Below are 55,991 nucleotides of genomic sequence, written 5' to 3' on the forward strand. Positions count from 1 at the left end.
GACTGACCTGCAGCGCCGCTTCATGCACCGCGCGAAACGCCGTGGAATGCACCGGCACGCCCGCCGGGGTCAGGTCGTAATAACCCACCGGTTGCATGCCCATCACCGCGAACAAACGGGCGAGGGTCGCCAGCTCTGTAGCCGTGCCGACGCGGATGGCGCCGTGGCGCTCCATGTCCAGTCGTTCGATTTCACCGGTGCTGTCGAGCTGCCGAGCGATGTCCGGCTGAGCTGCCAGCACTTCGCGATTGGTCTGTTCCACCAGTTCCATCAGCGCGCCGTACAGCGGCACTTCTTCGCGGTACATGTCGGACATCGCTTTGGAGAAGCGTTGGCGGATCAGGTCGGGGCTGACGAAAGGCTGCACGGTCATGAAAAAAATTCCTGCCACGGTCACGGTTTGGATGGAGGAAAAGATCGCAGCCTTCGCCGACGGCGGCAAACGAAGAATCCTACGAACTTCATTCTGCCAACGACTGATCCACCAGTTCGATCCAGTGCACAACCTGCGTGCGTCCGGCGCCGGCCAGATGATTCTGGCAGCCGATGTTGGAGGTGACGATCAAGTCCGGGCGATCGCTTTCCAAGGCGTTGAGGCGGTTGTCGCGCAGTTGCCGGGCGAGGGTCGGTTGGGTCAGCGAATAGGTGCCGGCCGAACCACAGCACAAATGCCCGTCCGGCACCGCCGTGAGGTTGAAACCCAGCCGGACCAACAGCGCTTCCACCGCGCCGCCGAGTTTCAGCGCATGTTGCAAGGTGCAGGGGCAATGTACGGCGATCCGCCGTTGACTGGCGGCGCATACTTTCTCCAAGGGTTCCTGCGCGAGTATCTGCACCAGATCCAGCGCTCGTTCGCTGATCTGCCGCGCCTTGTCGGCGTAGCGCGGATCCTGCGCCAGCAAATGCCCGTAATCCTTGATGAACGCGCCGCAACCGCTGGCTGTCTGCACGATGGCTTCCGCGCCGTTTTCCAGGTGCGGCCACCACGCGTCGATGTTCTGCCGGGCGCGATCGAGGCCCTTGGCCTGGGCGTCGAGGTGATAGTCCAGCGCGCCGCAGCAACCGGCCTCGGCCACCGGCGTGACGCTGATCCCCAACCGATCGAGCACCCGCGCCGTTGCATCATTGGTGTTCGGCGACAGGCCCGGTTGCACGCACCCCTCGAGCAGCAGCACCCGCCGTGCATGGCGCGGCGCTGGGCGTGTGCCGGACGCTGGCGAGCGCTGCGGCAATTTGCTTTCGAACATTCGCGGCAGCAAGGGCCGAAACGTTGTACCAACGCGCAGCAAACCCTTGAACATCCCGGGATTCGGCGCCAGTGCACGCAAGCCCTCGCGCAACAAGCGCTGGGCAGCGGGGCGTGGCACCGCCTGATCGACCACCGCACGGCCGATGTCGAGCAGATTGTGATAGTCGACCCCAGACGGGCAGGTGGTTTCGCAGTTGCGGCAGGACAGGCAGCGATCCAGATGCAGTTGTGTCTGCTCGGTAGCGGGAGCGCCTTCAAGCACTTGCTTGATCAGATAGATGCGCCCGCGCGGCCCGTCGAGTTCATCACCGAGCAACTGATACGTTGGGCAGGTGGCGTTGCAGAACCCGCAATGCACGCAGGTGCGGAGGATTTTTTCCGCCTCGGCGGCACGCGGCAGTTGTCGGGCTTGTTCGCTGAGGGTGGTTTGCATGGCTAGAACTCCGCGTACATCCGGCCGGGGTTGAACAGCCCTTGCGGGTCGAGTTGCGCCTTGAGTTGCCGGTGATAGCGCATCAGCGTGCGCGGCAGCGGCTGGAACGGCGTGTCGCTGGCGCCATGGGTAAAGCAGGTGGCGTGGCCGCCGAGTTCCTGAGCAAGAATCTGGATGTGCTCGTGATCGGACTTCAGCCAGCGTTGCGCACCGGCCCAGTCGATCAGTTGCTGGCCGGGCAAGTCCTGCGGTCCGAGATTGTTCGGCAGCGACAGGCGCCACAGCGGCAGGCCTTCGTCGAAAAAGCTCAGGCGTTGCTCGTTCAGGTCGCGCCAGAACGTCGAATCCAGTGGTTCGCCGCCAAGCCGTTGATGCGCGGCGGTGACCGAGCCTTCGCCGCCCTCAAGGCGCAGATACAGGCTTTGCCCGTCATGACAGGCGCCGCTGATCGGCAACGGTTGCTGGCCCCATTCGGCCAGTCTGGTCAGCGCCCGCGCGCAATCGATATCGAGGCGGATGCTCAGGCATTGACGCGGTTTCGGCAGGACTTTCAGCGAAACTTCGGTCAGCACGCCGAGGCAACCGAAACTGCCGGTCAACAGGCGCGACAGGTCGTAGCCGGCGACGTTTTTCATCACTTCGCCACCGAAGCGCAAGTGCTCGCCGAGGCCGGTGATGACCCGGGTGCCGAGGACAAAATCGCGCACCGAACCGGACCATGGCCGCCGTGGCCCGGACAGTCCGCTGGCGATCATCCCGCCCACCGTGGCGCTGTCGCCGAAGGCTGGCGGCTCGCAGGGCAGCATCTGCCCGGCCGCGTCGAGCGCCGCGAGCAGCTCGCGCAACGGCGTGCCGGCGCGCACGCTGACCACCAGCTCGGTCGGTTCATAGCGCACGATGCCGCGATGCGCGCGGACGTCGAGCACTTCACCGGCCACTTCGCGGCCGAGAAACGCCTTGCTGTTGCCGCCCTGGATTTTCAGCGGTGTGGCGTTGGCCCGGGCCTGGTTGACCTGCTCGAGCAGCGTGCCGCTGGCGTCGAAATCAGCCATCAGAAACGCTCCAGTTCGGGGAATGGCAGTTGCCCGGCATGAATGTGCATCGCGCCGAATTCGGCGCAGCGATGCAGGGTCGGGATGTTCTTGCCGGGGTTGAGCAGGCCTTGCGGGTCGAATGCGGCTTTTACCGCGTGGAACAGGGTCAGCTCAGCGCTGGTGAACTGCGCGCACATCTGATTGATTTTCTCGCGGCCAACGCCGTGTTCGCCGGTGATGCTGCCGCCAACCTGCACGCACAATTCCAGAATCTTCCCGCCCAACGCTTCGGCGCGCTGCAGTTCGCCGGGCTGGTTGGCGTCGAACAGAATCAGCGGGTGCATGTTGCCGTCGCCGGCATGAAACACGTTGGCCACGCGCAAGCCGTATTCGGCGCCGAGGCGGGCGATGCCTTGCAACACGCCGGGCAATTCGCGGCGCGGGATGGTGCCGTCCATGCAGTAGTAGTCCGGCGACAGGCGGCCAATGGCCGGAAAGGCGTTTTTGCGCCCGGCCCAGAAGCGCACCCGCTCGGCTTCATCGCGGGCCTGACGCACGTCGCTGGCGCCGGCCTGAAGCATGACCTCGCGCACCCGCAGGCAATCGTCGTGGACATCGGCTTCGACGCCATCGAGTTCGCACAGCAGAATCGCCTCGGCATCGACCGGGTAACCGGCGTGAATGAAGTCTTCGGCGGCGCGGATCGCCAGGTTGTCCATCATCTCCAGGCCGCCGGGAATGATCCCCGCGGCGATGATGTCGGCCACGGCGCGGCCAGCCTTTTCCACCGAGTCGAAACTGGCCAGCAAGACCTTGGCGACTTGCGGTTTTGGCAACAGTTTGACCGTGACTTCGGTGATGATCCCCAGCAGACCTTCGGAGCCGGTGACCAACGCAAGCAGATCGAAACCCGGCGCATCGAGGGCATCGCTGCCGAGCGTCAGGCGTTCGCCTTCGATGGTCAGAACTTCGATTTTCAGCAGGTTGTGCACGGTCAGACCGTACTTGAGGCAATGCACGCCACCGGCGTTTTCCGCGACGTTGCCGCCGATCGAGCAGGCGATCTGCGAGGACGGATCCGGCGCGTAATACAGGCCGTACGGCGCGGCGGCCTGGGAGATCGCCAGATTGCGCACCCCCGGTTGAACCCGTGCGGTACGGGCCGCCGGGTCGATGTGCAGGATGTTGTTGAACCGCGCCATCACCAGCAACAGACCTTTTTCCAGCGGCAGCGCACCCCCCGACAACCCGGTGCCGGCACCCCGGGCAACCACCGGCACATTGTGTTGATGGCAGAGCTTGAGCAGGGTTTGTACCTGATCGAGTCGCCGGGGCAGGGCCACCAGCATCGGCGTGGTGCGATAGGCCGACAGACCGTCGCATTCGTACGGCTTGAGTTCGTCTTCGCGCCAGAGCAGGTCGAGATCCGGGAGGGCGCGCTGCAGGGTTTTCAGCAACTCGGCCTTGTTCACTTCCGGTAGCGGACCGTCGAGGCGTTCGTCGTAGAGAATGTTCATTTCGACCTTCCGAACCTATACCGCCAAGAGAGCTTTTTGTGGCGAGGGAGCTTGCTCCCGCTGGGCTGCGCAGCAGACCTGAGATCGATGCCGTGTCGAGACAGGCTAGTCGCATTCGCAGGATCAGGGCCGCTTCGCGCCCCAGCGGGAGCAAGCTCCCTCGCCACAATGACTGCTGTGGGTTTCATCGCTGATTACCCAGAAACTCCCGATACAACCGCGCGGTATTCCCCGGTTGTTCGACCATTGGCATGTGCCCGACGCCATCCCACACTTCGACCCGCAAATTGGCGATGCCCTTGCTCCACACCGGCACGCTGCTGACGTCGATCAAGCGGTCCTTGCGCCCCCACAGCAGCAGCGCGGGGCATTTGATATCGGCCAGTTTCGGCTCCATCGGCGGGCTGGCGCGGAAGTCACGGAAGATCTCTTCCAGTTCATCGCGCTGGCGTTCGTATCGCTGAGCGATGGCGTCCAGTACCAGTCCGGGCACCCACGGTGGCGAGGCCATGGTCATCGCATAGAACTGACGGAATTCTTCCCGGGAATTGATCAGGAACGGGTTATGCCCACGGGCGAGGTGACGCTCCATGTCGCTGGCCTGCGGTGCAGTGACGCCGGCCGGGTCGATCAGCGCCACCGAGGCGATCCGCTCCGGGTAAGTTGCTGCCAGCCATGCCGCGATGTAGCCACCCATGGAGTTGCCGATCACGTGGACTTTCTCCACGCCGCACACGTCCAGCAGCTGGATCATGCGCTTGGCCTGCAGCGCAATGTCGTAGCCGCCTCCGGCCTTGAACCCGGTTTCCCCATGGCCGGCGATGTCCGGAATGATCACCCGGTACTGGCGGACAAAGTGCCTGGCGAAGCGCAGCCACAGGTTTTTTTCGGCGCTGAAACCGTGCAGCATCAGAATCGCGCTGGCCGCCTCATAAGGGCCTCCTTGCCAGGTCGACACCGTCATTTCGGCAATCGGCACCTCGATTTTGTGCAACTTGTACAACTTGGCCTCGAACGCCGTGCTCAGGTCATACAACCAATGCCCGACCGCCGGGTAACTCAACCAGCTCCAGGCTACGAAAACCGCGAGAGCGACAAACAGCACAAGCATCGACGTCTTCCTTTTACGTGTTCAGGACAGAATGTGGTCAGCCGGTTTCAGCGCCCGGGTCAACCGGTAGTAGCTGAAACTGAAGCCCGGAAATATCGCGATCACATGACCGCTCTTGCTCTGATACCAACTGTGACAGCCGCCGGACATCCACACCGTGCGTTCCATCTCACGGTGGATCATTGCAGTGTAGGTACGTTCCGCTTCGGGGCGCACTTCGATGCTGCGCAGGCCTTTTGACTGCAGGGTGTGGATGCAGTCGAGGATGTAGTTCATCTGCGCTTCGATGATGAACAGCGCCGAGGTATGGCCGATGCCGGTGTTCGGGCCGGTGACGATAAACAGGTTGGGAAAGTCCGGCAGGCTGGTGCCCAGATAAGCGCGCGGGTACTGCGCCCAGACGTCCTTGAGTTGCACGCCGTGCTTGCCGGTCACCGGGTAGGAGACCACGCCGTCGGTGGCGTCATAGCCGGTCGACCAGACAATCAAATCGACGTCGATGTGCTGGCCGTCCGTGGTGGTGATCCCGGTTTCGTCGAGCGCGGCGATGCCTTGTTCGCGGCTGTGCAGCGTGACATTGGGCCGGGTCAGCGCCGGGTAATAGGTGCTGGAGAGCAGGATGCGCTTGCAGCCGATGGTGAAGTCCGGGGTGAGTTTTGCGCGCAGTACCGGGTCCGGCACTTGTTGCTTGAGAAAACGCAGGGCCTGACGCTGAACCAGGTGAATTGCCGGTTTCGAATATTTGAAGGCGATCACCCGGGTTTCGAATTGCCAGTAGAGCAGCCAGCGCAGCAGCTTGTACGCCGGTTTGACACCCAGCAGCCAGCGCTGGAAAGGCCCGAACGTGCGATCGGCGCGCGGCAATACCCAATGCGGCGTGCGCTGGAACACGTGCAATTGCTCGACTTCGACGGCAATCGCCGGAATCACCTGCGCGGCACTGGCGCCGCTGCCGACGATGGCCACGCGTTTACCGCGATAGTCGTAGCTGTGATCCCAATTGTTGGTATGAAAAGTCTTGCCTTCAAAGCGATCCATGCCGGGGAAGGAGGGGATCACCGGTTGGCTCAACGGCCCGGAGGCGTTGATCACGAACTGCGCGTAGAAAATCCCTTTGCTGGTGTGCACCGCCCAGCGCTTTTCGGTGTCGTCCCATTCGATGCGTTCGACGTTGGTTTGCAGCGCCACCCGCTCGCGCAGGCTGAAGCGCTCGATGACGTATTCGGTGTAGCGATGCAGTTCGGCCTGGGCGGCGAACATCTGTGTCCAGGGAAATGGCGCAAACGACAACGAGTAGAGCGGCGACGGCACATCCACCGCCGCACCGGGGTAGGTGTTCTGGCACCAGGTGCCGCCGAAAAAGTCCCTTCTTTCCAGCAAGCGAAAATCGTCGATCCCGGCCTTGAGCAAGTTGACCGCCGCACATTGGCCGCCAAATCCGCTGCCGATGATCAACACTCGGTAGGTGTGCATGGGCCTCCTTCTTATAGTTGTTTTTCCGTTTTCATCCTTTCAGGTATAGCTAAATATTTGCCGGGTGGGAGCGGGTTTGCTCCGGGTGGTGTTTTGATGGATGCGGAGTGTCAGATAGGGGATGTCTACTGAACTGCCGCCTTCGCGAGCAAGCTCGCTCCCACAGTTAAGTGAGTGAAGGCGCGGGGCTGGCCGGTGATGGTTATTTAACGGCTGCCTGTTAGACTTCCAGCACATCCGTCTGAGGGTGTGCGCAGGTTCCGTCGAGTGGTCGAGGCCCTTATGCGAAAAAAGGGGGGAAAGGGACTTTCACTGGCCAGGAGGCTTTATACATCGCGAACCCTCGGGCTGGTGCTGGGGCTGTTGTGCGTGAGCGCGGCGATGTACCCGCTCGATCCGCCGCTGTGGGTCTGGGCGCTGATGCTGTTCAACGGCCTGCTTTGGCCGCACCTGGCGTTTCAATGGGCTCGTCGTGCCAGCGTTCCTTACCATGCGGAACACCGCAATCTGTTGGTTGACGCCTTTATGGGCGGCTTCTGGGTCGCCGCCATGCACTTCAATCCATTGCCCAGTGCCACCACCGTTTCGATGATGGCGATGAATAACGTCGCGATCGGTGGTTTGCGTTTTCTCGCCGCAGGCCTGGCGGCGCAGATCCTCGGTATCGGCGTCGGCCTGGTGGTTTTCGCCCCGGCGTTCATCCCGCAAACTTCGCCTCTGCAGCTGTATGCGTGTCTGCCGTTGCTGATGCTGTACCCGCTGGCGCTGGGCTGGATCTGCTTTCGCCAGGCCTACACGCTGGGTCTGCACAAGCGTGAGCTACTGGCCCTGAGCCGCACCGATAGCCTTACCGGGTTGCTCAACCACGGCGCGTGGAAGGATCAACTGGAAATCGCCTTTCAACGTTGCCGCCGGCAGCAGCAGGGCGCAGCGATCGCGTTGATCGACATCGATCACTTCAAGGCGATCAACGACACCTACGGGCATGTGGCGGGTGACATCGTGCTGCGCCAGTTGAGCAAAATGCTCAAGCAGAACCTGCGCGCTGCGGACGTCGCCGGGCGCTATGGCGGCGACGAGTTTTGCGTGATCCTGCCCGACCTGCCGCTGTTCAGTGCCGCGCAGGCGATGGAGGCCTTGCGCGAACGTTTCGCCATCCTGGGTTACGAGCAGAACCCGGCACTCAAGGTCAGCCTGAGCATTGGTCTGGCGGCCTATGATCCGGCGCACAGCGACGCGACCCGTTGGCTCAATGATGCCGACCAGGCGCTGTACGAGGCCAAGGCGACCGGCCGCAATCGGGTGATCTGCAACAGTGATGATCTGCCGAAGCAGGAACTGCTCGATTCGGTCTGACTGCCCAGCACAATTTCCTCCTACAGGTGTTCGTTGTCGGCCGCAGAGATGTCGCATCCGGTATAGAGCCTTGCGTCGATGTCAGGTACGGTTCAATCCCCCCCCCGACGCGAAACAAGGATCGATTCATGACGTTCTCATTTTCCCGCTCGCTGCTGGCCGCCAGTCTCGGCCTGTCCCTCGCCCTAAGTTCCGCCGGCGCCTTCGCCGAACCGCACAAGCAAGTGCTGGCCGACGCCGAACAGTATCAACCCGAAGCCCTGAAACTGCTGGAACGGCTGGTCAACATCGACTCCGGTTCCGGTTATGAACCGGGCCTGAAACAAGTCAGCGAGATCGCCATCGAGGAGCTGAAAAAGCTCGGCGCGACCATCGAACTGGTGCCCAACACCCCGGAAAAATCCAACCACGTGTTGGCGACCTTCAAAGGCACCGGCAAGGCGAAAATCCTCTTGATGGCGCACATGGACACGGTGTTCAAAGAGGGCTCCGCCGCCGAGCGCCCGTTCCGCATCAAGGACGGTCGCGCCTACGGGCCGGGGGTGATGGACGACAAGGGCGGCATCGTCGCCGGGATCTACGCGCTGAAGATTCTCAAGAACCTCGACTTCAAGGACTACGCACAAATCACCTTCCTGCTCGACGCCAGCGAAGAAACCGGCTCGGACGTCGCCACCGACCTGATCAAGAAAACCGCCAAGGCCCACGACGTGACCCTCAACCTCGAACCGGGGCGTCCGGCCGATGGCTTGGTGGTGTGGCGCAAAGGCAGCGCGACGGCGCTGGTCGAAGTCAAAGGCAAGGCTGCACACGCCGGGGTCGCGCCGGAACTGGGGCGTAACGCGGCGATGGAAGCGGCGCACCAGATTCTGCAACTGGGCAAACTCGGCGACGAAGCGAAGAAAACCACCATCAACTTCACCGTGCTCCAGGCCGGTGATCGCACCAACGTGATTCCGGATCACGCCACCGCCAAGGCTGACGTGCGTGCAGCGGTGCCGGAAGAGTTCGACCGGATCGAGAAAGACCTGGCGCGAGTGTCGCAGGACAAGCTGATCGCCGAAACAGAAGTCACCACCAGCCTCAAACGCGGGTTGCCGCCGATGCCGCAGACGGCGGAGTCGGATCGCTTGATGGCCATGGCGCAAGGGATTTACGGCGAGATCGGCCGCAAGCTGACCGAAGAGGGCAGCGGTGGTGCGGCGGATGCCAGCCTGTCAGCCGGCGTGGGCACGCCGACGCTGGACGGTTTCGGGATTGTCGGCGGCAATATTCATACGCCGGAAGAATACGCCGAAGTGGCGAGCGTAACGCCGCGGATTTATCTGTTGTCGCGGATGATCATGGAGTTGGCCAAGCGCTGACTTCCGCGGTGGGGCGGTGCTGCAACTGACGCCTTCGCGAGCAAGCTCGCTCCCACAATGGATCTGTGCCGAACACCAATGCTGTGTTCACTGAAGATCCACTGTGGGAGCGAGCTTGCTCGCGAAGAGGCCAGTCCTGACCGCAGCTTATTCCTTGACGCTCATGTATTCCTTGGCCCAGAGGATGTAATCCTCAGGCTGGGTGTAGGTGTGCGTGAGTTCCGTGGCGCTCAGGTCGGAGGCCTGGGTGAAGATCTGGCGTTGTTCGCGCAGGCTGTCGTAGGTGGCCTTGATCGCGGCGAAGTACGCGCCGTGGCCGTCGATGGTCACGCGCACACCGAGTTCGGCCAGGCGCTTGTCGTCGCGCAGGGCCGGGTTGCCGTAGGTGACCAGCATCAGCGGCACCGTCAGGTGTTCGGCGATTTGCTCGAGCTGATCGAAGTCCTGCACCCCGACCATGCAGATGCCATCGGCACCAGCGGCCTGGTATTGCTTGGTGCGGCTGATGATTTCCTGATTCGGCAGGATCCCGGCGTTGGTGCGGGCGATGATTGCCATTTCCGAATCGACCCGGGCTTCCAGCGCCGCGCGGATCTTGCCGACGCCTTCAGCGACCGAAATCAGGTCTGTGGATTTGCGCCCGAATTGCGCCGGCAGCAGGGTGTCTTCGATGGTCAGGGCGGCGACGCCGGCGCGTTCCAGTTCAACGATGGTGCGCATCACGTTGAGGGCGTTGCCGTAGCCGTGGTCGGCGTCGGCGATCACTGGCAGTTGGGCGACGCGGCCGATGCGGGTGGCCTGTTCGGCGAACTCGCTGAGGGTGATCAGGGCAAAGTCGGGGGCGCCGAGCACCTGCAATGAGGCCACGGAGCCGCCGAGGATCCCCACTTCAAACCCCAGGTCGGCGGCAATGCGCGCGGACATCGGGTCGAACACCGAGGCGGTGTGGTAGCAGGTGTCGGAAGCCAGCAATTGACGGAAGTTACGGCGCAAATCTTGATGGGAAAGCCTGGTCATACGAGTTCCACCAATACAAAGGAATGGAACGGCTTGAGCAAAGGTGTCAACGCCGAAGAATGAAAAGGCTATCACGCGAATGGGTCAAGGTTCATGACGAATTTGCGAGTGAGGCGTTGATGAAGGATCCAGCGGCTGAAAGGTTTCATCGGCAGTCAGCGGATTTTCACTGGCAAAACTGCAGATCAGGCGGCTACCGCCTGTTGCTGTTGCCTGGGCAGCAGCACCGCGCGTACCGAATTGCCCGGTTGCAACTGCAAGCGCTTGGCGGTGAGGCGATCGACCACCAGGCTATTGCCGACCAGACGACCGGGGGCCACGGTGATGCGGCAGTTCTCCAGGCGCCGGTTATGGATCAGCCACAACGGTGCCTGATCGTCCGGGGTGCCGAGGCTCAGGGTCAGCGCCAGGCTGTCGCGCACGGTACGAATGCTGCCGATCGGCGCCTCGATCACCGGGCCACCGTCGAAGATGTCGATGTAGCCCTTATGCGTGAAGCCTTCTGCACGCAGGATCTTCAGCGCCGGTTCGGTGTTGGGGTGCGGCTGGCCGATGACGGCTTGTGCCTGCTCGGTGAGCATGCAGGTGTACAACGGCTGGCGCGGCATCAGCTCAGCGATGAACGACTTGTTGCCCAGCCCCGACAAGTGGTCGGCATGGCTGAAGTCCATCTTGAAAAAGTGTCGGCCCAGGCTGTCCCAGAACGGCGAGCAGCCGAGTTCATCGGCACTGCCACGCAGTTCGGCAATCATCTTTTCGCCAAACAACTGCGGGAATTCGGCCACGAACAGCAGGCGCCCCAACGACAGGAGCCGACCATTGCTGCCTTGGCGGTGTTGCGGATGCAGGAACAGCGAACACAGTTCCGACTGACCGGTCAGCTCATTGTTGAGAAACAGTGTGGGGATCTGCCGCGAAATGCCGAGATCCGGTGCCGAACTCACAGTCAGACCGACCCGATAGTTGTACCACGGCTCGCGCAACCCCACCGCGCCGGTCAAGGCGCTGACACCGACCACCCGCAGGTCGTCGTCTTCGAGCACGAACAGATAATCGGCGTCGGCCCGTTCAACCTGTTCGGCGAACGCGCGCTGAGCCCAGCGCACCCGGTGGGCGAGGCGATCCTCATTGGCCGGCAGGGTCGTAAACCCCGGACCGGCCTGTTGCACCAGGGTCATCAGCGCTGGCAGGTCGCTGACTTTGACCGGACGGACGATCATGCGGGAACTCCTTGTACGCGCCTGTTCGGGCACTGTCGTTGGGTATGCAACCGGGCGCGGTTCACAGGGCTGTCAGCCTGACCGTGCTGCCATCGGTAACTTTCAGCGCCGCGCACAGTGCCGGCGTCAGCGACAGCGGTTGATCGGGCTGGTAGTTCAGTTCGGCGACGATGGCCCGGAATCCATGCAGGGCGTCGTTGCTCAGCAGGTAATGGCCACGGGCGTCGATCTGCGCTTGCTGGCGGACGGTGACGGTCTGGCTGCGGGCGATCGAACGGATGTTCGCGGTGCGCGCATACAGGGTCGGACCGGCGTCGAACAGGTCGATGTAGCTGTTGGTTTCAAAGCCTTCGCGTTCGAGGATGTCGAAGGCTTCCTGGCCGTCCGGGTGAATCCGGCCAATGCATTCCTGCGCTGCCAGAGGCAGCATCGGTACGTAAATCGGGTATTGCGGCATCAGTTCGGCGAGAAACGTGCGGCTTTGCAGACCGCACAGGCGCTCGGCCTCGACGTAGGGCAGATCGAAGAAGTGCTTGCCCAGTGCGTCCCAGAACGGCGAATGACCGTTCTCATCGCTGTAGCCGACGATCTCGGTGATCACCGCCTCGGCGAAACGTTGTGCATGAGCGGCGATGAACAGCAGCCGCGCCCGTGACAGCAATTCGGAAAAGGCGCTGCGCACCAACGCGTTGTCGATGTGAAAACCGCGCAGCAGGGTGTGGTCGTTGAGGTCGTGACACAACGACAGCGCCGGCACCCCGTGTTCAATGTTCAACTCCCGCGAGGCACTGGTGAAGTGGCGGTTGCGCAGGCTGTAGAACGGTTCGTTGAAACCGGCAGTAGCGAGGATCTCCGAGCAGCCGACCAGCCGCTGAGTGTCGAGGTCTTCCAGCACGAAAAAGTAGTTCTCCGGGCCTTGCGCCTGAATGTCGCTGGCGAACGAGGCGCAGGAACTGGCGATTTTTTCGCGCAGGCGTTCGCTGTCGTCCGGCAGCGACGTGACGCCGACCAGGCTGTCGCGGGCCAGTTGCTGCAACTGCGGCAGGTCGGTTGTCTCGACTGGGCGTAAGACCAGCATGGATGCACTCCTGTATCAAAGGGTCCGGTGATCCCCACCGAACCTGACTATCACTGTCGGTTGCCACGCTTTAAAGCGGCGGTCGCCTGATTTGTTGTCAGACGCCGCTCTTTTTCTTGTCAGCCATTGCTCGGGTCAGGCAGCGCGGTGCTGGCGCCGAGCTTGTTCAGGAAGAACAGATACACCAGGCCCAAAGCGATCCAGATCAGGCCGAGTTTCTGCGCATCGACGCCCATGTTGTACATGATGGCGGCGACGATGATGAAGCCGATCACCGGGCAGATCAGATGGCGCACGACCTGACCGGACTTCTGCCGACGCCAGTAGTAGTTAATCACTGTCAGGTGCAGCAGCATGAAGCCGCTGAGGGCACCGAAGTTGACCAGCGAGGTCAGGGTGTCGACCGAATTGATGAACAGGTAGCAGATCACCAGCGACAGCACCGCCACCAGATAAATGCTCAGGTACGGGGTGTTGTGCTTCGGGTGCACCTTGGCCAGCACTTTCGGCAACTTGCCATCGCGGGCCATGCCGAACAGCAGACGCGACACCGCGGCTTGCGAGGTGATCGCCACCGCAACGCCCCAAGCCAGCGCCGTGGCCACACCGGTCAGGGTTGCCAGCCAGCTGCCGGCCGCGATTTCGGCGATTTCATAGAACGCGGTGTCGGCGGACTTGAAGCCCATGCCGGCGGCCAGATCGGTGGCGATCCAGGTCTGCACGACGAAAATCACGCCCATCACCACCAGAGTGATCAGCGCTGCGCGGCCGACGCTTTTGCCCGGATCGCCCTTGATTTCTTCGGCGAGGGTCGAGATCGCGTCGAAGCCAAGGAACGACAGCACGGCAATCGACACGGCTTGCATCAGCAGGGCGAAGTCGAACGTTTTCGGGTGATACAGCGGCGCCAGGGTCAGCTCGCCGTTGCCGCCGCCGTTGTGCAGGGCGTTCCAGGCGTAGAACAGGAAGATTCCCAGTACCACCAGCTGTGCCAGCAGGAAGATGATGTTCATCCGCGCGGTAAAGGTGATGCCGCGCAGGTTGACGAACGTCGCGCTGACCAGGAACGCCAGAATGAAACCGACCTTCGGAATGTCCGGGTACAGATGGTTCAGGGCCATGGCCGCGTAGACGTACAGCAGCGGTGGAATCAGCAGGTAGTCGAGCAGCATCAGCCAGCCGGCGATGAAACCGACGTGTTGATTGAGGCCGCGTTGCGCGTAGGAATATACCGAACCGGCGATCGGAAACGCCTTGGCCATGCTGCCGTAGCTCAGCGCGGTGAACAGCATCGCGACCATGCCGATGATATAAGCCAGCGGCACCATCCCGGGTGCCTCGGCATTCACGTAGCCATACACGCCAAACGGGGCGATGGGGATCATGAAGATCATCCCGTACACCACCAGGTCGGTCAGTGTCAGGCTACGTTTCAACTCCTGTTTGTAGCCGAACTCTTCTATTTCCATGAAGCGCAACTCCTTGTCAGCCTATCCAGCGTTTTAGTTGTTATGTCGATCCATCGTTACAGCGTCAGCAGTCTTGCAGCATTCTTTACAGCAGCGGCGCCAGGCGCCCGGCCCACAGCGATACCGCCTCCGGGGTGCGCAGCAGATCGTTGCGCACCTCGATCAACACCGATTCCAGCCCCCGGGCATCGCCGTGCACCGGCACGGTCATGTCGCCCAGCGGATCAACCCGGTACGGCTGGTTGCCCGCGACTTTCAGCGGGTGCTGGCCGAGGCCGTCTATCACCCGTTGCGCATAGGCGCCGGCCTGACCGAACAGCACGCCGACTTCCAGCGGGCGCGGCTGGCCGTAATACACCGGGGTAAAACTGTGAATCCCGACTACCCGTACTGCCTGGCCTTGCGCAACGCGCTGGTCGATCAGGGTCTGCAGCCGGGCGTGAAACGGTTTGAACAGGGTCTGGCGCCGGTATTCGCGAGTGGCTTCGTCCAGCTCGCGGTTACCCGGCACCTGATAAATCTCGCTCTGCGCCGGAATGCTGTCGGGGGCATGCCGGGGCCGATTGAGGTCGATCAGCAGCCGTGAATAGTTGGCGCTCAACAGTGTCGCGCCGAGTGTCTCCGAGAGCTTTTCAGCCAGTTGCAGTGCGCCGATGTCCCAGGCGATGTGTTCGCGCGCGGCTGCATCGTCCAGGCCCAGATTGTTCAGGGCCTCGGGGATGTAGCGGCTGGCGTGCTCGCACACCAGGATCACCGGATGCGATGAATCTTCGCGGCTCAGGTTGTAGACCGGGCGGGTGTACAACCCCAGCTCGGCGGATTCAGTACAGGCGTGCATAGTGCTCACACAGGTCAGCGGGCGAGAGCTGTTCCGTCAGCGCCAGTTCCTCGGTTTTAAGGGCGTGGTAAGTGTCGAGCAACGGCTTGGGCAGCCATTGATTGAAGGCTGCACTGTCACGCAGGCAATCCAGCGCCTGGGCCAGCGAGGCGGGCAGGGCAACGATGCCCCGAGCCTTGCGTTGCTCGTCGTTGAGTGAATCGGGAATTTCATCGGTGATCGCGTTCAGCGCCAGACGCTGTTCGATGCCCAGCCGTCCGGCGATCAGCAGCGCGGCCATCGCCAGGTGCGGCGAGGCGGTGGCGTCCATGGCGCGGAATTCCAGGTTGTACTGCGTCGCCACCGATTTGCCGCCCAGGCTCACGGTCGGGCAGATGCGCAGCGCCGCTTCCCGGTTCTGCTGCCCCAGACACGCGTACGACGCGCTCCAGTGGTGCGGCTGCAGGCGTTCGTACGACACCGGCGTCGGCGCGGTGAACGCACACAGCGCCGGCAGGTAATGCAGGATCCCTGCGGCCCAATGCTGGCCGAGGGTCGACAGACCGTTGCTGGCGCCGGCGTCGTAAAGCAGCGGCAGACCTTGCAGGTCGAGCAGGCTGACGTGCAGGTGCACACCGTTGCACACCGCGTCGGCCTTGGTTTTTGGCGCGAAGCTGACGTCGACGCCCATTTGCCGGGCGATTTCGCGGGTGATCTCGCGCACGTTGACCGCACGATCCGCCGCCGCCACGCCGAGGGTCGGCCGGCAGGTGATTTCGTATTGGTGCTTGCCGTATTCGGGCAGGAACATTTCCGGCTCGACACCGCCGGCGCGCAGGGCGCTGAGCAGCCAGCCGCCGAACTCTGCACCCTGACGCTGGGCTTCAAGGGAAAACGCCAGGTGTTCGGCGAAGCCGGCATGCAGGTTGAATTCGTGTTCGAACGCCGCGTTGACCTGCAAGCCGAGGTCGTCGCGGTAGCGCTCGATTTCGTCGCGCAACAGCGTGCGCGGGCAAGCGCTCCACGGCCGGCCATCGGTCTCGCGGATGTCGCCATGGATGAAGTCCAGCGCCGGTGCTGCGGCGTCCGGGCCATTACCGACCGTCACGCGGCTGCTCAAATCCGGAATCAACCGCAAATCGCCGTACGCGCCCCATGGGTTGGTCGAGGCGATGATGTCCTGCGGGGTCAACGCGCTATTGGCCGGCACCCAGCCGCAGCCGGCGGCTTGATAATGCTCCAGCTGATCGGTGGGAAACGAGCGGCCACGGGTGATGCCGATCAGGTCGGTGGTGACGATGGTGGTCATCGGCAACGGCGTCAGGCGCTCGCTCATGGACGCACCTCCTGCAAGCGGCCGAGCACGGTTTGCGTGTCGGTGATCCAGCAGTAGCCCTTGATCGCGTTCAGGCAGGCGTCATGCCGCGCCGGGGTGTAGGTGGCGCAGGCGTCTTCGACCAGTGTTACCAGATAGCCACGGTCGGCGGCATCCCGCACGGCCATGTCGACGCACTGATCGGTGACGATGCCGGCGATGATCAGGTGGCGGGTTTCGAGGTTGCGCAGCACGTAATCGATGTTGGTCGAGTTGAACACCCCAGACGAGGTTTTCGGCAGGACGATCTCGTTTTCCACCGGGGTCAGGTCATCAATGATCCGCGCCTGGGTGCTGCCCTTGGGCAGGTGCATGTCCGACAGTTTGTGATCCAGCGAGCGGTCGCGACCGTCGGCGGTCAGGCTTTCGATAATCGTGTGCAACACGTTCTGCCGCGCTTCGCGAAAGGCACTGAGCAAACGGCGCTGGTTGGGCACAACCTGCATGTGCGCGCGGGTCAGGAAATACTCGGCATCCGGGCCGTTCAGGTGCGGGTCGAACTGCGGTTCGAGCCAGGCACGCTGCATGTCCACCAGCAGCAACGCGGTGTGGTCGATGACGAACGGCAAATCCCGCGGCGAGCGGTGGGGAAGACTGAACATCCTTATTTATCCTCCAGCAGATGGGTGTTGAAGTCGTTGCGCAGGGCGTCGATGCCTTCCAGGCGATCGGCCAGATCGGGGCTGCGCAGGGTCAGGCAGGCAATCAGCGCCTCGACCTGGGCCAGCGCCGGCACCATGGTGTCGAACGGCGAGGCCGATTCCACCGGAGCACTGATGATCAGGTCAGCCAATTCGCGCAGCGGCGAGGCATAGATGTCGGTGAACAGCACCACCCGCGCGTTGTTGTTCTTCGCCGCCGAGGCAACCCGCAGGGCCTGGGACTGGTAGCGCCGATAGTCAAACAGCAGCACTACGTCCTGGCGTTGCAGATCGAACAGGCGGTCGGGCAGTTGCGCGTTGTCTTCCAGGGCAAAGCAGCCGGGTCGCAGCAGGCGCAAGTGATTGAGCAGGTAGTTGGCCATCAGGCTGCTGAAGCGCCCGCCGAAGCAGTAGATCTGGTGCCGGGTGTCGAGCAGCCAGTCAAGCAGAATGCGCACGTCTTCAGGTTGCGTCAGGGCCTGGGTTTCCACCATCAGGCGTTGGCTGTCGGCCAGATAATGGCCCCAGGCATCATCCTTGTTCAGGTGCGAACGGGGCTGCAACAGGGTGCGCGGCGAACGCAGGCGGTGATCCATGTCGCTGAGCAGGGCGTCCTGAAACTCGGCATAACCGCCGAATCCGAGCTTCTTCACCAGCCGTACGATGGTCGGATCACTGACGCCGGCGTGCTCGGCCAGACGCGCCATCGGACCCAGGCCATTGCGTGGATACTGGTCGAGCAGGGCGCGAATCACTTTGCGCTCAGACGGCGTCAGCTCCAGGCCGGGATCGGTGATCAAGTCTCTGAGAGGCGGCATCCGGGCTCCTGCTGGATGGAGGGAGGGGTGTTGAATTCATTTCATAATCCGTTAAAACAGTATTTATGTAACTCAGGTTACATGTCTAGTGAATTTTTAGCGGTAGCGATTCAGCGTTTAAATAACCTGAGAGCCATGTGCAACAAGGCCTACACAGTCGTCGCCGATCCTTGTAGTCCATTGCCCATCGGCGTGTCAGACATTGCCGTTTTTTCGCCTTCAACATGTCAGGCCAGAAATTCCCGGGATCCCCTGCAACGCCCGGTTTACGGCACAATTGCCGCAAGACCGGCCGTTTGCCGCAGATTTACCGGATGTCCATCGAGTGCAATACCGTGCAATCCACCCGTTTGACTTTGATTTGCCACGCTCGAACCGTCGCACAGAAATTGTCGCGTTTTCCTACGAACGAGCCTGTTGAACATCTGCCATTGGCGCCCGGTGCGTTGGCCACACAATTCGCCAGCGCCAACCGTGTGTTGTGCGGGCCGGAATTGCGCACCCGCCAGACTGCCGAATGGTTCGGTGCGGCGCCGCAAGTGGACGAAGCGCTGCGCGATTGCGATTGGGGGCGCTGGCACGGGCAAGCGATCAAGGATTTGCAACGGCGCGAGGCCGAGGCTTTGCAGGCGTGGATCAGTGATCCGCAGGCTGCACCCCATGGTGGCGAGTCGGTAAGGCAATTGGGCGAGCGTGTGGCGGCGTGGCTGGCCAGCCTGCAAGGTGCGCCGGGGCATATCGTCGCCATCACCCATCCGTTTGTGGTGCGCGCAGCATTACTGCAGGTGCTGCAGGGCGCAGCGTTCAACGCGATTGATGTTGAACCGTTGTCAGTTGTTGAACTGCGGTTCAACGGTATCTGGCGGCTACGCTTGTCGGGTATCGATCTTGCGGGAGCACTGTGATGAAACAACTGCTGGTCATCGGCATCGGCGCCGGAAATCCCGACTACATCACGATGCAGGCGGTAAAAGCGCTGAATCAGGTCGACGTGTTCTTTCTGCTGGATAAAGGCCAGAGCAAGGACAAATTGATTGATCTGCGACGGGAAATCTGCGCGCGCTACATCACCGATCCTGTGTATCGCTTCGTCGAAGCCCACAGCCCGGAGCGCGAGCGCGGCGACGTGGACTACACCCGCGCGGTCGATGACCTGAACCGCGCCAAGCAAGAAACCTTCGAGCGGCTGATCAATGAAGAATTGGCTGACAACGAATGCGGCGGTTTCCTCGTGTGGGGCGACCCGGCGCTGTACGACAGCACGATTCGTATCCTGCAGGCGATTCTGGCGTCAGGCCGCTGTGCTTTCGAGTTTGAAGTGATCCCCGGAATTACCAGCGTTCAGGCGTTGGCGGCGCAGCATAAGGTGCCGCTGAACAGCATTGGCCGGTCAATCGAAATTACCACGGGCCGGCGTCTGGCGGCGGGGCAGGTGAGTGACACGGACAGCCTGGTGGTGATGCTCGATGCTGAAGATTCCTACCACCATGTGGCGGATCAGCAGACCGAGATTTACTGGGGCGCTTACCTCGGCACGCCGGATGAGATTCTGATCAGTGGCAAGCTCAAGGATGTGGCAGCCGAGATCGAGCGGGTGCGCAAGGCTGCCCGGGCTGAGCATGGGTGGATCATGGATACCTATCTGTTGCGCAAGCCTTGATTTGTAGGTTGTCGGTGCAGGCCTCATCGCGGGCAAGCCCGGCTCCCACAGGTTTCTGAGTTGAAACAAGGTGGTGTGTACGACGCAAAGCCTGTGGGAGCTGGCTTGCCAGCGATGGCGTCCGGAAATTCATCTCAGGAAATCGCTTTGAGCCCACGCCCAAACCGCTCTCGATACACCGACGGCGGCACCCCGACCACGCTGCGAAACGCCACGCGAAAACTTTCCACCGAGCGATAACCGCAGCGCAGTGCAATCTGCTCGGTGTTGTGCATGCTGCTCTCCAGTAACTCCCGCGCCCGGGCCAGTCGCTCGTGTTGCAGCCACGCCTTGGGCGATTGCCCGCTGGCCTCGGTGAAACGGCGCAGAAAGGTCCGCTCGCTCATCGCCGCTTCGCTGGCCAGATCGCGCACTTCCAGTGGTTGGTGCAGGCGTTCGCGGGCCCACTGCATCACCCGCGACAAGTCGTTGCGGGGTGTCGCGCTGACTGGCATGGGGATGAATTGCGCCTGGCCGCCAGTGCGTTGCGGCGACATCACCAGGCGCCGGGCCACTGAATTGGCGACCTGGGTGCCAAAGTCCCGCGCCAGCAGATGCAGGCAGGCATCGATCCCGGCGGCGCTGCCCGCCGAGGTGATCAACTGGCCGGAGTCGACGTAAAGCACATCCGGATCCACCGCAATCGTCGGGAAGCGCCGCGCCAGTTCCTCGGTGTAGCGCCAGTGCGTGGTCGCGCCGTGACCGTCGAGCAAGCCACTGGCGGCCAGCACAAACACCCCGGAGCAGATCGACAGCAACCGCGCACCCTGGGCATGGGCCTGTCGCAAGGCGTCGATCAATGCCGGCGGCACCGGGGCCGCGCGGTCACGCCAACCGGGAATGATGATGGTGCGCGCCTGCGCCAACAGCTCCAGACCGCCGTCGGCCAGTACGTGAATCCCGCCCATGGCGCGCATCGGCCCTTGATCGACGGCGACGATGCGGTGCTCGTACCACGGGAAATCGAACTCCGGCCGGGGCAGGCCGAAAATCTCCACGGCGATGCCGAACTCGAAGGTACAGAGGCCGTCGTAGGCCAGAATCGCAACCAATCCAAGTGAGTCAGGCATTTGGCGGAAAATTCCCGGTGAGTGTCTTGCGCGCCACTGTAGCGCCAAGTGTCGGCCCGATAAAGTCTGCTCACACCCCAACAGATGAAGGAGCCACACAACATGACCAGCCTGGTTCGCGATATTCCTGCCGCACCGTCGGCGATTGCCCTGATGCATTTCAGCAACCGTCTGACGTTTGAAACCGATTGTTCTGACGTGTACAGCAGCCAGGAGGCCGGTGAAGTCGATTTTGTTCTGGTCGATGTGCGCGGTCGTTTGGCGTTCGAGCGCGGTCACGTGCCGGGCGCGATCAACCTTCCGACCCGCTCGCTGACCGCCGAAGGCCTGGCGGAGTATCCGACGAGCACGTTGTTCGTGGTCTATTGCGCCGGCCCGCACTGCAACGGCGCCAACAAGGCTGCGGTGAAACTGGCGGCGTTGGGTTACCCGGTCAAGGAGATGATTGGCGGTGTGACCGGCTGGCTGGATGAAGGCTTCAGCTTGAGTGCTACTCAAACCGCCAAGGCGCCTATTGGATGTGAATGCTGAATGCTTTTGTAGGAGCTGCCGCAGGCTGCGATCTTTTGACTTTTAAAGAGCAAAAGATCGCAGCCTGCGGCAGCTCCTACACGGGTGATTTTTGTGATTTTTGAGGATTTGTCCTACAGCTTTTGCACCATGTCGGCGCAGCGTTGATCCCGGTCAACGCGTGCGCCGATTTTCTGTAAGTATTTGTCGCCTAAACACAATTTGCCCTGTGCGCGCCGCCATAGACTGCCGGCCACGTCGGTTTTTGCCGCTAATTGGCCATGACCGAACGCCCAATCGAAAGCTGCCAATAAAAGCCTCCGCACACAGGAGTAATAAATGAAGAAGCTAGTGATGTTCGGTGCCCTGGCACTGTCGATGCTGTCCCTGACCGCTGTGGCCGAAGACGCCAAACCGATTCGTCTGGGGATCGAAGCCGCTTACCCGCCATTCTCGATGAAAACCGCTGACGGCAAACTCACCGGGTTCGACGTCGATATCGGCGATGCCCTGTGCAAACAGATGGACGTCAAATGCGTGTGGGTCGAGCAGGAGTTCGACGGCCTGATCCCGGCGCTGAAAGTGAAGAAGATCGACGCGATCCTGTCCTCGATGACCATCACCGACGACCGCAAGAAAAACGTCGATTTCACCATCAAGTACTACCACACCCCGGCGCGTTTCGTGATGAAGGAAGGCTCGGGCATCACTGATCCGCTGACCCAGCTCAAGGGCAAGAAGGTCGGCGTGCTGCGCGCCAGTACCCACGACCGTTATGCCACCGACATGGCCAAAGACGCCGGGTTTGAAGTGGTGCGCTATGGCTCGCAACAGGAAGCCAACCTGGATATGAAGTCCGGTCGTCTCGACGCGATGCTGGCCGACTCGGTCAACCTCAGCGACGGTTTCCTGAAGACCGATGCCGGTAAAGGCTTCGAATTCGTCGGCCCGACTTACGAAGACGCCAAGTACTTCGGCGGCGGTGCCGGGATTGCCGTACGTAAAGGCGATACCGAGCTGGCGGAGAAATTCAATAAGGCCATCACCGAAATCCGCGCCAATGGCGAGTACAAGAAAGTCCAGGACAAGTACTTCGACTTTGACGTGTACGGCCATTAATACGCCGTAAAAAAGTGGCCCCGTGCAGACGGTGGCCACTTTTTTTGTGCTCTCTTTCTACCTGATAGAGATTCACTGTGGGAGCGAGCTTGCTCGCGAATGCGGTTTAACATTCAACATCTTTATTGACTGTCAGATTGCATTCGCGAGCAAGCTCGCTCCCACAGGGATCCCATCGATTCAGATCTACCAGACTGCAGGAGTTTTCCCATGCAACGCATCGACCATGTCCTGCCCTGGAGCCATCTGGGCAGCGAACGTTCCCTCAGCGTCTTCCGTTACGGCGCCGGCAGCCGCAAGGTGTATATCCAGGCCAGTCTGCACGCCGACGAACTGCCGGGCATGCGCACCGCGTGGGAACTCAAGCAGCGCCTCAGCGAACTGGAACAGCAGGGACGTCTGCAAGGCGTGATCGAGCTGGTGCCGGTGGCCAACCCGATTGGCCTCGACCAGCATTTGCAAGGCAGCCACATGGGCCGCTTCGAGTTGGGCAGCGGGAAGAATTTCAACCGCTCGTTTGTCGAACTCAGTGCGCCGGTGGCGGCACGCATCGGCGAGCAACTGGGCGGCGATGCCGAGGCCAACATCGCCTTGATCCGCCAGACCATGGGCGAGGTGCTCGATGAGCTGCCGGCCCCGGCCTCGCAACTGGAAGCGCTGCACCGCTTGCTGCTGCGCCATGCCTGCGACGCCGACATCACCCTTGATCTGCATTGCGATTTTGACGCGGCGATTCACATTTACGCACTGCCGCAACACTGGCCGCGCTGGCAATCGCTGGCGGCGCGACTGAAGGCTGGCGTCGCCTTGCTGTGTGAAGACTCCGGTGGCAGTTCGTTCGACGAGTCGTGCTCGTCGCCGTGGCTGCGTCTGGCGCGGGCGTTCCCGAACGCGGCGATTCCTCCGGCGAATCTTGCCACCACCCTGGAACTGGGCAGCATGGGCGACACCCGGGTTGATCAGGCGCAGGCCAATTGTGAAGCGATTCTCGGCTTTCTCGCCGAGCAGGGTTTCATCAGCGGCGAATGGCCGGCGGCACCGCAGGAATGCTGCGAAGGCATGCCGTTCGAAGGCACCGAATATCTGTTCGCGCCGCACCATGGCGTGGTCAGTTTCCTGCGCAATGCCGGGGAATGGGTGGAGAAGGGCGATGCGCTGTTCGAGGTGGTGGACCGTTGAATGACCGCCTCACCACCGTCCGCGCCGGCACCAGCGGCGTGCTGTTTGCGATTGATCGTGGGCGTTACACCCAACCGGGGATCTGGCAGGCCAAGGTGGCAGGGCGTGAGCCGATTCGGGTGGGCAAGCTGATCAACGACTGACAGATCTTCGGTGTTTTTGCTGGCTTCATCGCTGGCAAGCCAGCTCCCACAGTGATCGGTGGTGCTCCCAAAACCCGTGGGAGCTGGCTTGCCAGCGATGGCGGCATCCGCGACACCACACCTTTCAGACAATGTTAGGCTGCCTCCGAACCCGACACTCTGTGAAGGAAAGCTCTATGTTGAAGGCGTTTGCTCTGTTGACCCTCCTGGCGTCCAGCGCCGTTCACGCGCAAACCACGCTGCAAAGCGATTTGCCACTGAAGTACATCGAACAGGTTCACCCGGACGCGAACACCCGGCCGCTGGTGATTTTTCTGCACGGCTACGGCAGTAACGAAGCCGATCTGATCGGTATGAAATTTCAGCTGCCGGCGCAGTACAACTATCTCTCGGTGCAGGCGCCGCTGGCGTTGGGCGAAGGGCGTTTCCAGTGGTTTCGCAAGAAAGGCGAAGGGGCCTACAACGGTGAGACCGATGATCTGCAGGCCAGCGGAAAGAAGTTGCGGGAGTTTGTCGCGCAGGCGGCGCAGAAATATCACGCCAGCCCGGACAAGGTGTACCTGATCGGTTTCAGCCAAGGCGCGATGATGACCTACGAAGTGGGCCTGCGTCCGCCCGTGGCGGTCGGCGGCATTGCAGCGTTGAGCGGACGGCTGTTGCCGGTGTTGAAAACCGAACTCAAGGCGCAGCAGCAACCGCTGCCGCTGCCGCTGCACATCTTCATCGGCCACGGCACTGCCGATGATCGAGTGCCGTACCGCGACGGCACCGAGGCCGATGCGCTGTTGAAAAAGCTCGCCTATAAACCCGAATTTCACGCCTATCCCGGCGTCGGCCACAGCATCAGCGCGGCCGAACTGCGGGACTTGAATGCCTGGCTGCAGCAGCTCAACCCGTGACGATCACTTGTCCTTGAGGATGGTTTTCACCAGCGCATCGTGACCGCTCTTGTCGCTGGCCCGGGAAATCACCTGGACCAGCGCCATGCGTTTGCCGGACGCGGCGAGCAGGGTGGTGTTCAGAGTCTGGCCGCCGCCCTGAGTGGCGGTGCTGTCGACCTGACGCACACCGAGGCCGCTGCTTTTCTGGGTCAGGCTTTTTTCGCTGAGCTTGTTGAAGTCCGGCAGGGCCTTGCGCTGGTCATCGATGAAACTCGCCAGGCTGCCATCGAGAAATTCGTTGTCGTTGTCCTTGACGCTGGTGCCCCCGGCGATCTGGTTTTCCGCGGCGATGACCACGGTTTTGGTCGCCTGATTGGTGTACATCGTGCCCTTGGCACCGGTCGGCCCGGCCGGCAGCGGGTCGGCGGTAAAACCTTTGGGCAGGACGAAGGTGAACTTGCCGTCGAGCATCGACACGCTGTTGGTCGCCGCTTTTTCCTTGGCCTTGGCGGCCTGGGCATTGATGGCGCCGAGACCGGCGACCGCCGCCAGCAACAGGACGACGGCTTTCTTGCTGAGCAATGACATGTAAATCTCCGGAGGGGGTTGGTCGCGCCAGGGCGGCGATGATCCCACGGAGCGTGCCTGGCATTCCAGCGCGGTTTGTCGAACATTTGTGGCGAGGGAGCTTGTCGGATCGCCGCACCGTCCCGCTCGGCTGCGCAGCAGTCGTAAAAATCATAGGGGCGTTGCGCACGCCCGCGGGAGCAAGCTCCCTCGCCACAGTGAATTGCGTCAGCCTTGGGGTTGTGGGCTTTTGGCTGGCGCCGGGCGGGCCAGCAGTTTGCGGGTAACGCCGAGCATCGCCACCGACACCGCGACACCGGCGATGAATCCGCTCAGGCCCAGGGTTGGCAGGGTCAGCGCCGACACCAGGCAAAACGCCGAAAACGAGTACATGCCGGTCGCCGTCGCCCGCAGCAATGCCGTGGTAAACGCCGGGCCGCGCGTCTGTTGGGAGAACACTGCCATCACACTGCCCAGTACCGGGAACACCGCGAGCAAGCCGCTCCAGCGCTCGCCCACGGTACTGGCGAGCAGGGTCACCAACAGCGTCAACGCCGCCCCGGCAATCATTCGCCAGATCAGTTTGTCGGATTTCGGCGCAGGGCCATTCAGTACCGGCTGCACGTCGGGGAACAGGTACGGCGCGGCGAGCAGGGCAGTGGCTGCCGCAGCGATCGAGAACGGCAGCGACGCCGGAATCAGCGACAGCACCAGCGCCAGCGCCGCCCACACCGACAGCGAAACCGTCAGCGCCCACGGCCAGTTCGCCCGCTGCGCCACCTGCGCGTAGGTGATGCAGAAGGCGATCATGGCAAACATCGCCGACAGCGCCGCCACCGCTGATTGCGCAGCAAATAGCGGCCCCTGTTCGATGGCGAGGAAAAACAGAATCGGCCCGACCACCACCGGCAGCCCCGACAGCCAACCGGCCACGCTCGGCCCCCAGCGCTTGCCAGCGAGGGAAATCAGCAGCAGAAATCCGGGGATCAGCAGTAATTTGAGGATCAGCACGCGGGAGGCTCCGTCGGATGAGAGAGGCCACGTTAGCATTGCCGCTCACCGATTGCTGCATTGTTCTACAAAAACTGTATACAAAGTGCTGGTGTTGAACGCCGACTATGCTCTGACTATCAGGGTTTACCGGAGTCGATGCCACGATGAACAGAGCACCCAGGGTGTTGCGTGGTTTTTGTGGCATTGGTCTGTGGGCGTTGCTGCTGACGCCGACCTGGGCCAACTGGCAGGACGCGGTGCCTGGGGCGCAAATCATCGGCAGCGGCGATTTCAGTGTGTTCGGATTCGATGTGTACAACGCGCGGATGTGGAGCGCGGCGCGCCCGCTGGCCGAGGGACAGCCGTTTGCGCTGGAACTGATCTATCGGCGCAGCGTGTCCCGTGATGATCTGGTCAAGGCCAGTATCGATGAAATCAAACGCATCGCGGGTAAGCGCGTCAGCCCCGAGCAACTGGCTGGCTGGCAGATCCAGATGCAGCAATCGTTCGTCGATGTGCAGGCCGGCACGCGGATCACTGGAGTTTATTTGCCGGGGCAGGGCGCACGGTTTTTTGTCGGACAGCAGTTGCAGCACGAGATCGATGATCCGCAGTTTGCCCGGGCGTTTTTTGATATCTGGCTGGATCCGCGTACCCGTAACCCCGAGTTGCGTCAGCAGTTACTGGGCATGAGCCATTAAAGTCAAAAGATCGCAGCCTTCGGCAGCTCCTACAGGGGAACGCATTCCAGTGTAGGAGCTGCCGAAGGCTCGGGCCGCGTTCGGACGATCTTTTGCTCTTCAAGGGTTCAACTGAAACGTCTAAGCTGCGTCTTTCCGACTTGTTTCTGGATGTGTGCGTGAAATTCAGCCTACCCAAAATCGCCACCGCGCCGTTCTGCCCGCCGGAAGTGGCTGGCAGTGTCGCGGTGGATCCGAACGCTTCGTTCTTCAAACGCGTGCTGCGTTTTGCCGGGCCTGGCTTGCTGGTGTCTATCGGCTACATGGATCCGGGCAACTGGGCGACCGCGATCGAGGCCGGTTCGCGTTTCGGTTACAGCCTGTTGTTTGTGGTGTTGCTCGCAAGTCTGGCGGGGATGGTCGTGCAGTGCCTGTGCTCGCGGCTGGGCATCGCTACCGGTCGCGATCTGGCGCAATTGTCCCGCGAGCGCTACAGCACCCCGACCGCGCGCCTGCAATGGGTGCTGGCGGAAATCTCGATCATCGCCACCGACCTGGCCGAAGTGCTCGGCTGCGCACTGGCGTTTCACTTGCTGCTTGGTTGCTCGCTGACCTTCGGCATTGCCCTGACTGCCTTCGACACGCTGCTGGTGCTGGCCCTGCAGAACCGTGGCTTCCGCCGGCTGGAGGCGATCATGCTGGTGCTGGTGGCGACCATCGGCGTGTGTTTCTTCGTCGAACTGGTGCTGATCAAACCCTATTGGCCGGACGTGTTCGCCGGATTCAAACCATCACTCTCGGCCATCAGCGATGCCGCACCGTTGTACCTGGCGATCGGTATTCTTGGTGCGACGGTGATGCCGCACAACCTCTACCTGCATACCTCGATCGTGCAGACGCGGATGATCGGCACGGATCTGGCCAGCAAGCAGGACGCGGTGAATCTGGCGCGCATCGACACCATCGGTTCGCTGGCCCTGGCGCTGCTGGTCAATGCGGCGATTCTGATTCTGGCGGCGGCTGCCTTTCACCAGTCCGGGCATACCGACGTGGTGGACATTCAGGACGCCTATCACCTGCTCGACCCGCTGGTGGGTGGTGCGCTGGCCAGCGTGCTGTTTGGCGTGGCGTTGCTGGCGTCGGGGCAGAGCTCGACGTTCACCGGGACCATCGCCGGGCAGGTGATCATGGAGGGTTACCTGAACCTGCGGATTCCCTGCTGGCAGCGGCGTTTGATCACCCGTGGGCTGGCGCTGATCCCGGCGTTCATCGGCGTGTGGCTGATGGGCGATAACGCGGTGGGCAAGTTGCTGGTGTTGAGTCAGGTGGTGTTGAGCCTGCAACTGCCGTTTGCGTTGTACCCGCTGATCCGCATGACCAGCGACAAGCAACTGATGGGGCCGTTTGTGAACCGGCTGCCGACCCGGGTGCTGGCGTGGGGGCTGTTTGCGGTGATCAGTGGGGCGAATGCGTGGTTGATTCTGCAGATGGTGGTGTGAACCCTGATTTTTCTGTTGCCTGAACTGGCCTCATCGCTGGCAAGCCAGCTCCCACAGTGATTGAGGGTGGATTCAAATTCGTTGTACGCCACAGACCCTGTGGGAGCTGGCTTGCCAGCGATAGGGCCCTGAAGATAGACACGAAATTCAGGCAAAAAACACCCGGTGCAACGCGAATCGCACCGGGTTTTTTGTTGCCAGCCAGCGGCGGATGTCGTGGATCCACCACCCGCTGTGAACTCGGGGGTTAAGCGCGCTCCAGCGCCAGCGCCACACCCTGACCGCCGCCGATGCACAGGGTCGCCAGGCCTTTTTTCGCATCACGCTTGATCATTTCGTGCAGCAGCGTCACCAGCACGCGGCAGCCCGACGCACCGATCGGGTGACCGAGGGCGATGGCGCCGCCGTTGACGTTGACCTTGTCCAGATCCCATTGCAGGTCCTTGGCCACGGCCAGCGATTGCGCGGCGAACGCTTCGTTGGCCTCGATCAGGTCCAGTTGGCCGATATTCCAGCCTGCCTTGTCGAGGCAGCGGCGAGTGGCCGAGACCGGGCCGATGCCCATGATTGCCGGATCCACACCGGCGTTGGCGTATGCAGCGATTTTCGCCAGCACCGGCAGGCCCAGAGCCTTGGCTTTTTCGGCGCTCATCAGGATGACTGCAGCGGCGCCGTCGTTCAGCGACGAAGCATTACCGGCGGTGACGCTGCCGTCCTTCTTGAACGCCGGACGCAGTTTCGCCAGCGATTCGGCGGTGGTGTCGCCACGCGGTTGCTCGTCGACCTTGAACGCGACCGGATCGCCTTTGCGTTGCGGGATCAGGATCGGGGTGATCTCATCGACAAAGCGTCCGGCCTCAATGGCCGCAGCGGCTTTGCGCTGCGAGGCGGCGGCGAAGGCGTCCTGCTGCTCGCGGCTGATCGCATATTTATCGACCAGATTCTCGGCAGTGATGCCCATGTGGTAATCGTTGAACGCATCCCACAGACCATCGCTGATCATGGTGTCGACGATTTGCGCGTGACCCATGCGCAGACCGGTGCGTGCGCCCGGCATCACGTAGTTGGACAGGCTCATGTTCTCCTGGCCGCCGGCGATGATCACCTCGGCATCGCCGCAACGGATCGCCTGCGCGCCCAGATGCAAAGCTTTGAGGCCCGAGCCGCAGACCTTGTTCAGGGTCATGGCCGGCACGGCGTGGGGCAGGCCGGCCTTGATCGCGGCCTGACGCGCCGGGTTCTGGCCGGCGCCGGCGGTCAGCACCTGGCCCATGATCACTTCATCGACCTGCGCACCGTCCAGACCGGTCTGCTCAAGTAACTGGCGGATCACCGCAGCGCCCAGATCCACGGCGGACACGCTGGCCAGCGAACCCTGGAAACTGCCGATCGCGGTGCGGGTGGCGGCAACAATTACGACGTCTTGCATTTTCGAATTCCTCACTGGGCAGCGAACTGCATTTCCGGTACGTGATCCGGGACGATCAGTTTACCAGCGGTTTTGGCGACGATTTCCTCGACGCTGACGCCAGGTGCGCGTTCCTTGAGGACAAAAGCGCCATTTTCGATTTCCAGGTAGGCGAGGTCGGTCAGCACGCGCTTGATGCAGCCGGCGCCGGTCAACGGCAAGCTGCATTTGGTCAGCAGCTTGGACTCACCGTCCTTGGAGGCGTGGGTCATGATCACGATAATGTTGTCGGCGCCGGCCACCAGATCCATCGCGCCGCCCATGCCCTTGACCAGTTTGCCGGGAATCATCCACGAGGCGATGTTGCCTTCGACGTCGACTTCGAACGCACCCAGTACGGTCAGGTCGACATGCCCGCCACGGATCATCGCGAAGGATTCGGCGGAGTTGAAAATCGACGCGCCGATGCGTGCGGTCACGGTCTGTTTGCCGGCGTTGATCATGTCGGCATCGATGGTCTCTTCAGTCGGGAACGGGCCCATGCCGAGCAGGCCGTTTTCCGATTGCAGCATGACTTCCATGCCTTCTGGAATGTAGTTGGCGACCAGGGTCGGAATGCCGATGCCGAGGTTCACGTAGTAGCCGTCCTGCATTTCACGGGCGACGCGCTGAGCCATTTGTTCGCGGGTAAGTGCCATGTTTTTATTCTCCGTCAGCCTGAATTATTTGCGGATGGTGCGCTGTTCGATGCGCTTTTCGAACGTGCCGCAAATGACCCGGTCGACGTAGATGCCGGGGGTGTGGATCTGCGACGGATCCAGCTCGCCGGGCTCGACGATTTCTTCGACTTCGACCACGGTGATCTTGCCGGCGGTGGCCGCCAGCGGGTTGAAGTTCTGCGCGGTGTGACGGTAGATGACGTTACCGAAATGGTCGGCTTTCCAGCCTTTGACGATGGCGAAGTCGCCGGTGATGGACTCTTCCATCAGGTACTTGCGCCCGTTGAATTCGCGCACTTCCTTGCCTTCGGCGACCGGGGTGCCGACGCCGGTGGCGGTGAAGAAGGCCGGGATGCCGGCGCCGCCTGCGCGCATTTTCTCGGCGAGGGTGCCTTGCGGGGTCAGGATGACTTCGATGTCGCCCTTGAGCAGTTGCTCTTCGAACAGTTTGTTTTCGCCGACGTAGGAGGCGATGACTTTGCTGATCTGGCGGTCGGTCAGCAGCACACCGAGGCCGAAACCGTCGACGCCGCAGTTGTTGGAAACCACGGTGAGGTCGCGGGTGCCCTTGCGCTTGATCTCGGCGATCAGGTTTTCCGGGATGCCGCACAGGCCGAAGCCGCCGGCGATCACGGTCATGCCGTCTTCAAGACCGGCCAGAGCTTCCTCGTAGGAACTCACGCGCTTGTCGAAACCTGCCATATGCACCTCTTTTATTGTTTGTCGGGCGGCTGGCTAGCCGAATGACTGGAGTGTCTCGCTGAAGGATATATTTGTTAAGTTGATTTTCTAAGGTTGATTAATAGATAAAACTCAATAGTTGACATCATCACCCTGTAGGAGCTGCCGAAGGCTGCGATCTTTTGATGTTGTTTTTAAAGATCAAGATCAAAAGATCGCAGCCTGCGGCAGCTCCTACAGTGGCTACGACGTTGAAACGGTAAGGTATCCAGTATGACCATCAAACAGATCCGCGCTTTCCTCGCCGTGGCCCAGAGCCTGAGTTTCGCCGTGGCCTGTGAGCGCTTGCACCTGTCGCAATCGGCGTTGAGCCTGACCATCAAGGCGCTGGAGGAGGGCCTGGGCGGGCGGCTGTTCAGTCGCAACACGCGCAACGTGGCGCTGACTGCCGAGGGCGAATCGCTGCTGCCGCTGGCCCGGCGTCTGATCGCCGACTGGGACAACGCTGAAGACGAAATGCGTCAGCGCTTCAGCCTGCAACGCGGGCGGGTGACGCTGGCGGCGATGCCGTCGTTTGCCGGCAACCTGCTGCCGCCGATCCTCAAGACCTTTCGCGCGCGCTATCCAAACGTCAATGTCACGGTAAACGACGTGATCAACGAGCAAGTGCTGGAAATGGTTCGCGACCGCCACGTGGAATTGGGTGTGGCGTTCGAACCGATGCAAAACACCTCGCTGACGTTTACCCCGCTGTACATCGATCGCTTTGTCGCGGTGGTGCCGCAGGATTCCACGTTGGCCGGGTGCACAGAGATCGACTGGGTGACCTTGCTGCAGGAACCGTTCATTACCCTGCAACGGCCGTCGACAGTGCGGGTGATGCTCGAAGAACACTTGCAGGCCCGGGGCATGAAACTGCCGGTGGAATTCGAGAGCCATCAACTGGCAACTGTCGGGCGCATGGTCGCCAGCGGGCTGGGGGTGAGTGCGGTGCCAGCGTTGTGTGCCGAACAGATGCTGGAGCTGGGCGCGCATTGTCTGACGTTGAATGACTCGGTGGAGCGGGCGATTGGTGTGCTCACGGAGCCGGGCAATGAGCTGTCGGCAGCGGCGCAGGCACTGTTCGACATCCTCAAAGCCGAACACTGAATGTAATGCTGGCCCTGTAGGAGCTGCCGAAGGCTCGGGCCGCGTTCGGACGATCTTTTGACGTTGTTTTTAGAAGCAAGATCAAAAGATCGCAGCCTGCGGCAGCTCCTACAGGGGATTTTTGGGTTCAGGTGGTCAGGCGTTGCACCAGCAACGGCAGCAGCTGTTCGCATGACGCCTCGATCTTCAGATCCAGCAGATCATCGGCGCGGGTCTTGCCCAGATTGATCGCCAGCAACGGCTTGCCCCGATCAGCAATCACCCGGCACAGACGAAACGCCGAATACGCCATCAGCGACGAACCCACCACCAGCAAGCCCTCGGCACTTTCCGCTGCGGCCATGGCCCGCGCTGCTGTCGGCTGGGCCACGTTCTCGCCGAAGAACACCACGTCCGGTTTCATCCGTTCGCCCGTGCAATACGGGCATTGTGGAGTCTGAAAACGCGCTTCGAAGGCCGGATCGAGCAGGGTATCGCCGTCCGGCGCCTGCACCGCATCGACCCCGGCCAGATACGGATTCTGCTCGACCATCCGCTGCTGAATGTCGTCACGCGCGCTGCGCTGGCCGCAGTCCAGGCACACCACCCGGTGCAGGCTGCCGTGCAATTCGATCACGTCCTGGCTCCCGGCCTGATCGTGCAGGGTGTCGACGTTCTGCGTGATCAAGGCGTTGATCAGCCCCCGGCGCTGCAACTCGGCCAGCGCTTGATGCGCTGCATTCGGTCGCGCCTGGCGCACCCGTGGCCAGCCGAGCATGGCCCGTGCCCAATAGCGGCGACGGGATTCCGGGGCGGCGAGAAATTCCTGATACATCATCGGCTGCCGGCCACGGCGCACACCTTCGCTGTCGCGGTAATCCGGGATGCCCGACGGCGTGCTGATACCGGCGCCGGTCAGCACCACAAAGCCGCCATCGGCCATGGCCTGGTGCAGAGTGTCGAAGTGTTCGCGGATCGGGCTGTCGAGCATGGTCAGCACTCCGGGGAGGACGATGCCCGCAGGTTAGCATTAACCGTGTGGCGAGGGAGCTTGCTCCCGCTGGACTGCGCAGCAGGCCTGTTTTCAGGGTCGCTACACAAACCGACGGGAGCAAGCTCCCTCGCCACAGGTGATAGCGGTGATTTATTTGCGCGCCTCCAGAATCAAATTGAACGGCGTCTGCGTCGCCCGGCGAAAATGCTTGAACCCGGCCTCGGTAAACACCTTGCGTAAGCGCATTTCACCGGCCTGCGCACCCAGCCCCAGGCCAACTTCCTGGGACAGCGAATTCGGCGTGCAGATAAAGGTCGAGGCTGCGTAAAACAGCCGGCTGACCGGGTTGATGTTGTCGTCCAGCGCATCATTGGCGAACGGCTCGACCAGCAGCACCGTGCCGTCGTCCTTCAATGATTTGAATGCATGCCGGGCGGCGCCGACCGGGTCGCCCATGTCGTGCAGGCAGTCGAAGTAACAGATCAGGTCATAGTCGTCATCGGGGTAGCTTTTGGCATTGCTCTGGAAGAATTTCGCCCGGCTGCTGACACCTCCTTCTTCGGCGCGCTGGGTGGCGACGGTGATCGACGGCGCGTGATAATCGAAACCGACGAAGCGCGAGTTGGGAAATGCCTGGGCCATGATCACCGTCGAGGCACCGTGGCCGCAGCCGATGTCGGCGACTTTGGCGCCTGCTTCGAGTTTGGCGACCACACCTTCCAGCGCCGGCAGCCATTCCGCGATCAAGTGACCTTTATAGCCGGGACGAAAGAAGCGTTCGGTACCGCTGAACATGCACGGATGGTGATCGCCCCAGGGCAGGGCGCCGTTGCCGCGCATGGCTTTGACCAGTTTGTCCTTGTCATGGAAAAACGAGGCCACCACGCCGAGTCCGCCGGCGACGTACACCGGCGAATCCTCGACCGCCAGCGCCAGCGCCTGTTCTTCCGGCAAACGAAACTGGCCATCGTGATGTTCCATGTAGCCGGACGCGACATGCGCGCTGAGCCATTCGCGGACCAGCCGCGGGTTGCAGGTGGTTTTTTCGGCGAGGGCTTGCGGGGTGATTGGCTGACTGTCGGCCATCGCCCGGTACAGCCCGAGTTCTTCGCCAACGATGACGTTCGCTAGCATCGCGGCGCCGCCCATGTCGTTGACCAGTTTGCCCATGAATGCGTTGAGTCGTGTTTCGTCCATCACGAGTGCTCCTGATACAGGATCACCGTCCGGTGGCAAAACGTTGTCGAGGCATGGGCCGCAGGGCGGTGGTCACAAAAGTGGGCAGGGCACAGCTGACGTCGTCCTGCATTCCCCCTCGACCGGGTAATGAATCAGTCTAGTCGGGCTGGGACAAGATGCAGCGTTTGTGTCCCATGCAGATTCCAGTGTGGGGATCAGCGCAGTGGCAGTTTCAGCTCCGCGCACAGCCCACCGCCCTCGCGGTTGCTCAGGGTCAGCGAGCCACCGAGGGCCATGGCCAGTTGCTGGGCGATCGCCAGGCCCAGGCCGGTGCCGCCGGTGCTGCGGTTGCGCGAGTTTTCCACCCGGTAGAACGGCTGCATGACCTGTTGCAACTCGGCTTCGGCAATGCCCGGTCCGCGATCGAGGATCTTGATGCTAAGACTGTCGTCGGTGTCGACCTGCAACTGCGCGGCACCGGCAAATTTCAGTGCGTTGTCGGTCAGGTTCACCAGCACCCGGCGCAGGGCCTGGGGACGGGTATCGATCACCGCCGCGCTTTTGCCGCTCAGTTGCACGTCCTTGCCCATGTCCTGATAGTCGAACACCAGGCTGTCGAGGAACGAGTCGAGGTCGATGCGCCGGCTTTCCTCGGTCGAGCCGTGGATGCTGCGGGCATACGCCACGCCCTCGCGCACCAGATGTTCCATCTCGCCGAGGTCATTCCACAGTTTGTCTTTCTCGACCGAGTCGTCCATAAGCTCTGCGCGCAGCTTCATGCGGGTGATCGGGGTTTGCAGGTCATGGGAAATCGCTGCCAGCAGTTGCATGCGCTCTTTCAGATACGCGGCGATGCGCGCCTGCATCGCGTTGAAGGCCCGTGCGGCGTAGGCCACTTCGGTCGGACCGTGTTCGTCGAGCATTACCGGGTGCGCGTTAGGGTCGAGGCTTTCCACGGCGTTGGCGAGGCGGGCGAGGGGGCGGATCGCGATGCGCACCGCCAGCCACGTGCAGGCGATCAGCAGCGCCAGTTGCCCGAGCAGTACCCCCGGCAGCCACGGCGACAGCGGCGGCATGGCCGGACGCACATCGATGGTCAGCGGGCTGCCGTCGCCGAGGCGCAAATGGGCCTGGAAGTGTTTTTTCTCCGCGGGAAAACGGCTGAAGGACAGCGGATGGGCGCCACCGATCGCACTGCTGATCGAGGTCGCGGCCACCGGTACCTCCTCGGCGTCGAGGGGGTCGCCGGGGTCGCCGTTGTCCAACCGATAATCGTAATTGGTGCGAGCCAGTCGTGGCAGCCAGGCGGGGCGCTCCTGCGCGGGCAAGCGGTCAAGGATCGCAACCGACGTCGAAACGTCGTTTTGCATATTGCTGAGCATGGTGCTTCTGGCGCTTTGGAAACGCTCGTAATACTGCGCGCCAAACGACAGGGCCTGGGCCAGGATCAGTCCGACCAGAAAGATCAGCGACAACCGCGAAGCCAGGGTGCGTGGCCAATGCAGCTTGAGACTCATGCCGAGGCTCCGAGGATCTCCACCGGCAGCGAGAACACATAACCCTCGCTGCGCACGGTCTTGATGTAGGCCGGTTCACGCGCATCATCGAGCAGGCGCTGGCGCAAACGGCTGACCAGCAGATCAATCGAACGGTCGAACAGATCGGCCTCGCGGCCCTGGGTCAGGTTGAGCAATTGATCACGGCTGAGCACCCGCTGCGGATGATCGAGAAATACCCGCAGCAAGCGATATTCGGCGCCACTGAGGGCGACCAGCGTGCCGTCCTTGTCCAGCAGATGCCGGGCCGAGGTGTCCAGTTGCCAACGGCCGAAGGCCAGCAAGCGGCCGCTTTCGCTGACCACCAGATTCGGCGGCAGCATCCGTGTGCGCCGCAGCACCGCGTTGATCCGCGCCAGCAGTTCGCGGGCGGCGAACGGCTTGGTCAGGTAATCATCGGCGCCCATTTCCAGGCCGATGATGCGGTCGGTCTCATCGTTGCGCGCCGTGAGCATCAGCACCGGCGTGGCCTTGTGTTTGCCCACGCGCAATTCGCGGCACAACTGCAGGCCATCGTCGCCGGGCATCATGATGTCGAGCACAATCAGGTCGACGGTGTTGGCTTCGAGAAAACTGCGCATCTGCCGACCATCGGCGACCACGGTGGTGCGCAGTCCGTTCTTCTTCAGGTAATTGCCGACCAGCTCGCGGATCTCGCGGTCGTCGTCGACGATGAGAATGTGATCGACATGTTCCATTGGTGCAGAACCTCTATCAAAGGGCAATGCCATGCAGTCTATCGAGCCTGCGCCGGCTTGCCTGCCCGGGTTTGTATTGCAGTGTATCTGGCGTCATGACGGATACATACACAGGCAAAAACGCGATTTTTTTCGGGGTTTTGTATCGCTGTGTATCTCCGGGCGGCGGGGATACACAGCGATTGATAACGGGCGTTTGCTGACACAGACGCGATACCTCACGCGCCTCAAATAGGCTCCATCGAGGCCCACACAGCTTGCCTCGGCTCAACCCATACAAGCCTTGAGGAAACCACCATGACGCACAAAACCGTTGTCGCCGCCTGCCTGTTCGCCGCCCTGAACATCTGCACCCTGTCGGCCCGGGCCGAAGCCGATGTCAGCCCGCACACCTACACCTACGGCACGCATCTGGACATTCAGAAAGTGCTGTCGATGACCGAGGACAACGCGGTGACCTGCGGCGTTGTCGATGCGCGCATGACGTACCTGGATTCGGCCGGAAAAACCCAGGTGCTGGATTACCGCAAATTCGCCGACGGCTGCAACAACCAGAACTGAGTGCTCAGATGCATCGACAGTCACCGCCGCACACATCAATGGCTCACAGGTCGCGCACCATGAGCCATTGCTCGTTGTCCCACGCGTGAAAGCGCTCCAGCACTGTCCAGCCGCGTTTGGCGTAATAGTCCTGCTTGCTCTGGGTGTGCAGATAGAAACGTGCGAAGCCACGCTGTTTCGCCGCCTGGCTGATGCCGTCGATCAACCGTTCTGCCAGCCCTTGGCCGCGAGCTTCCGGGCGGACAAACACACATGCCAGCCACGGGCCGAGATCCGGACGCAGGGCCAGGTCCGCCCGGGCCAGTGCCGCACCGCCGAGCAGACGTTCGCCGTCCAGCGCAATCAGGCACGACCAGTCACCATTGTTCTGGCCGGCAGCGAACTCGCGTTGCCATTCGGCCAAGGGTTGCTCGGCATATTCGTAGGCGAACTGGCGGTGAATCCACGCAGCGTAAGTGTCGCTGTGCTGTGGGTGATCGACGAGCCATTCAAGACGCAGGGACATGATGGAATCCATTCACGGAACACGGGAAGGCATAAAAGCCGATTGCCCCATGCAATGGCAATCTCGGAGTGTCTCGAGGCCTTTACAAAAAGTCGCCATTCATCGGCCCGGCCGCGGTTTTCCGGGCTCTTCGGACGATTGGCAGGGACGCCATCGACCCTCGGCGCGATAGTGGATGAGCAGGGCCACTGCTGGCCTTGTCACTGATAAAAAGAACGCGAGGTTACCATGCCGAAATTCGTGATTGAACGCGAGATTCCAGGGGCCGGAAAGCTGTCGCCGCAAGAACTTCAAGCCGTATCGCAAACCTCCTGCCAGGTGTTGCGTGAACTCGGGCCACAGGTGCAGTGGCTGCAGAGTTACGTCACGGCCGACAAGATCTATTGCGTCTACATCGCCCCTGACGAAGAGCAGGTGCGCGAGCACGCCAGGCTGGGTGGATTCCCAGCCAACAGCGTGGCGCGGGTGATGACGGTCATTGACCCGACCACGGCCGAGTGAAGCCCTCCAACCTGCTGCGGAGCACGATTGATGAGTACCCCCATTGATCTGACGGGTCTGAAAGAGCGCCAGAAAGTCGCGTGGGCCAGCGGCGATTACGCGGTGATCGGCACCACCTTGCAGATCGTCGGCGAAAACCTCGCCGAGGCCTGCGACCTGCACTGCGACGAGGAGGTGCTGGATGTCGCGGCTGGTAACGGTAATGCGACTCTGGCGGCGGCGCGACGTGGTTGTCAGGTGACCTCGACCGACTATGTCGCGGCGCTGCTGGAGCGGGGACAGGATCGGGCACGGGCCGAGCATCTGGAGGTGATTTTTCAGGTCGCCGATGCCGAAGCATTGCCGTTCGCCGATGAAAGCTACGACGCGGTGCTGTCGACCTTCGGCGTGATGTTTGCCCCGGATCAGGCGACTGCGGCGGCGGAACTGGCGCGGGTCTGCCGAAGGGGCGGGCGCATCGGTCTGGCAAACTGGACGCCGGAAGGTTTCGTCGGCCAGATGTTCAAGGTTCTCGGGCGCCACGTCCCGCCCCCTGCCGTGGCGCTGCCACCGTCAAACTGGGGCACCGAAGCGTGGTTGCACAGCCACTTCAATGAGCGTGAGTTTCTGCTGCAGGTCACCCGCCGCACCTTCAATTTCCGCTATCGCTCGGCGGCGCATTTCATCGACATTTTCCGTCACTGGTACGGGCCGGTGCACAAGGCCTTTGCGGCATTGTCACCGGAAAGCGGGCAAGCGCTGGAGAGTGATCTGGCGGACCTGCTGACCCGCTCGAACCGCGTGGGAGAGAAGTCGCTGGTGGTGCCGAGCGAGTATCTGGAGGTGGTCATCACCAAACGCTGAATGGCGGAACACCGCCAAACCCTGTGGGAGCTGGCTTGCCAGCGATGGCGGCCGTCCTGTCAAAACGATGTCGACTGACAGTACGAAATCGCTGGCAAGCCAGCTCCCACAGGTATTCGTGTTTGGCAGGTCTGGCGCTATTTCAGGTGCGGCCGCTCAAACCACTCCAGCGCCGTGCGCCAGATGCAGATCCCCAGAAAGTACGCCGACGCCAGCAACCACAAACCCATCACCAGCGGATTGATCACCGGGTGATTGAGTACCAGCGACAGGCTGCACAGCAGCCAGATTGCCGTCACCGCGATGTTGATCGGCATGAACCGGCGTACGCGGAACGGGTGCAGGAACTTCATGCGGGTCACGGTCAGCAGCGCCAGACCGATGATGGTCAGAAAGGTGATCCACGGCCCCGGGTCGATGATGTACAGGCACAGGGCAACCACGTTCCACGCGGCGGGGAAGCCGACGAAATAGTTGTCCTTGCTCTTCATGTTGACGTTGCAGAAACAGAACAGCGACGACACCAGAATCAGCGATACGCTCAGCAGCAGGGTGTAGTCGGGCAGGGGAATGTAGCGATAGATGAACAGCGCCGGGATGAATACGTAGGTCAGGTAGTCGATCACCAGATCGAGGATCGAGCCGTCGAAACTCGGCAGCACCGACTGCACATTGACCTTGCGCGCGAGCGCTCCGTCGAGACCGTCGACGATCAATGCCACGCCCAGCCACATCAGGCAGTGGGTCGGCTGGTTCTCCAGCAGGGCGAGGGTCGCCAGAAAGGCTGTGACCACGCCGGTCGCGGTAAAACCATGGGCGCCCCATGCTTTGAGCCTGGCGATGTGTACGGTCGATATCACAGGGGCGTTCTCCAGATAAATGAAGCAAGCCGGGTATCACCCTTGGGCAAAGGGCGCCGGCAAACCGGGTCGGGGTTGCAGCTATCGACCGGTTTGGCCGGGATAAGGTTCACCACCCTTGAATCTTAGCTGCCCGCACAAAAAATACCTCGGCGAAATCTGTCAGCGTCAGCCAAACGGTGCTGGCGCGTCGGCGCCGGCGGTCTATTGTTGCCTGACGCAGTTATTGCCAATGCCTGAGGACGAGATCATGAACACCAGCGATTTGCTTGAACAACTGCTACGGGGTCAGGCCTCGGCGGGACAACAAAGTGGCGCCTCGGCCGGCGCAGGTCTGGGCGGACTGGGCGGCTTGCTCGGTGGTTTGTTGGGTGGCGGAGCAGGCCCCGGCGGTAGTGCGGCGCAGTCCGGTGGGCTGGGCGGTTTGGGTGGATTGCTGGGGGGCTTGCTTGGCGGCGGTGGCGGTGGATTGGGCGGCGCGCTGGGTGGGGCACTCGGTGGCGGCGGAACACAAAGTCGTTCCGGCGGCACCAATTATGCGGCGCTGGCCTCGCTGGGGATGATGGCGTTCCAGGCGTATCAGGCCTGGCAACGTAGTCAGGCCTCGGCGGCGCCACAACAGATCCCGCAAACGGCCAATCTGCTGGCCGGGCCCGAAGTCGAGGAACACGGGCATGCTGTGCTGAGGGCGCTGATCGCGGCAGCCAAGGCTGATGGTGAGATCGATGACCGGGAACGGCAGATGATCGATGAAGAGATTGGCAAACACACCGACGATCCACAATTGCAGCAATGGTTTAACGCTGAAGTTGCCAAACCGCTGGATGCGAACGAAGTGGCCGAGGCCGCCAACGGCGACCCGGCCATGGCCGCCGAAATGTACCTGGTCAGCGTGATTCTGGTGGACGATCAGCAAGACGCCGAACGCAACTACCTGGATGAACTGGCTGCCGCGTTGCAGATCGACCCGCAATTGCAGGTGCACCTGGAGGCTCAGGCCAAAGGTCAGGTCTGAAATACCGTCAAAAATCGCGGTCTCGGGCAGCCCGTGCCGGGACCGCGATGCTCCGTCCGTCAGGGCAATTTTCATGTCGATTGAATTTTTATCCGTAGCGGTTGCTCTGCTGCTGTAGAGGCGTGAAACAACGCCCTGACCGGCCTACCGAACGAGAACACTGACATGACTGCCCTGACCCCTCTGCATGCGCCGAGCGCGCAGCAACAGCCCATCACTGCCGACGGTGACCTGCGGCGTATTTATGAGGCACTGTTGCTTGAGGATGCGCCTGAAACCCTCGCGCTGGATTTTCTCGCCGAGCAGTTGCAACGTGCCGCGCTGTTACCCGAAGAACTTCCGCAGGATCCGTCGGCGTGGCAAAACTGGGTCGCCGGGCACTGCACGGAAGTTGCCCGCCAGTACGCCGATTACCTGAAACAGCGCCAGGCCGGCGGACCGCGCCAGTTCTTCAGCAACAAGGCTCACGCGTTGTACTTTCTGCAAGCCGTGGCGCCGACCAAACTGGTGGATGGCGCGTGGCTGTACGGTTTGTTGCCGCAGTGGCGCGACCCGCGTTTCGACGGGTTGCTGTGCACCTATCTGGAAGAACTCGGCGACGGTAATCCTGCGCAAAACCATGTGGTGATCTACCGCAAATTGCTCGCCGAACACGGCCTGCAGGACGCCAGCACCATCGCTGACGAGCGCTATTTGCAAGGCGCGCTGCAACTGGCGCTCGGCGCCTGTGGCGAAAGCTTGTTGCCGGAGGTGATCGGCTACAACCTCGGCTACGAACAATTGCCGCTGCACTTGCTGATCAGTGCCTATGAACTCAGCGAGCTGGGCATCGATCCGTACTACTTCACCCTGCATGTGACCATCGATAACGCCAGCACCGGCCATGCGCAAAAAGCCGTGCAGTCGGTGCTCGACCTGTTGCCACTGGAAGCTGATCGCGACGAATTCCTGCGCCGTGTTTCGCTGGGCTATCGACTCAACGACCTGGGGCAGGGCAGTCGCGCGATCATCGAGGGTTTTGACCTGGAGCAGGAAGTGCTGGCGATGCTTGAACGCAAGCGCCCGTTCGGTCAGCACATGCACTCCGACTACTGCCGCTTCGAAGGCAAAACCGTCAATCAGTGGCTGGCCACTCCCGAACAATTGCCTGGTTTCCTGCAGGCGATGCAGGACAAGGGCTGGATCAAACGCAACGAAGATCCACAAGCCAGCCGTTTCTGGCAGTTGATCGATGGCGACGGTGCGGCGATGTTCGGCGTGTTCAGTCCGTATGAAAAGCAGCTGCTGCACGATTGGATCGCGGGTGACTGGACACCGGCCGAGCAACGCAAAGCACCACGGCGCAGCCGTCAGGTCGCCACCCCGGACGCCGCCGTGCCTGAACACGATCCCGATGTGCAGCGCCTGATGTCTGCCCTGCAAGGTCAGGACGGACACGCGCAAATGGCGACGCTGATCCCGTGGCTGGCGCCGGCCCGCCATGCCCACCCGGCGGGGCTGCTGGCGACGCGTCGCTTCATCGAACTCAAATCCAGTCTGCGCTAAGGAAATCTCCATGAATCAGGAAGAACAACTGTCCGCCGATGACCTGACGCTGCTGCAGCTCGGCCGGCGCTTGCAGGCCGACGGCTACCGTTTCATCACGCCGACGCCCCTGACCCATCAGCGCGTCAACCAGCGTGACGAAGGGCAGGTGGCCGATACCCTGCGCGACGTGTTCGGCTGGTCGCGCCCGTTTGAACCGGGGTTGCTGTCCGCCGATGAACAGCGGCAGTTGCAGGATGCACAAGTGATTGACGTCTACGACGGCCGCTTGAAGAGCCGGGTGCGCTGGTCGAGCCTGGATGACCTGTTGTTCGTGCATTCCGGCTTTCCCACCGATGCCGCTGATTCGGTGTTTTTCGGCCCGGATACTTATCGTTTCGCGCAGCTGATTCACGCGCATCTGCAACAGAGCTTCGCGCCGATTCAACGCGCGGTGGATATCGGCTGCGGTGCCGGCGTCGGCGCCATCCTGATTGCCCGCGCACGGCGTGAAGCGCAGGTGCTGGCGGTGGACATCAATCCCGCCGCGCTGCGCCTGACCGCGATCAATGCGGCATTGGCGGAGGTCGCGAATGTCGAGGTGCAGGCCAGTGATGTACTGCAGTGCACCGAAGGCAATTTCGACCTGATTGTCGCCAACCCGCCGTACATGGCAGACCCGGCCGGTCGTGCCTATCGGCACGGCGGTGGCTCGCTCGGTGCCGGGCTGTCGCTGCGCATCGTCGAGCAGGCGCTCAATCGGCTGGCGCCCGGTGGCTCGTTGCTGCTCTACACCGGCGTGGCGATGGTCGATGGCCGCGATCCGTTTTTCGACACCGTGGTGCCACGACTGGATTCGACACGATTCGGCTGGACCTATCGCGAGTTGGATCCCGACGTGTTCGGTGAAGAGTTGTTGAACCCCGGTTACCAGCGCGTGGACCGGATCGCCGTGGTCGCGCTGACCGTGACCCGCATTGGCTGACACAAGGCAGGTGCGCCATGACCAGGAACCTTGACGACTACAACCGCATGCGTGACTTTTCCGCGACGTCGGAACCGGCCGCGGTCAGGCGCCGTGGCCGCAGCAAGGCCACTGAGCATGCGCTGCAGTTTTGCATCCAGAAGCACGACGCTTCGCACCTGCATTACGACTTTCGCCTCGAACTCGATGGTGCGCTGAAGAGCTGGGCGGTGCCCAAGGGGCCGTCGCTCGACCCCAAGGTCAAGCGCCTGGCGGTGCACGTCGAAGATCATCCGCTGGATTACGCGACGTTCGAGGGCAGCATTCCCGAAGGGCATTACGGCGCCGGCGATGTGATCGTCTGGGATCGTGGCGTGTGGATTCCGCAGGAGGATCCGGCCAAGGCTTACGCCAAGGGCAAACTCAAGTTCGAGCTGCAGGGTGAGAAGCTGTCCGGCATCTGGAATCTTGTGCGCACGCACATGCCGGGCAAGAAGGAAAACTGGTTTCTGATCAAACATCAGGACAGCGCCGCGCGCGCGCAAGACGACTACGATGTGCTCAGCGCCGAGCCGCACAGCGTGCTCAGCGAACGCACCCTGATCAGCAAACCCAAGCTCGCCGCCGAGCAAGTCAAGCCGGTGAAAAAGGCCCCGGCCAAACCGCGCAAAGCGGCGTCCGGGACGCTCACCGGTGCGCGCAAGGCCAAACTACCGGCGCAGCTCAAGCCGGAACTGGCGACGCTGGTCGACAGCGCACCGGGAGGGCAGTGGAGCTACGAGATCAAGTTCGATGGCTACCGGATCATGGCGCGCATCGATCACGATCAGGTGCAACTGTTCACCCGCAACGGTCACGACTGGACGCACAAGCTGCCGCAACAGGCGCAAGCCCTCGCTGAGCTGGGCCTCGAATCCGCATGGCTGGACGGCGAAGTGGTTGTCACCAACGAGCAGGGTGTACCGGACTTTCAGGCGCTGCAAAACGCCTTCGAAGCCGGGCGCAGCGCCAGCATCATGTACTACCTGTTCGACATGCCGTACCTCAACGGTGTCGACCTGCGCGAAGTGCCGGTCGAGGAGCGTCGCGCGGCGTTGTCCACGGTACTCGGCGGGCATGAGCAGCCGTTGCTGCGCTTCTCCGAAGCTTTCGATGAAACGGCGGACGCACTGCTCAACAGCGCCTGCCAGATGCAGATGGAAGGGTTGATCGGCAAACGTCTCGGCTCGCCTTACGTGTCGCGACGCAGCAGCGACTGGATCAAGCTCAAGTGCAAGCATCGGCAGGAATTTGTGGTCGTCGGCTATACCGATCCGAAAGGCGCGCGCAGTGCCTTCGGCGCGCTGTTGTTGGGCCTGCACGATCGCGACAGTGGCGAGCTGCGCTATGCCGGCAAGGTCGGCACCGGTTTTAACGAAACCACACTGAAAAGCATCCTGGCCCAGCTCAAGCCGTTGCAGGTCAAGAAGGCGGCGGTGGTCAATCCACCGAGCGGCTTCGAGGCCAAGGGCGTGCACTGGCTCAAACCGAATCTGTTGGCAGAAGTGGCGTTCGCCGAAATGACCAAGGACGGTTCGGTACGTCACGCCGTGTTCCATGGTCTGCGCAATGACAAACCGGCCAGGTCGATTACCGAGGAGCGCGCGAAACCCGTGAAGACTTCAGCGAAAGCCACCCCGTCGAAGACAACTGCTTCGTCGAAGAAAGCTGCAGAATCAAAGAAAGCTGCTGAGCCGAAGAAAGCCGAACCGGCGCCGTCCCAGCTGGGGCTGGCCAGCGGCAAAGTGCGCATCACTCACCCTGATCGGGTGATCGATGCGGTCAGCGGCACCACCAAGATGCAACTGGCCGAGTATTACGCCAGCGTCGCCGAGTGGATTCTGCCGCAGCTCAAGGATCGCCCGGTTGCGCTGGTGCGGGCGCCGGACGGCATTGCCGGCGAACTGTTCTTTCAGAAAAACGCCGAGCGCCTGGCGATTCCCGGCATCACCACGCTGGACAAGGACGTCACCGGCCAACCGGTGATGCTGATCAACAATGCCGAAGCACTGATCGGCGCGGTGCAGATGAGCACGGTCGAATTGCACACGTGGAACGCCACCACGATCGATCTGGACAAGCCTGATCGCTTCGTCCTTGATCTCGACCCGGATCCCGCGCTGCCGTGGAAAAGCATGGTCGAAGCCACTGCGCTGACCCTCACCGTGCTGGATGAACTGGGGCTCAAGGCCTTTCTCAAGACCAGCGGCGGCAAAGGCATTCACCTGGTGGTGCCGTTGACCCGCAAGCATTGCTGGGACGAGGTCAAGGATTTCAGTCACGCGATCGTCAGTCACATGGCCAAGCTGTTGCCGGAACGCTTTTCCGCGGTGTCCGGGCCGAAAAATCGTGTCGGGCGGATCTTCATCGACTACCTGCGTAACGGCCTGGGCGCCACCACCATTTGTGCCTACGCGGCGCGCACCCGTGAGGGACTGCCGGTGTCGGTACCGCTGTTTCGCGAAGAAGTGGGGGAGATCAAGGGTGGCAATCAGTGGAACATCAGCAATGTCCATGAGCGTCTGAACGAAGTCGGCGATGAGCCGTGGGCCGACCTGAAGAAAACCCGCCAGAGCATCACCGCCGAGATGCGCAAGCGGGTTGGCATGAAAAAATGATCAGGTGTCGCGCAGCAAGTCGTGAGCGTTGAGCAGCTCGAAAGCGATTTCGGGGCGGTTGTTCAAGCCCCGACGAATCGCCGCCGGGATTGACTTGCGGGTCTTGCGGCACAGTCCCGGCAGCGCCTCGATCTGAATCTCGATGCCGAGCATGCTGCGCACTTCATGAAAGCCCGGGGAGATTTCCACCCGCAGGCCCAACTGTTCGTGCATGCGCTTTTGCAGATGCCGCAAGTCCGCAAGGTCTTTAAGTTGTTCCAGGCGTGCGAGGAGAATTTTTTCCTGCTCGCGGGTCAGGCGCAGAATGCGCAGATCCGTGCCCGGCGCTTCCAGCAACGCGTCGCGCCCGCAATCGCAGGCGCCGGGCGGGCAGGGTGAGCGCAAAGGCGCAGGAGGCGCAAGAGTCGTCATGGCCTCCATCATAGAGGCCGTCAGACGGTTTTGCCTATGCGCCCTCAGCTGCCGTCCATCGGCCGCTGCGTCCCTGGCAACTACTGATTCAGGCCTTCGTAATGCACCAGAATCGCGTTGGCGAGGTCTTCATCGCTGGCATTGAGGCCGGGGTTGTCGTGCCGCACCTGTTGCAGTACCGACTCAAGATAAACCCCACGGATGGCCCCGCCGCTGGCGACGAACGCTGACAGGTCGTCGCGCGCCGGGATCACCATTTTGTGATCCTTGAAGGTCGAGTACAGCGACGCGGAAACGCCCGCCGAGGTGGCGACATCGCCGGCGTCGACACGGGCCAGCGCCGAGCCGACAGGGAGGCAGAGCAGGAGAGAAGAAATGAGCACTAACTTGCGCATGACGATGTTCCTCCACAAGCGCGAAGCAAAAAGGAAGGACTACATAATCTCAGAGGTGCGACCTTTGCCGGAGTTCCGTTCGAACACGCGGATACTTGCTGAAACGCTCTGAAGCGGCACATCTGCACAAATAAGCTTAACTGAAATCCTGAAAGGCGCATTCCGGCGCGCCTCAGGGGAGGAACCCACCGTGTCGATCAAATTGCGTTTGCTGCTGCTGATTGCCACCAGTCTGTTGACGGCGCTGATCGTGAGTCTGGTCAGCTATGTGGGGAATACGCGCATGTCCGCAGCGGTGAACGACAACGCGGTGAGCATGACCGCGCTGCGCAATCACATGGAAGCCGACATGATGCACGACGCGCTGCGGGCCGACGTGTACTCGGCGATGCTGGTCGGCCTGGGCAAAAGTACCGGCACGGCCGCAGAGGTGCGGGACTCGATCAACGAGCACGCCACGCATTTTCGCGAAGTGCTGGAAGAAAACCTCAAATTGCCGGTCAACCCGACGATCAAGTCTGCGCTGGAACACATAAAACCCAGCCTGGACACCTACATTGCAGCGGCCGAGCGCATTGTCGGCCTGGCACTGGACAACCCGGACAGCGCGCAACGGGAGCTGGGCACGTTCAATGCGGCCTTCAGTCAGCTCGAAGAGCAGATGGCGGCCCTCAGCGAACTGATCGAAAGCAACACCCGTGACACCAGCCAGGCCACTGAAAGCGCTATTCGCAACGCCAACATCGCCCTCGGTGTGGTGTTGCTCGCCAGTCTGTTGCTGTTATTGGGGCAAGGGCGTTGGGTGACCCGCAGCATCATGGGGCCGCTGAAATCCGCTAACCAGATCGCGCAGAGCATTGCCCACGGCAACCTCAGCGAACCGATCAGCGAGCCGACCGGCAAGGACGAGGCCAGTACGCTGATCCGCAGTCTGGCGACCATGCAGCGCGACCTGCGCAACATGATCGACGTCGTTCGGCGCAACGCCCATGGCGTCAGCGGCATGAGCGAGCAGTTGAGCCACGGCTGCCATCAGGTCGCTGACAGCAGTCAACAGCAAAGCGCCGCGGCCGGCACCATGGCCGCCGCCGCGAGCCAGATGACCGCCAGCATCGAGGAAATCACTCGTCATGCCGAACGCGCGCTGGGCATGGCCAATCAGGCCGAGTCGCTGGCCAAGAGCGGCGGGCAGGTGATCCATCAGGTGGTCAGCGACATGGACGACATCGCTCGCTCGGCGCAACAGTCGGCGCAGGTGATCCGTACGCTGGATCAGGAATCCGAAGGCATCTTCAACATCATTCAGGTGATCAAGAGCATCGCCGACCAGACCAACCTGCTGGCACTCAACGCCGCCATCGAGGCAGCGCGGGCCGGCGAGCAGGGCAGGGGCTTTGCCGTGGTTGCCGACGAAGTGCGCAGCCTGGCGGCACGCACCAGTGCCTCAACCCAGGAAATCGCTGCGATGGTCGCACGCATCCAGCACAGCACCCGCGAGGCGGTCAGCAGCATGGAGGCCGGCGTGGCCCAGGTCGACAAGGGCATGGCGGTCACGGCTGAAGTCGAACGGGCGATTCGCGAAATCCTCGACGCCACCCTCAGCACCACGCAACTGGTCAATGACATCACCCGCACCATCGGCGAGCAAAGTCATGCCAGCAACGAAATCGCCCATCAGGTGGAAATGATCGCCGGGATGTCCGAGGGCAACAGTAAAGTGATCGGGCAGACGGCCAATACCACCGATGAACTGTCGAGTCTGGCGGGGGCGTTGGCGTTGTCGGTGGATCGGTTTCGGTTGTAACGCCGCCATCGCGAGCAGCCCATTCCTTGTAGGAGCGAGCCTGCTCGCGATGGGGCCAGCCCAGCCACCACAGGTTTCGGGATCATGTTCAGCCCATATCGGCCGATAACGCCCACAGCGGAAAAAGACTCTCAAGTCGGGAACAGACGCGCGGGTTTGCCCTGACGTGATATTCTTCGCGCCAACTTGGTTTGACCTTATTCGGTTTGCCTGCCTTTGGGGCGGGCTGACGGAATCCCTGTCGCTCAAGTAGCTGAAGCCAATAATGATAAGAAGTCAGTTCAGAAGGGACATTAACTGAGGTCGATGCGGTACGTCGGCCTTGTGTGCCCACCCGTCAAAATTGAAGTGTGCCGGAATCTGCGACGCGAGCCTGAGCGTCATCAAAGCGGATCGCATACAGATAACAGCGGCGGGCGGAAGGCGTTTTATCATAGGTGCAACGGATGTTTAAGAAAGTGAACACAGCCTTGCTCGGGCTGGCTTTGGCGATGGGGATGTCGTCCGCCAATGCTGCAGAAGCAAAGAAAGTCGACGTTCTGCTGATCGGCGGCGGCATCATGAGCACCACCCTGGGTGTGTGGATCAATGAGCTGGAGCCGAGCTGGTCGATGGAAATGGTCGAACGTCTCGATGGCGTCGCCCTGGAAAGCTCCAACGGCTGGAACAACGCCGGTACTGGTCACTCCGCCCTGGCTGAGCTGAACTACACCCCGGAAGATGACAAAGGCAACGTGACGATCCCGAAAGCCGTCGAGATCAACGAAGCGTTCCAGGTCTCCCGTCAGTTCTGGGCCTGGCAGGTTCAGCAAGGCGTTCTGAAGAACCCGCGCTCGTTCATCAACACCACGCCGCACATGAGCTTCGTGTGGGGTGATGACAACATCAAGTTCTTGAAAAAGCGCTACGAAGCCCTGCAAGCGAGCCCGCTGTTCGCCGGCATGCAGTACTCCGAAGACCCGGCTGTGATCAAGAAGTGGGTTCCGCTGATGATGGAAGGGCGTGACCCGAATCAGAAAATCGCGGCCACCTGGAGCCCGCTGGGTACCGACATGAACTTCGGCGAAATCACCCGCCAGTTCGCCGGTTACCTGCAGACCAAGCCTAACTTCGACCTGAAGCTGTCGAGTGAAGTCGAAGACATCACCAAGAACGCCGACGGCACCTGGCGCGTCAGCTACAAAAACCTGAAAGACGGCACCAAGACCGAAACCGACGCCAAGTTCGTGTTCATCGGCGCGGGTGGCGGCGCTCTGCACCTGCTGCAGAAGTCGGGCATTCCTGAAGCCAAGGAATACGCGGGCTTCCCGGTCGGCGGCTCGTTCCTGGTGACCGATAACCCGGCCATCGCCGAGCAACACCTGGCCAAGGCCTACGGTAAGGCTTCGGTTGGCGCACCACCGATGTCGGTTCCGCACCTGGACACACGTGTTCTGGACGGGAAGCGCGTCATCCTGTTTGGCCCATTCGCGACCTTCAGCACCAAGTTCCTCAAAGAAGGCTCGTACCTGGACCTGCTGACCAGCACCACCACCCACAACATCTGGCCGATGACCAAGGTCGGCATCAAGGAATACCCGCTGGTCGAGTACCTGGCCGGTCAACTGATGCTGTCGGATGAAGACCGCATGAACGCGCTGAAGGAATACTTCCCGAACGCCAAAGCCGAAGACTGGCGCCTGTGGCAAGCCGGCCAGCGCGTGCAAATCATCAAGCGTGATGAAGCCGCTGGCGGCGTGCTGAAACTGGGCACCGAAATCGTTGCTGCACAAGACGGCTCCATCGCCGGCCTGCTGGGCGCATCGCCAGGCGCGTCGACCGCTGCACCGATCATGCTGAGCGTGCTGCAGAAAGTCTTCAAAGACAAAGTCGCCACCCCTGAGTGGCAAGCCAAGCTGCACCAGATCGTGCCAAGCTACGGCACTCAGCTGAACAACGATCCGGCCAAAGTGGTACAAGAGTGGGCATACACCGCCAAGATCCTCGAACTGCCAACCCCTCCGGTGATTGGTCAGGCTGCTGCTCCGGCCGCACCTGCAGCTGAAAAAGCTGAAGCACCGAAGGAAAATGCTGCACGTGACATGGCGCTGTAACTAGACGCCAGATACGCAAAAGCCCACTGAACCGGTAATGGTCAGTGGGCTTTTTTATGAATGCTGCCAGCAAGCGAATTTGTGCTGATGTCTATTTACGACGATTAAAGACGATATATCTTTTTTGGACGTCGTTTAATAAATTTTGCCGTCGGTGCATTTCATTGTGGATGGATTGTATTTGCCGCCGCCGCCACTACTTCCTTTCTTACAATATTCGAAGCCGTTTTCCACTGTTATGCCATCTTCACAGTTGGCTGACTCTGGACGGTAGACCCCGCCATTTCCATTTACGCCTTTTTTGCAGTAATTAAAGCCATTCTGGACAATCTTGCCGCTCTCGCAGCGCGCTGTTTCCGGGCGGTAAATTCCACCGTTGCCGTTTTCTCCTGCGGCACACTTTGCCATGCCGCTGGGGCTGGTAGCAGGCTCAGACGTACAAGCTGCAAGTGAGCCCAATATCATTGCCAACATGGAGAATTTTCGGATGAAGCTACCTTTAGGTTGCAAATTCAGTATTCCTTTATGAATGTTGAGGTGTCGAGTCGCTATTTTTTTGCGGTTGTATTCGATAAAAATTGGCTGCAAATAGTATCAATACGCCATGCACCGGTCCATCCTTGATACTTGTGAAAAAAGGTTGTTCGAATTTTTTTTATGGATTTTTATGTTAACTATTTTAGTCATGCTGACTTGGGCTTATGTCCAAAGCGAAACGGATCAGCTTGACTTCTTTGATGCCAAATAAGCTCCCAACCGTCGGCCCATCTCTTCACCCAACGCCTGCAAGCCGCTCAACGGCCGCACCATCACCTCGAATTCGACAATCTTCCCGCTCTCATCAAAGCGAATCATGTCGATCCCCTTCAGCTCTTTCGTCCCCACCCTGGCACTGAACTCCAGCACCACATTCAAGCCATCGGCAGTCGCCAGTTCACGGTGGTATCTGAAATCTTCAAACACGTCGAACACGGTGTTGAGGATCATCGTCACCACGGGCGCGCCGGGGTAGGGCGAGTGGGCCATGGGCGAGCGGAACACCGCATTTGGATCAAGCAGTTCAGGCAGAGCCTTGAGATTGCCGGTGCGGATCATCTCGTGCCAGCATTTCAGGGATTCGGCGGCGTTGGGTTGCAGGTTCAGTTCGGACATTGACCACTCCTGGAATTGTTGTTGTTCTTCGCGCGACGGCAATCACTCTAGTTCAAAGCGGCGGATTACGAACCTTCGTGTGCCGATCTGAATGCCGGGCTATGGGCAGAGCGGATCAGATGGGCATCTGATCCGTATTTTTCTGTTGGATCTGCCTCTGTTTCCGGTTCAGTCAGGCGATCAAAATGGCCCTGCAGTCCGGTCACCTGCGGCAGTCCTTCATCCCGAAGCGCCCGGTGCACCGCAAGCTCGGTATTGAGGAGAGCAGCATGAACAAGATGGCGATTTTCCTGGGTGGGTTTTTGACGTTGACCATTCTGATCGGAATGCTCGCGACGATTTCTCCGGTCTGAGGTGGCCTGCTGCATTAGGCGTCCACAGATGTGCAGCGCGAATCGTGGTTAAATTCTGCGCCTCACATCTGTAAACGGACCTCATCCCATGGACGAACGACGTATTCGCGCGCTCGCAATCTGTGTTTTTCACCATAACGGCAAAATTCTGGTCAACGAATTTCGTGACCCGGTCAGCCAGCAAATCTGTTTTCGGCCTGTTGGCGGTGGTATCGAATTCGGCGAGACCAGTGCCGAGGCTATTGTGCGTGAAGTCCAGGAGGAGCTGGGCCTGTCCGTGACCGACTTACGACTGCTCGGCACACTTGAAAGTCTGTTCGTCTACAACGGCAAACCGGGGCATGAGATTGTCCAGGTCTACGATGCGACGTTTGCCGATCCTGGCACGTATGAACGTGCGCAAATTCATGGCCATGAAAGCGACGGGGCTCCCTTCATCATCCGCTGGCATGACAGTGCAAGTTTCAGCGAGCACGGACCATTGGTTCCAAAGGGATTGCATGAGCTGCTGAAGAGCGCCGGATTGCTTGTTTGAGATCCGGCGAAGGTCTCGATTTCATACTTTTCCGATTACAAATAGTGCGGCGGCCCGAGTGATTGATGTTGTCCGTACCGACCCCTTCGCGAGCAAGCCCGCCCCCACATTGGGTCCGGTTTACGCTGAACCCATGTGGGAGCGAGCTTGCTCGCGAAGGGGCCAGCCGCATCAACCCCAAAAGTCAAGGCGCACCAAACACCATCGTCCAGTACACGCCTTCATCACTGCGCGCCTCACTGGCAAACCCGGCGCCGACCTGGGTGAATATCGGGTTCATCAGGTTGGCGCAATGCCCGGGGCTGGCCAGCCATCCAGCCATCGCCTTGCTCGGCGAACTCTGCCCGGCGGCGATGTTTTCGCCGATCTGCCGCCCCCGATAACCCGCCGCCCGGGCGCGATCCGCCGGGAGGTCGCCGTCTGGGTCGCGGTGGGCGAAATAGTTGCCGTAGGCCATGGCCTTGCTGTGCCCTTGTGCGGCGGCACCCAGCGCGGGATTCCAGCTCAGCGGACGGGCGGCGGCGAAGCGTTGGCGTCCGCACATCCGTGGGCGTGCGCGGGCGGCGTTGACCTCGGCGAGCAAGGCTTTGCCGACGCTGCGGTTGTCACCGACACGGCTGTCGAGCACCGGTTGCGCCAGCACCACTTGCCATTCACCACGGGAGCGGCTGACGCCGATGTCGGCGTACTGGGCGTCAAGCAGCGCGGTGCAATGGCTGTTTTGCAACTGTTCAAAGGCTTCCGCGGCATCCCCGGCGCCGATAATGCGGATACTGCGCACTGCCACCGCCGAATACCCCGAGGACTTCAAGGTCTCCCGCAAGCCACCGCCGTAGCCATAGCCGATCGGCAGTGCCAGATTCGATTTCAGCGCCAGTGGTGCCAGGCGCTGGACCGGGCGGCGTTCGCAGCGTTGCGGGTGAGCGCGGTAGTCGTTGATGGCCGCTACCAGTTGCCGTTCTTCGCTGGCGTGGGCAGTCTCGGTGAACAGTGGGGCAAGGATCAGCAGGCACAGCGAAACGAAGCGTGATGAGCGAACGGCATGGCGCATGGGACGGCAGGCTCTGGGAAAAGGACAGTGCTGAAGTGGGCAGTCGCGAATTGCGGCGCCACTAGGACTGGGCTTTTCGGACTTGGTTCATGCTGGCCACCTGGCTTTTTTTGCGGGGCTGATGCGGGGCAGGCGAGCCGGATTTTGTGTTGTCTGCACTGACGCCTTCGCGAGCAAGCTCGCTCCCACAGGGGATCGCATTTTCAAAAGGAGGGCAGGGCAATCCTGGATTGGGGTTGTCTGCACTGGCGTCTTCGCGAGCAGGCTCGCTTCCACCTTTGCAATGCGTACCTCTGTGGGAGCGAGCCTGCTCGCGAAGGGGCCAGTCCAGACAATGCAATAAACAGCCATCAGCGATGAAGCACTTCCTGCATCCACCGCAGATACTGCACCCGCTCGGAAATCGAGTTGTGCCCCGAATCCGGCACCACCCGCAGGGTCGCTACGCCTTTGGGGAAACTCTCCAGCAGCCGCTGTGTGCTGGCCCGTGGAATCACCTGGTCATCGCTGGCCGCCAGCAGCAACGTCGGCACGCGAATGTGCGCGGCGTAGCGGCCCGATTCGAAACGATCCCGGAGCAGCCACTTCACCGGCACCCACGGGTATTGCCGGACGGCGAGTTCTTCGAGGCTGTTGTACGGCGTCACCAGAATCAACTGTGTCGCCGGGCGCTGACTGGCCAATCGCACCGCCACCCCCGATCCCAGGCTGCGTCCGATCACGGTGATCTGCGGATGGCTGGCGTACACCTGATCGAACAACGCCAGCGCATCTTCGGCAATCGCCTCTTCGGAGGGTGAGCCACCGCTGCCGCCGAACCCCCGATAGTTGAGCAAAAACACCGCGTAGTCGGGAAAGGCTTCACTGAACGACGGCAGATTGCGCGACACGTCTTCGGCATTGCCGCCGAAGTAGATCAGCGCCTTCGGCCCGGCATGCTCGCGAACGGTCACCCAGACATCGGTATCCGGCATCGCCAGTTTCATCCGGGAATCCGGCGCGGTGACGGCGCTGCCGGATTGGGGAAAGTAGATCAGCGAGCGCTGAAAAATGAACAGCGCTGCGCACAGCAGCAGGTAGAGGGCGATGAGCAAGGCGACGAGTGACATCAGCTTTCTGGACATTCGGCTAACTTTAACGGGGCGCGGGTGTTCGCTGTCGCAGTGTAGTCCAGCGCAGCGGACGGGCAGGCGTCGCACACAACGTGCAACAGATTCACGCAGCAGGGGAACCAGCATGAGCCACACTGAGGGTTGCTCCCGTCGCCGATTGCTCACGCTGGCTGCCGGGGTTTCGGCGGTCTTCACCTTCGACCGGGCGCTGGCCACCGCCACGTCGCCGACTGCCATTTCGCCGAGCCAGGCAGGAGACCAGACCATGCAGACCCGCGCCATCCCTTCAAGCTCCGAGCGGCTGCCCATGGTGGGCCTGGGCACGTATCGCGGCTTCGACGTCGCGCCCGGCGACACCGCCTACAAGCAATTGCCGGCAGTGCTCGACGAGCTGTTCAAAAAGGGCGGCACGCTGATCGACAGCTCACCGATGTACGGCCGCGCCGAGCAAACCACTGGCGAGTTGTTGTCGATCCACGAACCGCGCTCGCCGGCCTTTCTGGCGACCAAGGTGTGGACACGCGGGCGCGAGGAGGGCATTGCGCAGATGGAAAAATCCTTCAGCCTGCTGCGTACCGAGCGCATCGACCTGATGCAGATCCACAACCTGCTGGACTGGCAAACCCATCTGCCAACCCTGCGCGAGTGGAAAGCCCAGGGCCGCATCCGCTACATCGGCATCACCCATTACACGCCGTCGGCCTACGATGAAGTCGAAGCTGTACTCAAGGCCGAACAGCTCGACTTTTTGCAGATCAACTACGCCCTCGACGACCGTGGCGTGGAAAAACGCATTCTGCCGCTGTGCCGCGAGCGCGGAGTGGCGGTGATCTGCAATCGACCGTTCGGCGGCGGCGGGTTGCTCGCGCGGATCAAGGGCAAGCCGCTGCCGGCGTGGGTCTCGGACGTGCAGGTCAACAGTTGGCCGCAACTGGCGCTGAAATTTCTGCTGTCGCACCCGGCGGTCACCTGTGTGATTC

Annotated in this window: 54 protein-coding genes and 1 pseudogene (2 of these 55 only partly in view); 23 read left to right on the forward strand and 32 right to left on the reverse strand. The window is 61.5% G+C overall.

The annotated features are described in order from the left end of the window. The 6 genes from hglS to ACU680_RS18000 all read right to left on the reverse strand — a co-directional run. Positions 1-373, reverse strand: the beginning of a protein-coding gene (hglS, locus tag ACU680_RS17975) for a 2-oxoadipate dioxygenase/decarboxylase HglS (protein WP_448180138.1). Its footprint begins 1,016 nt before the window's first position; 373 of the gene's 1,389 nt are visible here — the first part of the coding sequence; the start codon lies at positions 371-373; its stop codon lies off the left edge, out of view. Between the two features lie 88 nt (positions 374-461). Beyond that, positions 462-1,682: a glycolate oxidase subunit GlcF gene (gene glcF, locus ACU680_RS17980; protein WP_448180139.1), complete on the reverse strand. Its 1,221-nt coding sequence runs from the start codon at positions 1,680-1,682 to the stop codon at positions 462-464. Positions 1,683-1,684: 2 nt separating this feature from the next. Continuing rightward, positions 1,685-2,734 carry a glycolate oxidase subunit GlcE gene (gene glcE, locus ACU680_RS17985; protein WP_448180140.1) on the reverse strand — a complete coding sequence of 350 codons (1,050 nt, stop codon included), beginning with the start codon at positions 2,732-2,734 and terminating at the stop codon, positions 1,685-1,687. Continuing rightward, the gene (glcD, locus tag ACU680_RS17990; RefSeq protein ID WP_448180141.1) at positions 2,734-4,233 is read right to left on the reverse strand and encodes a glycolate oxidase subunit GlcD; all 1,500 of its coding nucleotides are present in this window, start codon (positions 4,231-4,233) and stop codon (positions 2,734-2,736) included. The genes glcE and glcD overlap by 1 nt, the downstream gene beginning before the upstream one ends. Positions 4,234-4,417: 184 nt before the next feature. Next, entirely contained in the window at positions 4,418-5,344 is a 927-nt protein-coding gene (locus ACU680_RS17995; RefSeq protein ID WP_448180142.1) for an alpha/beta fold hydrolase, read from the reverse strand. Between the two features lie 21 nt (positions 5,345-5,365). Then, the gene (locus ACU680_RS18000; protein WP_448180143.1) at positions 5,366-6,817 is read right to left on the reverse strand and encodes a flavin-containing monooxygenase; all 1,452 of its coding nucleotides are present in this window, start codon (positions 6,815-6,817) and stop codon (positions 5,366-5,368) included. A 282-nt stretch (positions 6,818-7,099) separates the two neighbouring features. Here ACU680_RS18000 and ACU680_RS18005 point away from each other — a divergent pair, with 282 nt between their 5' ends. Further along, positions 7,100-8,173 (forward strand): diguanylate cyclase, encoded by a 1,074-nt coding sequence (locus tag ACU680_RS18005; protein WP_448180144.1) that lies wholly within the window; start codon positions 7,100-7,102, stop codon positions 8,171-8,173. 128 nt (positions 8,174-8,301) lie between these two features. Then, the gene (locus tag ACU680_RS18010; protein WP_448180145.1) at positions 8,302-9,537 is read left to right on the forward strand and encodes a M20/M25/M40 family metallo-hydrolase; all 1,236 of its coding nucleotides are present in this window, start codon (positions 8,302-8,304) and stop codon (positions 9,535-9,537) included. 147 nt (positions 9,538-9,684) lie between these two features. Here the strand turns inward: ACU680_RS18010 and ACU680_RS18015 are convergent, their stop codons facing one another. The 8 genes from ACU680_RS18015 to ACU680_RS18050 form a co-directional block, all read right to left on the reverse strand. Continuing rightward, positions 9,685-10,554 carry an isocitrate lyase/PEP mutase family protein gene (locus ACU680_RS18015; RefSeq protein WP_007968750.1) on the reverse strand — a complete coding sequence of 290 codons (870 nt, stop codon included), beginning with the start codon at positions 10,552-10,554 and terminating at the stop codon, positions 9,685-9,687. Between the two features lie 185 nt (positions 10,555-10,739). Further along, entirely contained in the window at positions 10,740-11,774 is a 1,035-nt protein-coding gene (gene astA / locus ACU680_RS18020) for an arginine N-succinyltransferase (RefSeq protein ID WP_007968752.1), read from the reverse strand. A gap of 61 nt (positions 11,775-11,835) precedes the next feature. Next, positions 11,836-12,852, reverse strand: a complete 1,017-nt coding sequence (locus ACU680_RS18025; protein ID WP_448180146.1) for an arginine N-succinyltransferase — start codon at positions 12,850-12,852, stop codon at positions 11,836-11,838. 119 nt (positions 12,853-12,971) lie between these two features. Beyond that, positions 12,972-14,321, reverse strand: a complete 1,350-nt coding sequence (locus tag ACU680_RS18030; RefSeq protein ID WP_448180147.1) for an APC family permease — start codon at positions 14,319-14,321, stop codon at positions 12,972-12,974. An 85-nt stretch (positions 14,322-14,406) separates the two neighbouring features. Continuing rightward, entirely contained in the window at positions 14,407-15,159 is a 753-nt protein-coding gene (locus ACU680_RS18035) for an N-formylglutamate amidohydrolase (RefSeq protein ID WP_448180148.1), read from the reverse strand. Beyond that, positions 15,143-16,474: a type I glutamate--ammonia ligase gene (locus tag ACU680_RS18040; protein ID WP_448180149.1), complete on the reverse strand. Its 1,332-nt coding sequence runs from the start codon at positions 16,472-16,474 to the stop codon at positions 15,143-15,145. Before ACU680_RS18040 ends, ACU680_RS18035 begins: the two co-directional genes overlap by 17 nt. Then, complete coding sequence (locus ACU680_RS18045; RefSeq protein WP_448180150.1) at positions 16,471-17,115, reverse strand: cysteine hydrolase family protein; 645 nt, start codon at positions 17,113-17,115, stop codon at positions 16,471-16,473. Before ACU680_RS18045 ends, ACU680_RS18040 begins: the two co-directional genes overlap by 4 nt. A 2-nt stretch (positions 17,116-17,117) precedes the next feature. Then, positions 17,118-17,972: a MurR/RpiR family transcriptional regulator gene (locus tag ACU680_RS18050; RefSeq protein ID WP_007968763.1), complete on the reverse strand. Its 855-nt coding sequence runs from the start codon at positions 17,970-17,972 to the stop codon at positions 17,118-17,120. Positions 17,973-18,286: 314 nt separating this feature from the next. Between ACU680_RS18050 and ACU680_RS18055 the strand changes: the two genes are divergently transcribed. Both ACU680_RS18055 and cobF read left to right on the forward strand, forming a co-directional pair. Next, entirely contained in the window at positions 18,287-18,877 is a 591-nt protein-coding gene (locus tag ACU680_RS18055; protein WP_400762280.1) for a histidine phosphatase family protein, read from the forward strand. Next, positions 18,877-19,632 carry a precorrin-6A synthase (deacetylating) gene (gene cobF / locus ACU680_RS18060; RefSeq protein WP_448180151.1) on the forward strand — a complete coding sequence of 252 codons (756 nt, stop codon included), beginning with the start codon at positions 18,877-18,879 and terminating at the stop codon, positions 19,630-19,632. The genes ACU680_RS18055 and cobF overlap by 1 nt, the downstream gene beginning before the upstream one ends. A 134-nt stretch (positions 19,633-19,766) precedes the next feature. Here cobF and ftrA read toward each other — a convergent pair whose 3' ends face one another. Further along, positions 19,767-20,741 (reverse strand): transcriptional regulator FtrA, encoded by a 975-nt coding sequence (ftrA, locus tag ACU680_RS18065; protein ID WP_448180152.1) that lies wholly within the window; start codon positions 20,739-20,741, stop codon positions 19,767-19,769. 102 nt (positions 20,742-20,843) lie between these two features. Between ftrA and ACU680_RS18070 the strand changes: the two genes are divergently transcribed. The 4 genes and pseudogenes from ACU680_RS18070 (at position 20,844) to ACU680_RS18085 (ending at position 24,591) form a co-directional block, all read left to right on the forward strand. Next, entirely contained in the window at positions 20,844-21,272 is a 429-nt protein-coding gene (locus ACU680_RS18070) for a rhodanese-like domain-containing protein (RefSeq protein WP_448180153.1), read from the forward strand. A 318-nt stretch (positions 21,273-21,590) separates the two neighbouring features. After that, the gene (locus ACU680_RS18075; RefSeq protein WP_007968774.1) at positions 21,591-22,370 is read left to right on the forward strand and encodes an ABC transporter substrate-binding protein; all 780 of its coding nucleotides are present in this window, start codon (positions 21,591-21,593) and stop codon (positions 22,368-22,370) included. Between the two features lie 210 nt (positions 22,371-22,580). After that, positions 22,581-23,692 (forward strand): annotated as a pseudogene (locus ACU680_RS18080) (succinylglutamate desuccinylase/aspartoacylase family protein). Between the two features lie 176 nt (positions 23,693-23,868). Continuing rightward, a complete protein-coding gene (locus ACU680_RS18085) occupies positions 23,869-24,591 on the forward strand; it encodes an alpha/beta hydrolase (protein WP_448180154.1) in 723 nt (240 codons plus the stop codon). Between the two features lie 3 nt (positions 24,592-24,594). Here ACU680_RS18085 and ACU680_RS18090 read toward each other — a convergent pair whose 3' ends face one another. Together ACU680_RS18090 and ACU680_RS18095 are read right to left on the reverse strand one after the other, a co-directional pair. Then, positions 24,595-25,161, reverse strand: coding sequence for a DcrB/PsbP domain-containing protein (locus ACU680_RS18090; protein ID WP_367085048.1), 567 nt, complete (start codon positions 25,159-25,161; stop codon positions 24,595-24,597). 207 nt (positions 25,162-25,368) lie between these two features. Next, on the reverse strand, positions 25,369-26,151 hold the full coding sequence (locus ACU680_RS18095; RefSeq protein ID WP_448180155.1) for a hypothetical protein: 783 nt from the start codon (positions 26,149-26,151) through the stop codon (positions 25,369-25,371). 146 nt (positions 26,152-26,297) lie between these two features. On the opposite strand from ACU680_RS18095, the gene ACU680_RS18100 reads away from it, so the two are divergent. Both ACU680_RS18100 and ACU680_RS18105 read left to right on the forward strand, forming a co-directional pair. Further along, the gene (locus ACU680_RS18100; RefSeq protein ID WP_448180156.1) at positions 26,298-26,834 is read left to right on the forward strand and encodes a chalcone isomerase family protein; all 537 of its coding nucleotides are present in this window, start codon (positions 26,298-26,300) and stop codon (positions 26,832-26,834) included. A gap of 158 nt (positions 26,835-26,992) precedes the next feature. Beyond that, positions 26,993-28,312, forward strand: coding sequence for an Nramp family divalent metal transporter (locus ACU680_RS18105; RefSeq protein ID WP_367085045.1), 1,320 nt, complete (start codon positions 26,993-26,995; stop codon positions 28,310-28,312). Positions 28,313-28,559: 247 nt separating this feature from the next. Here the strand turns inward: ACU680_RS18105 and ACU680_RS18110 are convergent, their stop codons facing one another. From ACU680_RS18110 to ACU680_RS18120, 3 genes are read right to left on the reverse strand one after another with little or no spacing between them, the layout of a single operon-like run. Beyond that, complete coding sequence (locus tag ACU680_RS18110; RefSeq protein ID WP_007968788.1) at positions 28,560-29,741, reverse strand: acetyl-CoA C-acetyltransferase; 1,182 nt, start codon at positions 29,739-29,741, stop codon at positions 28,560-28,562. Between the two features lie 11 nt (positions 29,742-29,752). After that, a complete protein-coding gene (locus tag ACU680_RS18115) occupies positions 29,753-30,418 on the reverse strand; it encodes a CoA transferase subunit B (RefSeq protein WP_367085043.1) in 666 nt (221 codons plus the stop codon). Between the two features lie 24 nt (positions 30,419-30,442). After that, complete coding sequence (locus ACU680_RS18120; RefSeq protein WP_003226174.1) at positions 30,443-31,141, reverse strand: CoA transferase subunit A; 699 nt, start codon at positions 31,139-31,141, stop codon at positions 30,443-30,445. A 252-nt stretch (positions 31,142-31,393) separates the two neighbouring features. Here ACU680_RS18120 and ACU680_RS18125 point away from each other — a divergent pair, with 252 nt between their 5' ends. Further along, the gene (locus tag ACU680_RS18125; RefSeq protein WP_448180157.1) at positions 31,394-32,269 is read left to right on the forward strand and encodes a LysR family transcriptional regulator; all 876 of its coding nucleotides are present in this window, start codon (positions 31,394-31,396) and stop codon (positions 32,267-32,269) included. Positions 32,270-32,396: 127 nt separating this feature from the next. On the opposite strand, the gene ACU680_RS18130 is transcribed toward ACU680_RS18125, so the two are convergent. From ACU680_RS18130 to ACU680_RS18145, 4 genes are all read right to left on the reverse strand, one after another. Next, a complete protein-coding gene (locus ACU680_RS18130) occupies positions 32,397-33,239 on the reverse strand; it encodes an NAD-dependent protein deacetylase (RefSeq protein WP_448180158.1) in 843 nt (280 codons plus the stop codon). Positions 33,240-33,392: 153 nt separating this feature from the next. After that, positions 33,393-34,439 carry a class I SAM-dependent methyltransferase gene (locus ACU680_RS18135; protein ID WP_448180159.1) on the reverse strand — a complete coding sequence of 349 codons (1,047 nt, stop codon included), beginning with the start codon at positions 34,437-34,439 and terminating at the stop codon, positions 33,393-33,395. A gap of 197 nt (positions 34,440-34,636) precedes the next feature. Beyond that, a complete protein-coding gene (locus tag ACU680_RS18140) occupies positions 34,637-35,938 on the reverse strand; it encodes an ATP-binding protein (RefSeq protein WP_448180160.1) in 1,302 nt (433 codons plus the stop codon). Next, entirely contained in the window at positions 35,935-36,675 is a 741-nt protein-coding gene (locus ACU680_RS18145; protein WP_007962407.1) for a response regulator, read from the reverse strand. Before ACU680_RS18145 ends, ACU680_RS18140 begins: the two co-directional genes overlap by 4 nt. A gap of 297 nt (positions 36,676-36,972) precedes the next feature. Here ACU680_RS18145 and ACU680_RS18150 point away from each other — a divergent pair, with 297 nt between their 5' ends. Next, complete coding sequence (locus tag ACU680_RS18150; protein WP_007962410.1) at positions 36,973-37,236, forward strand: DUF2790 domain-containing protein; 264 nt, start codon at positions 36,973-36,975, stop codon at positions 37,234-37,236. 43 nt (positions 37,237-37,279) lie between these two features. Here ACU680_RS18150 and ACU680_RS18155 read toward each other — a convergent pair whose 3' ends face one another. Beyond that, on the reverse strand, positions 37,280-37,741 hold the full coding sequence (locus tag ACU680_RS18155) for a GNAT family N-acetyltransferase (protein ID WP_448180161.1): 462 nt from the start codon (positions 37,739-37,741) through the stop codon (positions 37,280-37,282). A 228-nt stretch (positions 37,742-37,969) separates the two neighbouring features. Between ACU680_RS18155 and ACU680_RS18160 the strand changes: the two genes are divergently transcribed. Both ACU680_RS18160 and ACU680_RS18165 read left to right on the forward strand, forming a co-directional pair. Further along, positions 37,970-38,242 carry a DUF4242 domain-containing protein gene (locus ACU680_RS18160; protein ID WP_007962415.1) on the forward strand — a complete coding sequence of 91 codons (273 nt, stop codon included), beginning with the start codon at positions 37,970-37,972 and terminating at the stop codon, positions 38,240-38,242. 30 nt (positions 38,243-38,272) lie between these two features. Then, the gene (locus tag ACU680_RS18165; RefSeq protein ID WP_448180162.1) at positions 38,273-39,085 is read left to right on the forward strand and encodes a class I SAM-dependent methyltransferase; all 813 of its coding nucleotides are present in this window, start codon (positions 38,273-38,275) and stop codon (positions 39,083-39,085) included. Positions 39,086-39,222: 137 nt separating this feature from the next. Here the strand turns inward: ACU680_RS18165 and pcsA are convergent, their stop codons facing one another. After that, complete coding sequence (gene pcsA / locus ACU680_RS18170; protein ID WP_448180163.1) at positions 39,223-39,945, reverse strand: phosphatidylcholine synthase; 723 nt, start codon at positions 39,943-39,945, stop codon at positions 39,223-39,225. A gap of 250 nt (positions 39,946-40,195) precedes the next feature. Here pcsA and ACU680_RS18175 point away from each other — a divergent pair, with 250 nt between their 5' ends. The 4 genes from ACU680_RS18175 (at position 40,196) to ligD (ending at position 46,105) form a co-directional block, all read left to right on the forward strand. Next, positions 40,196-40,960 carry a tellurite resistance TerB family protein gene (locus tag ACU680_RS18175; protein ID WP_448180164.1) on the forward strand — a complete coding sequence of 255 codons (765 nt, stop codon included), beginning with the start codon at positions 40,196-40,198 and terminating at the stop codon, positions 40,958-40,960. A 165-nt stretch (positions 40,961-41,125) separates the two neighbouring features. Continuing rightward, positions 41,126-42,505 (forward strand): iron-containing redox enzyme family protein, encoded by a 1,380-nt coding sequence (locus tag ACU680_RS18180; RefSeq protein ID WP_448180165.1) that lies wholly within the window; start codon positions 41,126-41,128, stop codon positions 42,503-42,505. A 10-nt stretch (positions 42,506-42,515) separates the two neighbouring features. Then, entirely contained in the window at positions 42,516-43,469 is a 954-nt protein-coding gene (locus tag ACU680_RS18185) for a methyltransferase (protein ID WP_448180166.1), read from the forward strand. 17 nt (positions 43,470-43,486) lie between these two features. Further along, positions 43,487-46,105: a DNA ligase D gene (gene ligD / locus ACU680_RS18190; RefSeq protein ID WP_448180167.1), complete on the forward strand. Its 2,619-nt coding sequence runs from the start codon at positions 43,487-43,489 to the stop codon at positions 46,103-46,105. Here ligD and ACU680_RS18195 read toward each other — a convergent pair whose 3' ends face one another. Both ACU680_RS18195 and ACU680_RS18200 read right to left on the reverse strand, forming a co-directional pair. Continuing rightward, positions 46,106-46,528 (reverse strand): hypothetical protein, encoded by a 423-nt coding sequence (locus tag ACU680_RS18195; protein ID WP_115989453.1) that lies wholly within the window; start codon positions 46,526-46,528, stop codon positions 46,106-46,108. A gap of 68 nt (positions 46,529-46,596) precedes the next feature. After that, positions 46,597-46,911, reverse strand: coding sequence for a DUF2388 domain-containing protein (locus ACU680_RS18200; RefSeq protein WP_007962425.1), 315 nt, complete (start codon positions 46,909-46,911; stop codon positions 46,597-46,599). Between the two features lie 190 nt (positions 46,912-47,101). Between ACU680_RS18200 and ACU680_RS18205 the strand changes: the two genes are divergently transcribed. After that, entirely contained in the window at positions 47,102-48,715 is a 1,614-nt protein-coding gene (locus ACU680_RS18205; protein ID WP_448180168.1) for a methyl-accepting chemotaxis protein, read from the forward strand. Positions 48,716-49,161: 446 nt separating this feature from the next. Beyond that, positions 49,162-50,808, forward strand: coding sequence for a malate dehydrogenase (quinone) (gene mqo, locus ACU680_RS18210; RefSeq protein ID WP_448180169.1), 1,647 nt, complete (start codon positions 49,162-49,164; stop codon positions 50,806-50,808). 135 nt (positions 50,809-50,943) lie between these two features. Here the strand turns inward: mqo and ACU680_RS18215 are convergent, their stop codons facing one another. Beyond that, on the reverse strand, positions 50,944-51,318 hold the full coding sequence (locus ACU680_RS18215) for a hypothetical protein (RefSeq protein WP_448180170.1): 375 nt from the start codon (positions 51,316-51,318) through the stop codon (positions 50,944-50,946). Between the two features lie 210 nt (positions 51,319-51,528). Further along, positions 51,529-51,960, reverse strand: coding sequence for a nuclear transport factor 2 family protein (locus tag ACU680_RS18220; RefSeq protein WP_448180171.1), 432 nt, complete (start codon positions 51,958-51,960; stop codon positions 51,529-51,531). Between the two features lie 185 nt (positions 51,961-52,145). Between ACU680_RS18220 and ACU680_RS18225 the strand changes: the two genes are divergently transcribed. Together ACU680_RS18225 and ACU680_RS18230 are read left to right on the forward strand one after the other, a co-directional pair. Further along, positions 52,146-52,313 (forward strand): hypothetical protein, encoded by a 168-nt coding sequence (locus ACU680_RS18225; RefSeq protein ID WP_007962429.1) that lies wholly within the window; start codon positions 52,146-52,148, stop codon positions 52,311-52,313. 88 nt (positions 52,314-52,401) lie between these two features. Then, positions 52,402-52,848, forward strand: coding sequence for an NUDIX hydrolase (locus tag ACU680_RS18230; RefSeq protein ID WP_448180172.1), 447 nt, complete (start codon positions 52,402-52,404; stop codon positions 52,846-52,848). A 184-nt stretch (positions 52,849-53,032) separates the two neighbouring features. On the opposite strand, the gene ACU680_RS18235 is transcribed toward ACU680_RS18230, so the two are convergent. Both ACU680_RS18235 and ACU680_RS18240 read right to left on the reverse strand, forming a co-directional pair. After that, a complete protein-coding gene (locus tag ACU680_RS18235; RefSeq protein WP_448180173.1) occupies positions 53,033-53,899 on the reverse strand; it encodes a CAP domain-containing protein in 867 nt (288 codons plus the stop codon). Positions 53,900-54,249: 350 nt separating this feature from the next. Further along, complete coding sequence (locus ACU680_RS18240; protein WP_448180174.1) at positions 54,250-55,023, reverse strand: alpha/beta hydrolase; 774 nt, start codon at positions 55,021-55,023, stop codon at positions 54,250-54,252. 112 nt (positions 55,024-55,135) lie between these two features. On the opposite strand from ACU680_RS18240, the gene ACU680_RS18245 reads away from it, so the two are divergent. Continuing rightward, positions 55,136-55,991: the 5' portion of an aldo/keto reductase gene (locus ACU680_RS18245; protein WP_448180175.1), read on the forward strand. 104 nt of this gene lie beyond the right edge of the window; only the first 856 of its 960 coding nucleotides appear in the window; its start codon is at positions 55,136-55,138; its stop codon lies off the right edge, out of view.

Source organism: Pseudomonas sp. LF020, assembly GCF_053456425.1.

What these genes read in the sequence shown, in the direction of transcription:
- ACU680_RS18160 (WP_007962415.1), top strand. Translation starts at nt 37,970, where the DNA reads ATGCCGAAATTCGTGATTGAACGCGAGATTCCAGGGGCCGGAAAGCTG.
- ACU680_RS18010 (WP_448180145.1), top strand. Translation starts at nt 8,302, where the DNA reads ATGACGTTCTCATTTTCCCGCTCGCTGCTGGCCGCCAGTCTCGGCCTG.
- ACU680_RS18015 (WP_007968750.1), bottom strand. Translation starts at nt 10,554, where the DNA reads ATGACCAGGCTTTCCCATCAAGATTTGCGCCGTAACTTCCGTCAATTG.
- ACU680_RS18185 (WP_448180166.1), top strand. Translation starts at nt 42,516, where the DNA reads ATGAATCAGGAAGAACAACTGTCCGCCGATGACCTGACGCTGCTGCAG.
- ACU680_RS18155 (WP_448180161.1), bottom strand. Translation starts at nt 37,741, where the DNA reads ATGTCCCTGCGTCTTGAATGGCTCGTCGATCACCCACAGCACAGCGAC.
- ACU680_RS17995 (WP_448180142.1), bottom strand. Translation starts at nt 5,344, where the DNA reads ATGCTTGTGCTGTTTGTCGCTCTCGCGGTTTTCGTAGCCTGGAGCTGG.
- ACU680_RS18180 (WP_448180165.1), top strand. Translation starts at nt 41,126, where the DNA reads ATGACTGCCCTGACCCCTCTGCATGCGCCGAGCGCGCAGCAACAGCCC.
- ACU680_RS18050 (WP_007968763.1), bottom strand. Translation starts at nt 17,972, where the DNA reads ATGCCGCCTCTCAGAGACTTGATCACCGATCCCGGCCTGGAGCTGACG.
- glcF (WP_448180139.1), bottom strand. Translation starts at nt 1,682, where the DNA reads ATGCAAACCACCCTCAGCGAACAAGCCCGACAACTGCCGCGTGCCGCC.
- ACU680_RS18195 (WP_115989453.1), bottom strand. Translation starts at nt 46,528, where the DNA reads ATGATGGAGGCCATGACGACTCTTGCGCCTCCTGCGCCTTTGCGCTCA.
- ACU680_RS18100 (WP_448180156.1), top strand. Translation starts at nt 26,298, where the DNA reads ATGAACAGAGCACCCAGGGTGTTGCGTGGTTTTTGTGGCATTGGTCTG.
- ACU680_RS18140 (WP_448180160.1), bottom strand. Translation starts at nt 35,938, where the DNA reads ATGAGTCTCAAGCTGCATTGGCCACGCACCCTGGCTTCGCGGTTGTCG.
- ACU680_RS18025 (WP_448180146.1), bottom strand. Translation starts at nt 12,852, where the DNA reads ATGCTGGTCTTACGCCCAGTCGAGACAACCGACCTGCCGCAGTTGCAG.
- ACU680_RS18235 (WP_448180173.1), bottom strand. Translation starts at nt 53,899, where the DNA reads ATGCGCCATGCCGTTCGCTCATCACGCTTCGTTTCGCTGTGCCTGCTG.
- ligD (WP_448180167.1), top strand. Translation starts at nt 43,487, where the DNA reads ATGACCAGGAACCTTGACGACTACAACCGCATGCGTGACTTTTCCGCG.
- astA (WP_007968752.1), bottom strand. Translation starts at nt 11,774, where the DNA reads ATGATCGTCCGTCCGGTCAAAGTCAGCGACCTGCCAGCGCTGATGACC.
- ACU680_RS18040 (WP_448180149.1), bottom strand. Translation starts at nt 16,474, where the DNA reads ATGAGCGAGCGCCTGACGCCGTTGCCGATGACCACCATCGTCACCACC.
- ACU680_RS18035 (WP_448180148.1), bottom strand. Translation starts at nt 15,159, where the DNA reads ATGCACGCCTGTACTGAATCCGCCGAGCTGGGGTTGTACACCCGCCCG.
- ACU680_RS18135 (WP_448180159.1), bottom strand. Translation starts at nt 34,439, where the DNA reads ATGGACGAAACACGACTCAACGCATTCATGGGCAAACTGGTCAACGAC.
- ACU680_RS18075 (WP_007968774.1), top strand. Translation starts at nt 21,591, where the DNA reads ATGAAGAAGCTAGTGATGTTCGGTGCCCTGGCACTGTCGATGCTGTCC.
- ACU680_RS18130 (WP_448180158.1), bottom strand. Translation starts at nt 33,239, where the DNA reads ATGCTCGACAGCCCGATCCGCGAACACTTCGACACTCTGCACCAGGCC.
- ACU680_RS18220 (WP_448180171.1), bottom strand. Translation starts at nt 51,960, where the DNA reads ATGTCCGAACTGAACCTGCAACCCAACGCCGCCGAATCCCTGAAATGC.
- glcD (WP_448180141.1), bottom strand. Translation starts at nt 4,233, where the DNA reads ATGAACATTCTCTACGACGAACGCCTCGACGGTCCGCTACCGGAAGTG.
- ACU680_RS18115 (WP_367085043.1), bottom strand. Translation starts at nt 30,418, where the DNA reads ATGGCACTTACCCGCGAACAAATGGCTCAGCGCGTCGCCCGTGAAATG.
- ACU680_RS18145 (WP_007962407.1), bottom strand. Translation starts at nt 36,675, where the DNA reads ATGGAACATGTCGATCACATTCTCATCGTCGACGACGACCGCGAGATC.
- ACU680_RS18165 (WP_448180162.1), top strand. Translation starts at nt 38,273, where the DNA reads ATGAGTACCCCCATTGATCTGACGGGTCTGAAAGAGCGCCAGAAAGTC.
- ACU680_RS18110 (WP_007968788.1), bottom strand. Translation starts at nt 29,741, where the DNA reads ATGCAAGACGTCGTAATTGTTGCCGCCACCCGCACCGCGATCGGCAGT.
- mqo (WP_448180169.1), top strand. Translation starts at nt 49,162, where the DNA reads ATGTTTAAGAAAGTGAACACAGCCTTGCTCGGGCTGGCTTTGGCGATG.
- ACU680_RS18225 (WP_007962429.1), top strand. Translation starts at nt 52,146, where the DNA reads ATGGCCCTGCAGTCCGGTCACCTGCGGCAGTCCTTCATCCCGAAGCGC.
- ACU680_RS18200 (WP_007962425.1), bottom strand. Translation starts at nt 46,911, where the DNA reads ATGCGCAAGTTAGTGCTCATTTCTTCTCTCCTGCTCTGCCTCCCTGTC.
- cobF (WP_448180151.1), top strand. Translation starts at nt 18,877, where the DNA reads ATGAAACAACTGCTGGTCATCGGCATCGGCGCCGGAAATCCCGACTAC.
- ACU680_RS18175 (WP_448180164.1), top strand. Translation starts at nt 40,196, where the DNA reads ATGAACACCAGCGATTTGCTTGAACAACTGCTACGGGGTCAGGCCTCG.
- ACU680_RS18000 (WP_448180143.1), bottom strand. Translation starts at nt 6,817, where the DNA reads ATGCACACCTACCGAGTGTTGATCATCGGCAGCGGATTTGGCGGCCAA.
- glcE (WP_448180140.1), bottom strand. Translation starts at nt 2,734, where the DNA reads ATGGCTGATTTCGACGCCAGCGGCACGCTGCTCGAGCAGGTCAACCAG.
- ACU680_RS18055 (WP_400762280.1), top strand. Translation starts at nt 18,287, where the DNA reads ATGTCCATCGAGTGCAATACCGTGCAATCCACCCGTTTGACTTTGATT.
- ACU680_RS18090 (WP_367085048.1), bottom strand. Translation starts at nt 25,161, where the DNA reads ATGTCATTGCTCAGCAAGAAAGCCGTCGTCCTGTTGCTGGCGGCGGTC.
- ACU680_RS18240 (WP_448180174.1), bottom strand. Translation starts at nt 55,023, where the DNA reads ATGTCCAGAAAGCTGATGTCACTCGTCGCCTTGCTCATCGCCCTCTAC.
- ACU680_RS18045 (WP_448180150.1), bottom strand. Translation starts at nt 17,115, where the DNA reads ATGTTCAGTCTTCCCCACCGCTCGCCGCGGGATTTGCCGTTCGTCATC.
- ACU680_RS18150 (WP_007962410.1), top strand. Translation starts at nt 36,973, where the DNA reads ATGACGCACAAAACCGTTGTCGCCGCCTGCCTGTTCGCCGCCCTGAAC.
- ACU680_RS18070 (WP_448180153.1), top strand. Translation starts at nt 20,844, where the DNA reads ATGACCAGCCTGGTTCGCGATATTCCTGCCGCACCGTCGGCGATTGCC.
- ACU680_RS18120 (WP_003226174.1), bottom strand. Translation starts at nt 31,141, where the DNA reads ATGGCAGGTTTCGACAAGCGCGTGAGTTCCTACGAGGAAGCTCTGGCC.
- ACU680_RS18125 (WP_448180157.1), top strand. Translation starts at nt 31,394, where the DNA reads ATGACCATCAAACAGATCCGCGCTTTCCTCGCCGTGGCCCAGAGCCTG.
- ACU680_RS18085 (WP_448180154.1), top strand. Translation starts at nt 23,869, where the DNA reads ATGTTGAAGGCGTTTGCTCTGTTGACCCTCCTGGCGTCCAGCGCCGTT.
- ACU680_RS18005 (WP_448180144.1), top strand. Translation starts at nt 7,100, where the DNA reads ATGCGAAAAAAGGGGGGAAAGGGACTTTCACTGGCCAGGAGGCTTTAT.
- ACU680_RS18230 (WP_448180172.1), top strand. Translation starts at nt 52,402, where the DNA reads ATGGACGAACGACGTATTCGCGCGCTCGCAATCTGTGTTTTTCACCAT.
- ACU680_RS18030 (WP_448180147.1), bottom strand. Translation starts at nt 14,321, where the DNA reads ATGGAAATAGAAGAGTTCGGCTACAAACAGGAGTTGAAACGTAGCCTG.
- ftrA (WP_448180152.1), bottom strand. Translation starts at nt 20,741, where the DNA reads ATGCCTGACTCACTTGGATTGGTTGCGATTCTGGCCTACGACGGCCTC.